The sequence below is a fragment of the Segetibacter koreensis DSM 18137 genome (genome assembly GCF_000374045.1).
In the GTDB taxonomy this organism is placed as follows: Bacteria; Bacteroidota; Bacteroidia; order Chitinophagales; family Chitinophagaceae; genus Segetibacter; species Segetibacter koreensis.
On the sequence record NZ_KB893326.1, the window covers coordinates 173,015 to 230,685 of the forward strand.

Consider the following 57,671-nt stretch of genomic DNA (forward strand, 5'->3'; position numbering starts at 1 on the left):
CAGGGAAGTAGCCTTAATGCAGGTCGGACCCAATTTACAACGAACTTATTGAGAGAACTGAACGCTGGTCCAAGTAATGGAATGACTAACAGCGGTACATCTTCAGAATGGGCAATCCGTTCATTTTACGGAAATCTTAATTACGATTTCCAGGATAAATACCTTTTTGGTACGAGTGTCCGTTATGATGGTACTTCGCGTTTACCTAAAGATACAAGATGGGGTTTGTTTTATTCGTTTTCCGGGGCATGGAGAATTTCAAAAGAAGCTTTTTTGCAGGATGTGCGCTGGCTGAATGATTTAAAAATAAGGGGATCATGGGGACAACTTGGTAATCAGAATATTGGTACTTATCCCTACCAGTCTACTTTGAATAACAGGGACTATGCATTTGGTGGTTCAGTGTCTCCAGGCTATTCTGCAAGCACATTAGTTGATCCTAGTTTAACATGGGAAACAACAAGAGTTTTAGATATAGGAATGGATCTTTCAGCTTTTAGCAACAAATTATCAATCACTGCCGATTGGTTCAACAAATACACTTTTGATATTCTTCGGGGTTCGCAAGTACCGCTGTGGTTGGGTTTAAACGCGCCGACAATTAATAATGGCGCTGTAAGAAACAAGGGATTAGAGATTAATGCGCAATACAGGGACAGAATTAGTAAGAATTTTTCTTATAGCATCGGGGTTAATTTTCAGAAGTATAAAAATATACTCGAATCATATGGTAAAACCGAGATTGGTAATACAACCATACGGGAGGAAAGACACCCGCTTGATGAATATTACATGTACGTATGGGACGGTATTTTTCAAAGCCAGGAGGAAATTGACAAATCACCCAAACAACCGGTAACTCCAACACCGGGTGATTTGAAAATAAGAGACGTAAACGGCGATGGGAATATTGATGACAAAGACCGCAGTTATGTGGGTGGTAAATATCCTTCTTACCAGTATGCGGTCAACCTCTCTGCAGGCTGGAAAAACTTTGATTTCAGCGCACAATTATACGGTTCGCAAGGTCAAAAAATTTACGTCAATGGTTGGGGCATAGAACCATTCCGTCAAGGTTCTGTTCCCACAACTGATTGGAGAAATCGCTGGACTCCAACCAATCATACCAATACAATGCCTAAGATTTATGTTGCTGATAGTTATGCTCCGGTTCAAAATTATGCGTCCACTTACTTTTTAAAAGATGCATCTTTTATGCGTCTGAAAAATGTTCAACTAGGTTATACACTGCGTTCCCACTACATTAATAAGGCAGGGATAAAGTCTGTGAGGGTTTATTTTGCTACAGATAACGTAATAACCTTTAGCAAATTTCCTGGCCTCGATCCTGAGAGAACCAGCGACGGCAACTATGTGACTTACCCTCAAATCAGGACTTTTACTTTTGGTGCAAACGTTCAATTTTAACTATCAAAAATTGTAGAATATGAAATTCTCATTAAAATATATAATACTTTATTCTTTAACATCCTCTATTCTTTTTGTTTCCTGTAAAAAGGACTTGTTAGATGTAAGCCCACCTGACCAGTTATCCACTTCTGTTTTCTGGAAAACAGAGGCAGACGCAGATCTGGCGCTAACTGGCCTTTACAATTATTTATATGCAAGTGGTGGAGGCTATGCTACTTCCCAGTATACAGTTATGGCATGGGACAATTTCAGCGATGACTCTTATGGCCAATATGATTATGGTGGAGGTACATCAGCTCTTACCTCAGGTCTCACACCGTTGTCCGGTGGTTTTGTAAATAGTTATTATACTAATAATTACCGTGCTATAGCCGCCATCAATTCGTTTCTCGCAAATGTTGATAAAGTGCTCACAGGCGATAAGCTGTCGGTTTACAAAGGTGAAGCCTATTTCTTAAGAGCCTTCAACTACTTTTGGCTTGCACAGCTTTATGGCAATGTTCCCGTCGTTAAAGCTGATCCGTTTACGCTCGATTATAAAAAAGGATTAGCAAAGTCTGAGAGAGCCGAGGTGCTTCAATTTATTGAGAGTGATTTGGATTCTGCTATTGCTGCATTGCCTAATATAACTTACAGCTCAGGTCATGCGGTAAAAGGTACTGCACAAGGTTATAAAGTAAGAGTATTGCTTTTTGAAAAAAAATATTCAGAAGCTGCCGCACTCGCAAAGCAAGTTATTGACGATAATAACTATTCTTTGAACCCTAATTACGCTTCAAATTTTTATAAACCTGATCAAAACTCCAGTAAGGAAATTATGTTTTCGGTAAAATACCAGCTTCCCAACATACAACACCAGGATGTCGCGTTAGCTGTACACCTTCAACGCTGGAAGGGGGAGTTGGGCACGCAGGATTTAATAAATGAATATGAAGCAGGAGACCCAAGAAAGACTATGACATTTTTCTTCGCGGGTGATACTAAAGCCCAGGGTTGGCCGTTTACCGGGGACCTCTCGGTGGCTATGATAGGAAAAGACAGTTGGTTAAATGGTTATTATACGGTTAAGAAATGGCTGACACCTTCTTTGACAAATCCTGATTATGGCGCTTTAGACGACAATGATTTTGTATTGTTACGTTTGGCGGATGTGAAATTGATGTACGCCGAAGCGCAAAACGAAGCGGGAGGCGCAGACGCAACTGTATACCAGCAAGTAAATGAAGTGCGGGCACGTCCGGGAGTAAATATGCCGTCTCTGCCTTCAGGGCTATCAAAAGAACAAATGAGAGATCGCATACGACATGAGCGCAGGGTGGAATTTGCAATGGAAGGATTGCGTTATTTTGATCTTAGACGTTGGGGGATAGCTACTCAAAAGTTAAATGGCTTTGTTCCAAATCCTTTGGTTCCGACTATTAAAACCAAATACGAGGACAAGTATGAGTTTTGGCCTATTCCTCAAACAGAAATTGATCGCAATGCCCCTGTTCTTGTTCAAAATCCTGGCTATTAAATTCTGCCAGGCGTACAACGCTGAAGAGTAGTAGAAAGTTATTTTAAAAAAACATTAATATTAGTAGCTCAATACGACAATAAGTAGACTTTGCCACGAAAATGAAGAAGCATTTTCTTTATTTCCGTGGCATTTTTACAAAAATTGAACTCTCTATCTCATTTTTCAATCCACTTTATCAATTACGATATGAGGCCAATAATCATCCTTTTAGCTTTAACTATAGCGAGCTGGTCAGCTTTTTGTCAATCTTCTTTTCATGACCTTCAATTTGACAAACTGGCGAGCCAATGGGATGAAGCTGTTCCTATGGGTAATGGAATGGTTGGCGCTCTTATCTGGCAAAAGGAAAATAACTTGCGTTTTTCATTAGACAGGGCTGACTTGTGGGATATGCGGCCAATGAAGGGCTTGCATAGAAAGGAGTTTTCTTATAAATGGATACAAAAGAAAGTACAAGAAAAAGATTACAAACCTGTTCAGAAATATTTTGATGAGCCGTATGATAAAGAACCTGCACCTTCTAAAATTCCCGGTGGCGCATTGGAGTTTGAAACAAAAAATTGGGGCGATGTTCAGTCCGTTCATCTGTACCTGCAGAATGCTTTATGCGAAGTGAAATGGGCAAATGATATTCTTCTAAAAACATTTGTACATGCAACCAAGCCGGTAGGTTGGTTTCGATTTGAAAACGTTTCTACAAATTTTACACCTCAACTGATTGCGCCAAAATACCAGGGAGAAGTAAAGGTATCTGGTGACCCGGTAGGTGGTGATGACCTTTCGAGGTTAGGTTATAAACAGGGTAGCATTGTTAAAAAGGACTATAGTATTACTTATAACCAGGAGGGCTGGGGTGGGTTTACTTATCAAATAAATGTTCGATGGAAAAAAACGGGTTCTGTCATTGAGGGGGCATGGAGCATCTCTTCACATTACCCCAAACAAAAAGCAACTCTTCCTGCATCGACAACTACTTTGCAAACATTACATAAAGGCTACAGCATTGACTTTTCTTCTCATACAAACTGGTGGAATAATTTCTGGAGCAAATCATCTATAACTGTTCCTGATACCAGCATAGAAAAGCAATGGTACCTGGAGCAGTATAAATTCGGCGCATCGGCAAGAAGGGGTGCGCCTCCTATTTCACTGCAGGCAGTCTGGACCGCAGATAACGGACGGCTTCCACCATGGAAAGGTGACTATCATCACGACCTCAACACACAACTAAGTTACTGGCCAGCTTATAGCGGGAATCACCTTAACGAGGCTCTGTCATACTTAGACCACCTCGATGAAAATAAGGCTAATTATAAACGTTATACAAAATTGTTTTTTGGTACTGATGGCCTTGCCGTTCCTGGTGTGACCACTCTTGATGGTACTGAAATGGGTGGCTGGATTCAGTACTCCTTATCTCCAACGGTTTCATCATGGCTGGCGCAGCATTATTACCTGCAATGGCGATATAGTATGGATAGAAATTTTCTGCAGAAGAGGGCATATCCGTGGGTAAAGGATGTTGCAGTATTTCTTGAAAAAATAACTACTGTTGACAATAACGGACACCGCAAATTGCCCATCAGTTCAAGTCCGGAAATAAATAATAATAGCCTGGAAGCATGGTTTGATAAGAATACCAATTACGACCTTTCTTTAATGAAATTTACTTTCCAGGCGGCAGCGGAACTTGCTTCTGAATTGGGATTAAATAATGAAGCAAAGCACTGGAAAGAAATATATGAACAATTTGAAGATTTTGCTTTAACAAAAAACAACGAGTTGATGTTTGCGCCGAGCTTGCCATACAATCAATCGCATCGCCATTTTTCACATGCAATGGCAATACATCCGCTGGGATTAATAAAATGGGAAGACGGCAAAAATGAACAAAATATCATAACAAACACTATTCACTTATTAGATAGCATAGGTCCGGCTAATTGGTGTGGTTATTCCTATTCCTGGCTTGCAAATATGAAGGCACGAGCGAAAGACGGAGAGGGTGCTGCGAAAGATTTGCAGGTATTTATAAAAGCGTTTTGTTCGATTAATAGTTTTCATCTTAATGGTGATCAAACGAAATCAGGATATTCAAACTTTACGTATCGCCCTTTTACACTTGAAGGGAATTTTGCTTTTGCTTCCGGTTTGCAGGAAATGCTGCTACAGAGCTATGCCGGTTTTATTGAAATTATGCCTGCTATTCCTGCTGAATGGAATAATGTTAATTTTGAAAATCTACGTGCAGAGGGAGCATTTTTAGTGTCAGTTAAAAAAGCATCGGGAGTAATCAACGAAGTGAAAGTTGTTGCAGAAAAAGGAGGAAGCACTAAACTCAAGATTCCTTTTACAACCTGGACTGTTACTACAAACAAAGGCATAGAGATAAAGAAGGCAGGAGACTTTTTAGAATTAACATGTAAGCCAAATGGTGTAATTATTTTAAAAGGGGGGTAAGTAAATTTAGTAATTACATCAAAGCTTGAATGGCAAGCAATTTTAACAAGCAGGAATAAAAGCCATAAGAATAGGTGTAGCACGTATCTTAAAATAAACTAGTTTTTAATCTTGTAAACTATTATTGCAGCACTTTACCGTCTTCAGCTCTTCGAAAAAAACTTATTCGAGTACCTTAAACACCGGTAATAATTGTTTTTGTTCTGCTTTTTAAAAATGCAATTTTGTCCTTCTCGGAAGTAAATTTATCTGAAAGAGAAACAAATTTTTTACTTAGAAACTTATAGTTTTTCGTCATCAGCAAAAACCATATTTGAAAATAGTCTAAGCCTGAAAAAATAACGACCTCGTTGTTTTTGTATTCTTCTATATTCTGTAAAAAGTTGCTGGGCATCTCTGTCCAGTGTAGTGCAGGTCTGAGGTGATGTCCTATATGGTAGCCATCATTGAAGCATTTTTTATTATAAATCGTATTAATGCAGGTAATGCTGTTTTTATAAATATTATCGGGGTTTTGAGGGTCGATAAATGCATGTTGCGCCCAATTTCCCGCCATCATAGCAAACCGGGTAAAGATTAAGGGAAGAATGTATACGACCAATGTGGCTTTGAAATTGTAAAAGGCTAATAGTATGACTAATGCAATGTAGGCACATTCACCTGCAAGTACCTTCCAGGCAAATTTGTTTCTATCCTTCTTACTAAAGTAAAAAGAGAGATGAATGACCCCGAAGAAATAGAACGAAAGTAAGTATTGTAAAAAACCCCGTACACTATCCCTTCGGTATTTCATTGTAGAACTGAGGTCTTCTAAAAGATTATTTTCAGCATGGTGCATAGCAATATGATGATAAAAATAAGTTTCTGGAGTCTGACCAAAAAAACAACCTAAAAACCAATGGATATATTTAGTTAAATATGAATACTCCTTTTTAAAAAGCTTCCTGTGACAGGTGTTATGAAGCATCAATATAAAAGGCCCAAGGAAAGAAATAAAGATCAGAGCAAGGTAAACCAAGTAGAAAGCCCAATGTACATTTTTATTAAGGAATAGGTACAAAGCGAAAGGTACAATTACAAATGTTATTTTAAGTGACAGGTATATAAAAGGGAGGTCGCGTTTATTATTAAGTAATTTTAAGAAAAATGCGTCAAAAAAATTAATCTTCTCTTTCTCCGAATAGGTAGGGTCAGTTAATGTTAAGTTCATAGGAAAGAGTCAATTTTTTTAAAACTGTAGAAAAATAATTACAAGCTTTTGTCAAAGCTTATTGTTAATGTCGCAATATAGAGTCGCTTATTTGTTTTGCCAAAAATAAGTGAAGTGGTATTTATAATAGAAGATGTATCTGGTTGTATAAAAAATTCACGTTAAAAGTTCAGGTTCAAGATTATTTTTCCCACGAATTTTAAGAGCTATATAACAATAAAACGCTAACGCAACTTTTTTGTAAAAGGAGATTTTCTAGAAGTCCATTAAAGCTAAGCCATGCAGATGTAGAAACAACTGATCAGTGGATTTAAATTGAAAGGTAGTTCAGTTCCTGCAGTCATTTTTCTTTACTGATTTTGTTTCTATTTTTTATTTAAACCTGATAAGTATAATATCATAACCGGTGGGTAACATTAGTGTGGGCGAGTTGAAAGGGCATTAATTTTCTATCGCCCCATGCTAAAGAATTGAACGCTTTTCCCACCTACATGACCGTTTAAGTTGGCAGCCGAAACAAAATTTTTCCGGGCTCGACCCAGCTTTAATCTCCAAAATCAATATTACTGGCCAAACGTTTACCGCCTAACCAATCACATTGTGGGTCAGCCTAAACATAAGTGTAATGAAACGCAAACGATTATTACATACAGGACAAATACAAAGACGTGTTTATCAAATAAAGATAACGACAGCAGCCTCCCAGTTATCCTACCGATATTTGGTTTCCATATTCCTCAAGCCACCTTGAAAACGATCTTATCTCGGGGTTTAATGCTTTAGAAAATGCTATGTCCCTTTTTCCATTAAAATCATCAGCAAAATCATGATTAAACTGGAACATGTTGCCGAGGTCATCTGCCCCGGGAAAGCCAAAGCTTCGAAAGATCGCAGGAGATATTTTGTTATATCCGATTTCTTGTCCAATTGCGGCGGTTAATGCTTTTGCCACCTCATTGCCACTTAAGTGATCACCTGCAATGCCTACTGTTTTCCCTATCAATTCTTCACCTCTTTTAAATATTCCGTAAGCGCATTTTCCAATATCCTCGGCTGCTATCATGGCTAGTTTCCTATCGCCCATAGGTAAGGTTATTGTTAGTTTACCGTCTTCACCTTTTTTTGGTCCCATTCCAAAATAAATGAAGTTATCGTAGTAAAAAGAAGTTAACAGGAAGGTTGTTGGAACACCTGCTTCAGTAAAAAATTTATTTGATTCTCCTTTGGCATCAAAGTGTGGCACCTTATACTTTTCCATCAACGTAGGCATGCGGTCATCGTTAAGCGGTATATATTCGCGGGTATCTTCGAGCGTTGACCAGATAACATGTTTCAGGCCCGCTTCTTTAGCAGCCTGCGCCATAGCTTTTGCTTCAGCCATTTCTTTTTCAGGAGACATGTGGGCCCAGAAAAAAGTTACAAAATAAGCGCCGTATGCACCATCCAACGCTTTCTTCAAAGCATTGGGGTCATCTATATCAGCGGTAATAACATCAGCTCCTTTTTGGGCAAGCTGTTTGGCCTTGTCAGAATTTGCATCTCTTGTAATTGCCCTAACGGTAAATTCACTATTCTGGTCATTAAGAATAGCATGTGCTAACCCGCCGCCCTGGGCTCCGGTTGCTCCGAATACGGCAATAGTTTTCTTGTTTGGCATGAACGTTAGTTTTTGGTTTTGGAAATTTGCGTGATCTTCTATTCAAGCATTAAGATAAATATAATCTTCAATGAAACAAAAGGCACTTCCAAATGTTTGAAATGATACGTTATTACTTTGCCTGTTATTTGAAAAACTATTTGCTTGTTCTTTGTGCCCGCTTATTTAGATTTACACAATGTTGCCTGAAAATAAAGACCAAACCTGTTGCTGTTCCAATGTTCTGTATAATTTACACCTTTATTTTTCAAAGTAGTTTTTGCATAAAATACTCCTCCGCCCAATCCCCATTTTTTGGAGACCATCCACTCTTTACCTGCTTTAATATTAAATGAAAAACCCGCATCGGAGGTTGTTCCGTCTGAATGAGAGTTAGATGTTGATTCTGTTTGAATAAAATGCCCTACACCTACGTTTCCTGTAAGAAAAAAGTTATCAGATGTATATTTGGTAAGCCCTACACCATAAAAGTTTTCCTGAAAAGTATGATTGTTATCCAATTTTACTCCATTTATTTTAGGTCCAACTAATGTTTTATTTTGGGCTGAAGCATGTAATATAAGATTTGGTTTTATGGCTCCTCCGATTTGCAAATCAAAACCGAAGGCTTCTCCGTTAACTTTATATGTTGTTCCATTGTTATCATCTCCATGTATGTTTCCGAAAACAGGACCTGTTGCCATTGATAAATAAAATCCCTCGTGACTTACATTCGAAGATTTCCCCTGAGAAAAAACAGTGATAGAAGAAGTCATAACCATAATTGCTATAAATGTCTTTTTCATAAAAATTGAGTTTACAGTTTATAATTAATTGTAATACAAACCTAAACTCTAAAAACAATTAGGGTAATGATATTAACGACTTTCAAATATGTTTATTGTCATATATTAATATACTGCATCAAAATTTTCTCATCCTGCAACAGATATAGATAGCAGTAGAAACGGCGAAGAGTATTGAACTGAAGGTAGTTGGGTATTTAAAAATGAGGGCATAGAACCTCGCGTCTATGCCCTCATAAACCGTATTGAATTTTCTTTTATTGATTGCTTAACTTTATATGTAATACATTATCCTGAGGGTTTAGGTCTGTCCATAGGTCTAAAAGTGCTCTTTTTCCAAAAGGAGATATTTGGCCTACCGCGTCCACGTTTGCCTGATCTTCAGCGGTTATCTTTTCATCCCCAGCTAAATGGGCCAGGTATGCCTTTCCAAATATGGGCGCAGCAGCAGCAGCTTCTTCTTTTGAAAGTGAAAATCCCTCAACCAAACGGCTGGTAAAAACAGAGTCTCCATATTTCATGAAGAAATAATTTGAATAAGTCGGGAAATCTGAACCTGAAGGCAAAAAATTAGCAGGAAGATAGGTCACCCGGTTTGTATGGATGTCCATATCGTTATTTTTAAGCGTTACAATTCTATAAGCACTAGGTGGCGTAACAAGTGAACCGGTTTCTATATCAAATAATTTCTTGCCATTTTTTGCGTCTCGTTCAGTAATGTCAGTGGCATGGTAGTGGCCTGTAAACATTACCTCAAGCCCTTCATCCATCAGTTTGTCAGCAGTTGTTTCCCAATCGTCAGTTACATAACCCGGATCTAATATGTTTTGGTCTGTAAAATGTTCCATAATACCGTGATGCATAAATGCTAATACAGTGATTTTTTTCTCTTTTGCCTCTGCCATCCGGTCCTGTATCCATTTCATTGTTTCAGGTTTAATCTTTCCTGAAGACACCATATTATTTTTTGTATTCTCGTAGTATTTGCAATCATCTATTCCAAGTATCCATATTGCCGGGGAAGGTTGACACACATAACTTAAAGAATTGGGATCTTTAGATATGGCATTGTTGTAACCGAAATTTGCATAAATGGAGGCAAATTCTGCGGATGATATAGAGGGAGTTGGGTAAGCGTTATCTCCATCAAAAAACATAGCATTCGGATTATTGATATCATGGTTTCCAGGTATAACATATACCCTGATATGTTCTCTCGCAAGTTCCTCAAACAAGGCAGATAGCGACTGATGGCTTATTTTTTCTCCATCCTTCGTAAGATCACCAGGCACCAGTATTATGTCTGGATGCTCAGCTTTCAGTTCTGAAACAACCTCTCTAAAAATAGGATCACTTAACTGCTCCATTTTAGCCTCAGTATAAAGATAATGCTGGAAGGCCTTTTTTGTTTCTGCACCATTTTTGAGCAACCCCGGATCCATATAATGAATATCAGAAACAACAGCGATCTTAACATGGTCCTTAGTTATTTCACATTCGTTCCACGTATGTTCTTTTCGACAAGACGTGATAATAAAGAAAATCAAGGCGATTGGTAATAGTAACCTGTTTCTCATTGTAACATTTTTTTTGTTATAGAATTTTGTTAGATAATAAAAAGTCCTGTTTATTATACTTCAGTTTACTTCTCTTGCTTCTATAATTTATGCTCCGATCATTAGTTTTTTAACCAGCCTAACCATATCAAATGATATCGACACTTGGCACACCTGTGCTGGATCTTTTCATTTAAATTTTAAAAAAGTACTGTAATGAAATCAGAGGTTAGCGTAAAATTTTGCAAGCAGGAAAAGTGTTAAGTATAGTTTTAGTGCCTGTTTTAAGGGCAAATGTCTTTCCCTACACTAACACTTTAGTGTACAGCAACTAGCATTATGGGTTTAACCAGGGATTCTGCTACAACAAATAAAGTATTACAACCTTTTAAAATGATATAAGTAAAAGGTTCGTTTAACCAGCAACGGTAAAATAAAACTGGTTTTATGAATTATTAAATTTAATAATTTAAAACCAATAAACAAATAGTATCAAATAGAATAAGCCAATTTTTTTTAAATAGCTCAAGTACTTGTACTACGCCGCCACTCGCAGTACAATACTCATTTAACCGATTGATCGGGTATAATAATATATATCATTAGGAAGCTAAGCGAGTATTTTTATTTTTGTCGTGCTGCCGGTGCTTTAACATTTATTACCTTAAAAACTATTATGCATGGAAGAAGTCAAGCTACATCTTAACGAGAAAAATCACGGAGGCTTCTATATAACAGACGGTGTTGAACAATTGGGTGAAATGGTGCTAAGCATCTCTGCCTCAAATCTTACCGTTTATCATACTGAGGTATCCCCCAAAGCCGAAGGAAAAGGCTACGCAAAAAAAATGCTGAATGCAATGGTGGATCACGCAAGAAAGAATAAACTGAAAGTAATTCCGCTTTGTCCTTATGTACATGCTCAATTTAAAAGGCATCCTGAAGAGTATGCAGATGTATGGAATAACGCGCAGGAGAAAAAGGAAGACTAATAATAGTTGTTATAAAACCACAGATGATTATGCATAGAAAAACATAGTAACGGCAGCAGCTCGCATGTTCTCTGAAGCCCGCTTTCCCTGGCCAGTTGTCTCCAGTTGCTGGCGCAGAAACTGTTTTGGGAGAGAGTGTTAAGTCTAACAAATTACTTGAAAGTGGCGAAAGCCACTTTCAAGTAATTTGCGGTTTTAAAGCTTTTTATGTTCTACTTAGAAGCTTTCTCCATAAAAAGATGACGCTGTTGATGATTGTCGGTTTGTACAGTGGTATTGACATCAATATTTATAAACTGAGGCTCGTTGCCATTATTAAGTTGTGGCCATTTTGGTAAACCAGGTTTATTAGGATTAGAAGTTTTTATAAAGTTTGCAAAGTATTCCTGCATGATTTTCGAAACTTTGTAGTCATCGGGTGTCCAGTCATATACTTTGTTTGACGCGAGGTTTCCCATAGCATATTCAATTTCAGCTGAGTGCACAGCGCCTTTGGGAGTTGGCATTCGCGGTGCTTGTTTTGCTGTTGTATCCTTAACTAAGCCTCCTGCTAAACCTGCGGTAACATTTTGCATAGCGGCTGACATTGCCGGCCTCGGGCGAGAAAACAAATAACGATATACGTTTTTACCACTGGTTTTAGCTTGTAAATCGGCCCATTTCCAGGTACTAAAACTGATGAATTTATCGCTGGCCAGCTCTGTTGCAGCCTGCTCTACGTCTGCATCAATTGGTGCATTATATAACTTCAAAACTTCTTGTGCTTCCTCTCCATATAACTTTTGTACCGCCTTTATATAGTTTTCTTTAGTTGGTGTTTCATTTCCCATTATCATTCTATAATTCATTTCTTCAGAGTTCCAGCCAACTAACAGCGGTACGTGTGCCTGTTCGCCATGTATATAAACTTGCATTGGATCTTTTGGAAAGAAATAACCATCAATGGTCATGGCAAAACGGAATGGTCCAAACTTAGATGCCGCATCTAACAGCTTATCAGCGGGCATAGCTCTTAGTTCCGCAAGTGAACTTGCACCTACGCTCTTAGCAAATTCAACTCCCGTTTGTTCGCCTTTTGATAATGGTGCAGCTGGTAAAGTGCCTAACAATGAGCCACTCTCACCTATTGCGCCTGCAATTAAATTCTTTGATAATGGAGAAGCCATTTGTGCGCTCACTGAGACAGAACCTGCTGATTCTCCTGCAATAGTAACGCGTTTAGGATCGCCGCCAAAAGCTGCAATATTTTGTTGCACCCATTTCAATGCGGCTGCCTGGTCTAATACACCATAATTTCCTGATGCATGATGAGGAGATTCTTTAGTGAGTTCGGGATGAGCCATAAATCCAAAAACGCCTAATCTATAGTTAAGTGTAACTGCTACTATCCCTTTTGTTGCCATGCTTTCTCCATCATATCTTGCCTCAGACCCATCACCAGCAACAAAACCGCCCCCATAAAAGTAAACCAGCACCGGGAGGCCTTTTTTAGTAGCAGAAGGAGTCCAAACATTAAGATAAAGACAATCTTCACTCATACCTTTTGTACGAAAACCCATGTCGCCAAAGACCTTTGTTTGCATCCCGTTTGATCCAAATTGTTTGGCGTCCAGTTTACCTTCCCAATTTTTTACAGGTTGCGGTTCCTTCCACCTTAGATTGCCTACCGGGGGTGCAGCAAAAGGAATTCCTTTAAATGAACTTATTCCGCTTTGTTCAAACGTTCCTTCTACCAGTCCATTTACTGTTTTCACAACAGGCGAAGAAGAGCCCGGCGTTGATTGTGCTACTGCAATTTGCAGCAGTTGAAACGCAAACACGGGAAGTAATAGAAGCTTTTTCATACTATACATTCAAAGATTATTTATTATTGTCTCAATTATGATACAATAATAATATTAATTATCAGGTTGACAAATTATTTTTAGTTATTTGCTTAATGTTGCGAAAAATGAATGATACCATGTCTGATAAAAAAAATATGCTACAGACAGATGATTTTGAAAAAATGTTTTTGCCAGGGTTGGCTATTGATGCGGTTATACTTGGATTTCACGAAAACAGCTTAAAAATATTATTGCTCGAGTATGAGAATACGAATTTGTTTGCCCTGCCCGGCGGTTTCATTAAAAAGGATGAAAATTTAAATGACGCCGCAATGAGGACATTGCAGGACAGAACAAGTCTTAAAAACATTTACCTCGAACAATTTTATGTTTTTGGAGACATTGAAAGGTATGATCCTAGGCCATTACAAACAATTATGGCGGGAAAAGGATTAACGTATGTAAAAGATCATTTTCTGTTGAAACGATTTTTAACTGTTGGTTACTATGCTCTTGTCGATTACACAAAGGCAACACCTATCCCCGATATGTTGTCAGACAAATGCGATTGGCATGATTTAGATAATTTACCTCCGCTGATGCTTGATCATAAGCAAATCATCGCGAAAGCTTTAGAAACGTTGAGAACCGATCTTGACCAAAAGTTAATAGGGTTTAACCTGATGCCTGAAAACTTTACAATGGCTGATCTGCAGAGCTTATATGAAACTGTATTGGGAGAAAAACTACTTCGAACAAGCTTTCAGCGTAAGATGTTGAATTTGAAAATTTTAAAAAGGGTTGATAAAAAGTACACAGGTGCAGCACATAAAGCGCCCTATTTATACACATTTATAAAAAAGTAAAAGAAGTTAAACAAACTCCATCAGGCACAAGCCCCCAATAGAAGATAAAGAGAGGTTTTTACTTTTTTATTAATATTTGCAAAAGCTATTTACGCAAGAGCAACAGAGATGAACGACACAGATAATCGCTATTTTATTATTTACAAGCCGAGAGATATGGTTTCCCAGTTTGTTAGTTCTCACAAGGTAAATTTGTTAGGCGACCTGCTGTATACTTTTCCTGAAGGCACCCACGCTATAGGCAGATTGGATAATAATTCTGAAGGGTTGCTGTTATTGACAACAAATAAAAAGGTTACCCGGCTGTTGTTTGAAAGTGATGTTCCCCATAAAAGGAGTTACCTGGTGCAGGTACGGCATGTAGTGACCGAAGAAACAATACAGCAATTAAAAACAGGTGTCAGCATTCGTGTAAAGGGTGGAGGAGATTATATAACTGCTCCGTGTGAAGCATCAATTGTAAAAGACCCGACGATCTTCGTATCTATTAATAATGAAATAAAAGAATATTACCCTTCCAGTTGGATAATGATTACGTTAACTGAAGGGAAATTCAGACAGGTACGTAAAATGGTTGCAGCGGTAAGGCATCAATGTATAAGATTAATTCGTGTATCTATAGAAGATATGAAGTTGCAGGATTTACAACCCGGAGAAGTAAAGGAGATAAATGAAAAGCTTTTTTTTGAAAATTTGAAAATCTAGATAGTTAATAATAAAAGATTAATAATAAAAAAGCATATCTGCTATTTTTCCGATCGCGATTGTTGTAGAGATATTTAAAATAAGGGGAAAAAAAGTAACAGCTTGCGCCGTCGTATGCATCAAATGATTTTAAAAGTGTTTTATATCCCTTTAAAGAAAAATGGTATAATTCTTCGTTTGATTAATGAAATGAAGGTTATGACAATAGAAGAGTTCAACAATCTGGATGAAGAAACCAAACGTGTAATAATATTTGAGGCTAATAAAATTTGTGAAAAGCAGAATGATTATACAAAATATGAATTATTCTACATTCCTGATGTCTTTATTGAAACAAAAACAAGCATGAGGTATAATTTTAAAAGAACCATTTCAACCTATACACTTTATACTTTACCCCTTGTGTATGTCGGTAATGTTCGCATGGCCGTTTGATCATATAAATAGTACCCGGTTAAAATCTACCACCAGTTTCATTACAAAAATTGAAGGGTACATGGTGATGTTACATCATTCAGGAGTTTTACTCTTTTGCCAGTAATTAACAATATTAGTAAACGTATTTTTTATCTCTGTCATACTTTGTCCCTTAATAAAGAAACCATTACTTCCAAGGTCATACGACTTTTCAATTTGCTTATTTGTCGCAGTATTTGAGAAGAAAACAAAGGGAATGCTTTTATAACGGATTGAAGTATCATTCAATATTTTTTCCTTCAATTCAAATCCGTTCATTTTAGGAAGATTTACATCGCTAATAATCAGAAACGGGGATTCTTTTTCCTGTTTCAGGTAATTTAAAACCTCTTCAGCAGTTTTGAAAAATATCAATTTATTAGTAAAATCTAATTCTTTCCATGCTTCTTGTAAAAATTCCTGGTCGTCTAAGTCGTCATCCACAATCAGTATAGGTGCAGTATTCATTTATAAATATTCATAATTTAGTTAAAGCCTTTAGGTCGTCTGTCTATTCTTAATAAGATATTTACTTTTGCAGAAACCTTATCAATGACAATTTCTGGACCAATCATATTTGTAGAGGATGATTTAGATGATCAGGAGGTATTTACAGAGGCTTTGCGAGAGCTGGGAATTACCGATAATTATAAATTTTTTGGAGATGGCAAAGAAGCTTTGGAATACCTGCAAACCACAACAGAACAACCTTTTGTAATATTTTGCGACGTAAATATGCCACGTTTAAATGGTATCGAATTACGAAATGAAATTAATAACAGTAACTACCTGAAGCAGAAAAGTATTCCATTCGTTTTTTTTACTACTGCTCTAAATAAGAAACTAGTTGATGAAGCTTTTTCTTTAAGTGTCCAGGGATTTTTCAAAAAACCAGAAGAATTTTCTCAGATTATGCACATTATAAAACAGGTTTTAGATTACTGGTATAACAGCAAGCATCCTAATTCAATAAGGTTTTCCTAACATTCTCATATAAATATAATTATCTCCAACTAAGCGAGGAGTTATTGTTCTCCTATTGATATTTTTGGGAACAATACAACTTAAAACCGTTTTCTTTTTTGCCCCTAAGCGTTGTAGTTAAGAAAGAACAAGGTTTAGCAGCTTTGTCCGAATATAAAGGTGATGGTTAATAGCGCTAAAGGAGCATTCCTCAAATCGGGGCATAAAAAAAGGCTTTTTCAAATTAAGAAAAAGCCTTTATTAGAATCCCCCTAAAATTCTTCTAAAATCTATGCAACATTAGGTAACAATTGTGAGACAAGCAATCGCATAAATATGTGATTGTATGCAAAACGTTAAAGAACGCGATATAAAATGGCTTTCGTAACGGTAACCCTGTTTTAGTGGAAGGAGTGGAGGAAGATTGTTTGCTGTGGAGTACAATTTTCGCATTGTTTCGGTCTGAGAAGAGGTTGCGTTTCAACAAACCTTATAAAAGAAACCATAAAACTTTTTGAAATTATATTTAAATCGGCTTTAATATGTTGCTTTCCATCTTGACTCGCCATTAGTTGTTCCGGTTCAGTAATATTTTTTACTATATTTACATTGGAATTACAGAAAATTCTATTGAAAATATCTTGAAAGTTAATTTTAATGCATGTAAGTATGATATTTTAAATATTTATATTATTTTAGAATTTGTATGAAAAATCAATAAAAGAGAAACTTTATTCGGCGCAATAAAATCTTTTGTTTTCAGATGCATTTAGAATTTTAATAGGTGTTCAAAAAATTTATTTTGTATAATCAAGATGGGAGAGTCGGAACAACAAAATATATAAGAGGAAAGTTTTTTACCCGGAAAGGTGAATTAAGAACTCTTTTTCTTACCCTAAACTTAATGAATGAATCAAGCATTTGATATTCCTGTTTTTCACAAGGGGAAAAAATTGTGTTTCAAAGCTAACCTTTTGATTTTGCAATATATTTACCAGGTACAGGTAGAGATCAATGGTCAGCAAATATATTTTGAACCTGATGAACAGAAAAATTTTCGGGCAGTAATGAATCCCAAAATGTTGGAAGCAGGTAAGAAAATCGATGTGGATTTATTGATAGCTATTGCTGAGAGATTGGAAATTATTGTAAAATAGAAAAATCAAAATTGTTATTTAGACCTGCAATAATCAAAACACTTTGTCCCAATCTTTCCATACAGGTTGGTATCCATTTGCAGCAATAACCGCAGCTACCTCTTCAGCCGACCGGTCATCACTGATTTCAAATTGTTCCAGGCTATTTTCATCGACACTATAACCACCAGGGTTGGTCTTTGAACCTGCACTCATAGTAGTAGTTCCTAATTTGATTAAGTGATTTCTAAATGTTTCCGGCTCTCTTGTTGAGATGGATATTTCAACCTCTTCATTAAACAAACGATAAGCGCAAATCAGTTGTACTAACTCTTTATCAGTAATATTAAATCCAGATATATCAACACCTTCGGCAGGACGAATACGTGGAAATGATATCGAGTATTTTGTTTGCCAATATTTTTTTTGTAAATAATCCAAATGCAAAGCACAAAAAAATGTATCGGTACGCCAATCTTCCAATCCTAATAAAACACCTAAACCAATTTTATGCATACCAGCCTTTCCAATGCGGTCAGGTGTTTCGAGCCGGTAATGAAAATTGGACTTTTTGCCTTTAGGATGATAATGCTTGTATTTATCCTTGTGATACGTTTCCTGGTACACTAAAACGGAATGCAAACCTGTGCGTTGCAGTTGCTCATATTCTTCCTGCTCTAACGGTTGAACCTCTATTGAGATATTTGAAAAATGTGGCTTGATAAGATGAATGGCATTAATAAAATAGTCAACATGTACCGTATGATTAGCTTCTCCTGTAACCAATAAGATATGATTAAAACCGTGTTGTTTAATAACATTAATTTCCTGCAATATTTCTGCGGCCGACAATGTTTTTCGTTTTATTTTATGTTCAAGACTAAATCCACAATAGGTGCAAATGTTATTGCATTCATTGCTCAAATACAGCGGCGCAAAAAGCTGTATCGTTTTGCCGAAACGCTTTTGAGTAAGTTGATGACTTAGCTGTGCCATTTGCTCAATGTAGGGAGCCGCAACTGGAGATATCAGTGCTTTAAAATCTTCCAGAGTTCTCCGCGATGCAGACAGCGCGGCTTCCACGTCTCTTGCAGTTTTACGGTGAATAGACTGCTGTACATCATTCCAACTATATTGTTCGAAAATATCTTTAAAACTATGCATATAGAAATTCAGTTAAAGGACTTGAAGCAATTGCGTTACTTACTTTATTTGCCAGTTTACTTTCAAAAGCCATTCTTCCTGCCTGAACAGCAAGTTTAAAAGCTTTACCCATTTGTATAGGATTACCGGCAACAGCAATGGCTGTATTTACCAACACGGCATCTGCACCCATTTCCATAGCTAATGCTGCATCGGAAGGTGAGCCAATACCCGCATCAACAATAACTGCCACGTTACTCTGTTCGATTATGATTTGTAAAAAGTCGAACGTTTTCAGTCCTTTATTGCTACCTATTGGCGAACCTAATGGCATTACTGCTGCTGTACCCGCATCTTCCAGTCGCTTACATAAAACAGGGTCTGCGTGAATATACGGCAACACAACAAAATTCAGCTTTGCCAGTTCTTCTGTTGCTTTTAAAGTTTCAATTGGGTCTGGCATGAGGTATTTAGGATCAGGGTGAATTTCTAATTTGACCCAATTTGTTTCTAATGCTTCTCTTGCCAATTGTGCCGCCAGTATAGCTTCTTTAGCATTACGTGCTCCTGACGTGTTTGGCAATAAATTAATATGAGGATGTTGAAGATGCGATAACTGCAAATCTATGTCGGTTTCTAAGTCTACCCGCTTTAATGCGACTGTGACCAACTCTGTCTCAGAAGTCAATATCGCTTCTTCCATTTCTGCTGATGAACCAAACTTTCCTGTTCCTACAAATAATCTTGACTGAAATATTTTGCCAGCGATGCTAAATTGTTTCATATAACAAAGTATTAAGTTGTTGTATTAGTGTTTTTTTCATAGAATGATGAGTGATAATGCCTGAAGCAGCGACACCATATACACCTGTTTGTCTGATGTCAGCCACATCTTCCAATACAATGCCTCCGATAGCATAGATTGGAATTTTAATTTGAAGAATTGAAAGTTCATTCATGATACTTTTATATCCTTCTAAACCTAATATAGGACTTAGCTTTTCTTTTGTAGTTGTAAAGCGGAATGGACCTAAGCCAATGTAGCTGCAGCCTTCTTTTGAGCGTTGCAAAACATCAGTCAATGTGTTAGCTGTGCCTCCGATTATCATATTCCCAACAACTTTTTTCGCTTCTGTAATACTCATATCCTGTAAACCGAGATGAATGCCATCTGCATCTATCTCTTTTGCAATCAGAACATGGTCGTTGATGATAAAGGTTGTTGCGTAATCCTCACATAATTTTTTCACTTGTTCGCTCAACGTAATGATGTCTTTGTAGGACGCATTTTTAAAACGCAACTGTACCCATTGGCAACCAGCATCTAAAGATTGTTGAATATTTTTGTACTGTTCCTTTGACGTTGTTCCTTGTGAGATGTATTGTAGCTTGCTAAACATAATGATAACCCAACTGGCTTTTATTACTTGATAAAAATTGTTCTATGTATTGTTTTGCCTTTTGGCATGAAGCAATCAATTCAGTACCTGATGCAAGATTGGCTGTGATTGCCGCAGACAAAACGCAGCCCGAACCGTGTTTTGTATACATCTTGTTTGAACTGCCCTTCAGTTTATTGAAACTTTTTTTTGTGTAGAGATAGTCAACTCCTTTTTCTTCTTCATTATGCCCGCCTTTCAATAATACATTGCAATAAGGTGATAGCTCTTTCGCAGCCTCTTTTGCATCAAATGCAAATGGCACTAGTTGTACAGCTTCAAGATAATTCGGCGTTATTAGGTGGAGCATTGATAAGGTTTGACAGAGTTGGTCATAGTCTGCTTCTTTATTCCAGAAGCAAAACCCACTGGTTGACCTTATAACTGTATCCCAAACAATTTTGATAGACTTGTTTTTTTGATGAAGCAGTGAAACGATCTTTTGTAATACCCCAATGTTTTCTACAATGCCAATCTTTACTGCCTTTACATCATAAAACGACAGCATTGTGTCTATTGATTGTAATATATCTTTTTCCTGCTCCCATCTTATCGCGAAAAACTCATTTTCATTTTGCAGGGTTTGTGCAGAGCTAACTCCTAAACCGTATACTTTATGTTGTTCAAAAGTTTTTATATCTGCCAATAGCCCTGCTCCGCTGCTGGGGTCTAAACCCGCAATGCTTAATACTATTTGCCTGTTTGCTTCCATGCCTTTTTAACCGCTTTAAATTGCTGAATGCTTTCGTTTGTCTTTAGCCATATTGTTCCTAATACCGCTACGCCATCAAATCTCATCTTTATTGCTTCCCCGATATTTCCAGCATTAATACCGCCTAATGCAATCACTTTCAAATGATTTTTTTCAACCGGGAATACAAATTCGTTGGGTAATGTTGAAATATATCCCTCTTTCGAAATGCTACTGAAAACTGGCCCGAAAAAGGTATAGGAAAAACAAGATGATAGCTTTTTGTACTCTTGTATTTTGTGAATAGAAGTTGATAATATAAAGTCTGATTTCTTTAATTGTAACAACTCTTCTTCACTCATATGTTCTCTCTTCGCTTCTGTAAAATGACGTCTCTTCAATGAGTAATCTTCCGCTAGAGAATGATGTTGATGCAACGCAATTTGAGGATGGTAGCACTGTTTAATTTTATCTAATAACACCCTTAGTTCGTTTATAGAGGCACCAGGTTTTCTTAGATGAAATACTTCCATCCCCTCACCAAATAAAGCATTAATCAGCCTTGCTTCATTGGCTATTGGTGTAGGATTGGAAATTACTGCTAACATCTTTTTATCATTCGCTTTTTGGTGAATAGAATTACAAATAGTACAAGAGTGCGACGCAACGGAAGTATCACACTTAATACCTCTGTTGGGTCATAAAAAAATTACTGGTAAATTTCTTTGCCTTTTTCAATGAATTCGTCTGCCTTTTCCTGCATTCCTTTTTCTGCAAAATCTCTTATCTCCTGCGAAATTTGCATAGAACAGAATTTTGGTCCGCACATAGAGCAGAAGTGTGCAACCTTGGCTCCATCTGCAGGTAGGGTCTGATCGTGAAATTCGCGGGCGGTGTCAGGATCAAGCGAGAGGTTAAACTGGTCTTCCCAGCGAAACTCGAACCTTGCTTTGCTTAACGCATTATCCCTGTACTGCGCACCCGGGTGACCTTTTGCAAGGTCGGCGGCATGAGCAGCAATCTTATAAGTGATAACCCCATCTTTTACATCTTTTTTGTTAGGTAGCCCAAGGTGTTCTTTTGGTGTAACATAACACAGCATAGCAGTGCCATACCATGCAATCATAGCAGCCCCGATTGCTGAAGTGATATGGTCGTAGCCGGGAGCAATATCAGTGGTTAAGGGACCTAATGTATAAAACGGAGCTTCCTTGCAATATTCCAATTGCTTCTCCATATTTTCCTTTATAAGATGCATTGGTATATGTCCGGGGCCTTCATTCATCACCTGCACGTCGTGCTTCCATGCAATCCGGTTTAGTTCTCCCTGTGTTTTCAATTCTGCAAATTGTGCTTCATCATTAGCATCTGCAATTGAGCCAGGCCGCAATCCATCACCCAGTGAAAATGCTACATCATATTGCTTCACGATTTCGCATATCTCTTCGAAGTGCGTGTATAAAAAGTTTTCCTGGTGGTGCGCCAAACACCATTTAGCCATGATAGAACCACCTCGCGAAACGATACCGGTTAACCGTTTGGCAGTAAGCGGAATATAACGCAGTAAAACACCGGCATGAATGGTAAAATAATCAACGCCCTGCTCTGCCTGTTCAAGTAAAGTATCGCGGTAAATTTGCCATGTTAGGTCTTCAGGTTTGCCATTCACTTTCTCCAATGCCTGGTAAATAGGAACAGTGCCGATAGGTACTGGCGAGTTGCGAACAATCCATTCTCTTGTCTCATGAATATTTTTTCCTGTAGACAAATCCATAATATTATCAGCACCCCAGCGACACGCCCAAACAGCCTTTTCAACCTCCTCATCAATGCTGCTGCTTACGGCGCTATTGCCAATATTGGCATTAATTTTTACAAGGAAATTTCTTCCGATAATCATTGGTTCTAACTCAGGATGATTGATGTTGCACGGTATAATTGCACGCCCTGCAGCTACTTCATCTCTAACAAACTCCGGGGTAATAAGACCTTTGGGCGTATTTGCTCCAAAGCTTTCTCCCGCATGTTGCTGAGTCAACAATTCGTAATGGCCGTTTAATTTATATCTTAAGTCGTCTACTCTTTGGTTTTCCCTTATGGCAATATATTCCATCTCGGGAGTAATGACACCTTTTTTAGCGTAATGTAATTGAGTAACATTTCCACCTTTTTTTGCTCTAAGCGGCTTTTTGATGTGCTCGAAACGCAGGGAATCCAGCGACTTATCTTTTTTACGGAGCGAGCCATATTTAGAAGAAACATCTTCCAACTGGTCCACATCATTCCTGTCCAAAATCCACTGCTCCCGCAAACGAGGTAATCCCTTCCTGATATCAATCGTCATATTTTCATCGGTATAAGCTCCGCTTGTGTCGTATACAATAACGGGTGAATTATCTTCCGTCTTACCATCCGTTAGTTTGGTGGGTGACAGCGAGATTTCACGCATAGCGACCTTAATATTTTTATGTAAAGTTCCTTGTACATACACTTTCTTCGAACCCGGAAATGGTGTGCAGGAGATGGCTTGTTTTTCAGCGATTTTGTCTGGTCTTTTCATAGCGGCTATTTTATTATTTTATGGTGATATTATAAGGTGAGCAGTATATCTTCTATAGGCATTCTTGTGTCACTCACTTGTACCTTTATGCTAATTTCAGCAATACCCTTAGCCACCTTGTGCCGCTTTTATAACCAATATGTTGTCATGCTGCTGAAGTATAAAAGTTTCCCATTGTGCTTTAGGAATAATGTTTTGATTAACCGCTACGGCAATGCCTTGCAGCTTGTCGCCGAGTAGTTTTTGTAACAGATGCACGACAGAAGTGCTGTCTTCAATTTGCTGCGATGTGTTGTTGAAAGTGATTTCCATTCCTATAAAAAGTTTTGGAAACTGCAGGAATGGCAATACATGAAAGTATGTGCTACTTTTCCCTTCGGCAGCATTATCTGCATCAGGTTCATAGGGTATAATCTCAGCCTACTGGCACCCCTAAAGTTTCAAAACAAATGTATGGATAAAATATTCACACAGCCATAAAATTTTTTACAGTGCATTTGAATACCGTAATTGTTGATGGTATGTATAGAGAAGAATCGTGTGAATTTCCTTTTAACGGGCTGTTAAGTTGTTTTTATAAGTTTTTATCTTAAAATGTGACTTTTTTAAATCAAATTTCATTGTTCGTTTTGCTTATGAAGTAAAGGTAAATTTGTAAAGATTGTGCCCTGATTTCTGCTATTGGTGATTTATTTATTATTATAAAAAAAGCCACCATAATAATGGTAGCTAGTAAATTAAGCAATTAAAAAGGCTGAATAAAAGAAATTCAGTACTCACTCGGCTGTTTAACAGAATGAAGATGATCTGTTATCAATCTTCCCATTTCATTCGTTAGAAAAGTTTGAAGCTGAGTTTCAACTTCAACCCATTTTTCTGAACCGTCACTATTCTTTTTCAATTGAATCTGCTGAGGTTTATATGTTGCCTGTACAATGTAAGTATCATTATCCAACTTGGTAACGGCTACGGGGTGGCCATTGTACAAGACTGTAAACTGAGGATTATTCATGATAATTATTTTAAGGTATTTGGTAATAAAAGTCTTTAGTTACAATAAAAAGAAGCAAACATAGTTTTTGTCCTGCCTACAATTCTTCAACAATCATGCAGTCTTTTCCCTGTTTCAACACTGATAATGTCCTTCCATTAATATGTTAATTTTAATTAATAAGTATATTGTTGATATTAATCCGATAAGTTTCTTTATTCATTATATTAAATAACAAAAAAATATTTTACCCCTTTACAATAAATAGAAAATATAAGAGGCGGGTGTTTAAGATAAGTTTTTTATATCTAAAGCCTATAAAGGACTGAGGACTACTTTTATTTAAAATCCGTCTCTATCCGTTATTTTACCGCGACATAAAGAAATTTTTGTTTTTAGTTTTTCATTTAAAATAGCAAACAAGTTTTCTTCAAAACATGCTATTTTTATTGGTTTTTACTATGATAAATATATACCTGAAATTATTTTGTTGCAAGTCATATTTAATTCTTCTTTTCACTTTTATTTTCATCTCTTTTCAGGCGTCTACCCAAACGGCAGGAAGGGGAACTGTAAAAGGTAAAACGTCAGATTCTTTGTCGTCTGCACCTTTGAGTTTTGCAGGAATAAGGATATTTAAAAGTGAGGATAAAAAATTAGAGAATGAAAGTGTAGCTAACGAAGCCGGAGAATTTTCAGTTGAACTGAAGTATGGACGTTATTATGCCCAAATAGATTTTATGGGGTATAAATCATTCAAAACGGGTCATTTTACAGTTTCAAAGGAACATGCAACTCATCAGCTTGGAGTAATAAAATTGGTTCCTTCAACAAATACTTTAAAAGAAGTGGTTGTACAGGCAGAGAAGAGCTCAATGCAACTTTCGCTTGATAAAAAAATATTTAATGTTGGAAAGGATCTTGCCAATGCGGGCGGTTCGGCTTCAGATATTTTAACCAACATTCCATCAGTATCTGTTGATCCCGAAGGAAATGTAAAATTGCGGGGAAGTGACAATGTAAGGATTTTGGTTGACGGAAAACCGTCCGGTTTGGTAAGTTTTAAAGGTGGGAGCGGACTTCAACAACTGCAGGCCAGTATGATAGATAAGGTAGAAATAATAACAAATCCTTCGGCCCGGTATGAAGCAGAGGGAATGGCCGGAATAATCAATATTATTTTAAAAAAGGATAAAAGGCAAGGCTTTAATGGTTCTTTCGAATTGACATCAGGCTATCCAACCAATTTTGGCGGCGCTGCAAACCTCAATTATCGTCATAAAAAGATCAACTTTTTTATTAATTATGGAATTGCTTACAGAAGGCAGCCAGGTGTAGGTTCATTGTACCAGGAAGTATATGGTAAGGACACAACTTTTATTTTGAGGCAGAACAATAACGGTAAGCTTACCGGCTTTAATAATAATATCCGTGGAGGACTCGATTATTTTTTTAACGAGAACAGTATTCTTACAGCTTCCTATTTGTTTCGTCGCAGCGATGCTAAACGGATTACCGATATAAGATACCAGGACTATGTGAATAGTATCTCAAACTTAAGCAGCATTTCTACCAGGCGACAGGTTGAAGATGAAATAGAACCAAACTCAGAGTATGCAGTAAACTATAAAAGATCATTCGAGCAAAAAGGCCACGAATTGGTTGCTGAGGTAAAATATTTAGACAATTGGGAAAGCTCACGGCAGTTATTTACTCAGAATTTCTTTGCGCCAGACGGGTCAGAAAATTTTTCAAAAGCTATAGTGCAGAAATCGCCTAATGATGAATATGAAAAACAGTGGCTTTTCCAGGTGGACTACACAAAGCCAATTGGTAAAGAAGGAAAATTTGAAACGGGCCTGAGAAGTAGTTTTCGCAATATGGTAAATGATTATTTAGTTACAGAAAAAAATACTTCAGGGGATTTTGTTCCTCTTGCCGGTCTAGATAATATATTTCTGTATGACGAAAAAATAAATGCAGCTTATGGAATTCTTGGAAATAAAAGTAAAAAAGTATCTTACCAGGCAGGTTTACGTGCCGAATGGACAGACGTCAAAACTACACTTGAGGAAACACACCAGGTAAATCCCAGGAAGTATGTGAATCTCTTTCCAAGTGCACATTTCACTGTTGATCTTCCAAAGCAAAATGCGGTGCAGCTAAGTTATAGCCGACGGGTGAGAAGACCTGTTTATGACGATCTGAGCCCCTATATGACCTTTTCTGACAGTCGAAATTTTTTCAGCGGCAACCCTGATCTTAATCCTGAATTTAGCAACGTGTTTGAGATAGGGCATATCAAGTATTTTGATAAAGGTTCGTTTTCATCTTCTGTTTATTACCGGAGTACGAAGGGTAAGATCGATCGTATAAGAACGGTAAACGCAGAAGGTAATTCTGCTACCAGACCTGAAAATCTCTTATCAGAAAAAGCATTTGGTACTGAGTTTACCAGTGGCTATTCACCTTATAAATGGTGGAAACTCGATTTTAATTTTAATCTCTTTCATGCTGATATAGATGGAAGTAATATTATTAAAAGTTACAAGGCATCTACCTATAGTTGGTTTGCGAGGCAGACTTCCCGTTTCATGTTTCCCAGGAATTTTGACATGCAAATGAGAGGAAATTATGAAGCGCGTCAAAAAACTGCCCAGGGAACAAGAAAGGGGCTCTATTATATTGATCTTTCAATAAGTAAAGATGTTTTCAACGGCAATGGAACAGTAACTTTTAATGTGCTGGATGTATTTAACTCCCGCCGGATGCGGTACATTACAACAGGCCCTAATTTTTACACCGAAGGCGACTTCCAGTACAGGAGGCGACAAGTAAATCTTACTTTTAATTACCGCATAAGGCAATCAAAACAAGCTAAAAAGGCAGTTAGCGAAGAATAATTGTGAGGAGAAAAAACATTAAGTTTTTTAATTAATAAATTCTTAGAAAGTAAAGAATTAAGAAAATTTGAAGACTCATTAAATTCCTATTACCGCATCAACATTTTCAGACATTGAATTTGTTATACTCGGAAAGAGTTTTTTCATATAAAATTTAAAACACTAATAAAATAATTATCAGCTATTTTGTCTGATTAAAGCAACAGTTAACGCTTTGCTTTTTTCTTTCGGGCGAACAATCAGGTAGTAATAGCCAATTATGACAATTCCTATTGTAAATGGTATTATTGTGTAATATCTAAGACTATCGTTGTGTGAATAGAATTCTGTAAGCATCCAATAGGCGTTGGCAACAATCCAGAAATCAACAGCAAGGTTATGAAGCAATTCACTTTTGATATGCCTTGTCTGGTAAGTTATAAGTAAAGCCGCCGATATCGTTGGAATAATCATAATTAGTCCTAATGGTTTCCACAGCATTGCCCAGCTAAGATCTTTTAACAACCAAAATACAATATGAAGATTTTCTGTTTTTCTGTGTTTTGCCGGTATTGAATACATTTCTTCTTCAGAGCTCATTTTACATATTAATTGAATTTCAAAAATAGGGATAGAAGGTTTAATTCAATTTCCTTGATAGTATTTTTTCAAAGCGCTTTACATCTGCATCTGCATATATTGGTTTCCCTTCGGTTAAATGGGAAGTAAGTTGTTTAGCAAAAAACGGAGCGAGCGAGCATCCCTTGGTTCCCATGCCATTTAATATTCCTACAGTCGAAAATCTTGGATGTAAGCCAACAAAAGGTCTTCGTTCCATATTTGCAGGTCTTACAGATGCTATATGGTCCACAATTTCAAAAGGCACTTTTAACCAGTACTTAAGTTGACTTGCCACCCTCTCTCTATAGGCAGATGTAGGTTGTACATTAGCAAAGTTCCATTCGTATGATGAGCCTATCCAGAAAAGGTCATCTCTCCATGGCACTATACTTATTCCTTGTTTATAGATGTAATTTTGGGGAAGTCCAGGTATTTTTGCAATAATTGCTTCTCCCTTATTAGGGGCATAAGGCAGGTTTTTGAAAAAGGGATTATCAGTCCCTGCAACACCATCACAGAAAATGATCTTTTTTGCCGTAATATTTTTGTAAGTGATAAAGTCATTATTCACCAAACAATTATCCCAACTAAATTCTTCATTAATTAACACTTTTTCTGATGTTAATTTCTCTCTCCAACAGTCGAGCATAACATTTATATCTGCAAGCAGGCAGGGATTAATTTCGCCTATATCGAAGTGATAATTGAAATAACTTTTCCATTCAAAAGTTGCAGGTATATGCAGGTATTCACGCTCTTCACTCAAACGTTTGTCGAAGGCTTCTTTCATTTGCAGACTTGGGTGAAAGTCAAGTACGCTGCTTTTTTTTACCAGGTTTTTACCAAATTCATTTCCCAGTTCTGTATATGCTTTTAATGCAAAAGGCAGTAATTCTTCAATTCTCCATGTTCTCACAATTCGTCTTCCGGTAACAGGATTGATAACCCCACTTGCCACTTTACTTGCTGTAAAAGGGGTTGACTTATCTATTACAAATACTTTTTTTCCTGCTTGCAGTAAATAGTAGCTTAAAAAAGTGCCACTTAAGCCCTGGCCGATAATCAGGTAATCGATAGACATCAGGAATATTTGGAGATTAATATTACAATTTACTTTACACCTGCATTAGTTTTACAGGCTGTCATTTTTATTTTTAAGAATGTATTTTTTAATTGATGTGGAAGTGCACTTTAACTACTTTGTTATAATTAAAAAGACCTGCTTATTTGGAAAGCCAGGTCTTTTTAATATTTTTTATACGTTTATTTTATTTTTTTAACGCTTCAGCCATTGTTCTTCCAATATCTGCAGGGCTGTCAACTACATGAATTCCGCACTCTTTCATGATCTTCATTTTAGCAGCAGCTGTATCATCAGCACCACCAACTATTGCTCCTGCATGACCCATACGCCTGCCGGGAGGAGCCGTTTGACCTGCTATGAATCCCACTACCGGTTTGGTTCCGTTTTCTTTTACCCAACGTGCAGCTTCGGCTTCCATTCCGCCACCAATTTCACCAATCATTATTATGCCTTCTGTTTCAGCGTCATTCATCAGTAATTCTACTGCTTCTTTAGTGGTAGTGCCAATAATAGGGTCACCACCAATGCCAATGGCTGTAGATATACCTAACCCTGCTTTTACTGCCTGGTCAGCTGCTTCATATGTAAGTGTTCCTGATTTTGAAACAATCCCGATTCTTCCAGCCTTGAAAATAAAACCTGGCATAATGCCTACTTTAGCTTCGTCTGCGGTTATAACACCAGGGCAGTTGGGACCAATTAAGCGTGTTGATTTACAAAGCAGGTAATTTTTTACTTTAACCATATCCTGCACAGGAATACCTTCTGTAATACAAACAACTAAGGCAATTCCTGCATCTGCCGCTTCCATGATAGCGTCTGCTGCAAAAGCAGGCGGAACGAAAATGATACTTACATCAGCGCCGGTGTTTTGAACGGCTTCTGCAACGGTGTTAAATACAGGCCTGTCTAAATGGGTAGAGCCGCCTTTTCCCGGAGTAACTCCACCAACTACATTAGTTCCATACTCTATCATTTGTGAAGCATGAAAAGTTCCTTCTGTTCCGGTAAAACCCTGTACAATTATTTTAGAATTTTTATTAACTAATACACTCATAGCAAACAGTTGATGTAGTTTTTAATGTTGCGCAAAAATAGGATATAACAGTTATAAACAACATATTTAAATTTATAGCAAAGGAATAAATAATCTGCTTGTATAAATGAAACTTGTATTTAGTTTTACACTAAAGCAAGTACTTCGCTATGGGCTTTTGATGGCGGTAGCAATTGTTTATATGGATGGAAGAATCGTGAACGATGATTTTGCAATAAATGCTCAAGATCAAAATATATTTATTAGATACTTTGTGGTTGGATAAAAAATAGGAAATAGTAATAACTATGAAAAAAGTTTATGCGAAAGTTTGGGCAGTTTTACTAATCAACTTCTATAATTTAAACATTAAACTCCTGCTTTTTCTTTTTCCGCTTCCATCATACGCATCTGTTTTGCATCTTGTAAAAATTCGGAAGCAAATATAAACTGGTTTAATTTTTCGTCCTTGCTGTGTATGATGTCTTTGTTCGATCCTTCCCACTGTTTGTGCCCCTGGTAAATGTAGAAAATGTGATCCCCGATTTCCATTACGCTATTCATATCATGCGTAACTACCACTGTAGTTATATTATACTCAAGTGTCAGGTCCTTTATAAGTTTATCTATAACGAGTGAAGTTTGCGGATCAAGGCCTGAATTAGGTTCATCACAAAAAAGATATTTCGGATTAAGTACTATCGAACGGGCAATACCTACTCTTTTTTTCATTCCACCACTTATTTCAGATGGAAATTTTTTATTTGCACCTTCCATATTTACCCTTGCCAAAACTTCATTTACTTTTTTTATCTTGTCTTTATGCTTCAGGTCTGTAAACATATCAAGCGGAAACTTTATGTTTTGTTCTACAGTCATGCTGTCAAACAAAGCTGATCCCTGGAAGAGCATTCCTATTTGCTGACGCAATTCTTTTCTATCCTGTACTGAAAGCTCAGTCATGCTCTGACCGTCGTAAATAACGTGTCCCTCATCAGGGGTAAACAAACCAACTATACATTTCAATAAAACTGTTTTTCCGCTGCCGCTGGATCCTATAATAAGATTGCATTTACCCGTTTCCATAACCAGGCTTACATCGTTTAAAATAGTCTTTTCTCCGAAGCTTTTTTTTATGTGTTGTATCTCAATCATGCTTGTAAAATTTAAAGTAACAGGGCAGCAAGAGCATAGTCAGCGATAAGAACTAATATACAGCTAACTACAACAGAGGTAGTGCTGCTGCGTCCTATTTCCAGCGAACCTCCTGTTACATAATAACCATAATAGGCCGGAACACTGCTGACAATAAAAGCAAATGTATACGCTTTGCTTAAGGCAAAACCAACATTAAAAGGAGAAAAGTGAGTTCGTAAACCGATGTCAAAAATGTCTGCTGCAACAATATTTGAAAGATCTGCAGCAGTCCTTCCGCCCCAGATGCCCAGGAAAGCAGACAGAGTAATAAGACAGGGAATCATTAACAATGCAGCAGCGATCTTTGGTAAAACGAGATATGCTTTGGTATTGATGCCCATAATTTCCAGCGCATCAATTTGCTCACTTATGCGCATATTGCCCAACTCACTCGCTATTTTGCTTCCTACCACTCCTGCAAGTACGATGCTGACAACAGTAGGTGCAAGTTCCAGTATCATACTATCTCTCACCACTTGTCCAATAGTGCTCAGCGGAACCAGTGGACTTACTAACTGGTATGCGGTCTGAACAGTTGTAACAGCACCAAGAAACAGAGAAATTATAACAACGATCGGCAAAGAGCCTATGCCAATTTCAACACATTGGTGCATAAACTCTTTCCAGTAGATCTTTGGATTCTCCGGTCTTGTAAACATGCCCTTCAGCAACAGAAGATACTGTCCGAATTTTGTAAAAAATCTCATTGAGAATGGGTAACCTTGGTTTTAATTTTTTCTAAGATTTGTTGCGTTTCCACCAGCTGCTTTTGTTAATCTCTTTTTCTGTATCGTTTTTAGACTTCATTTGTGCATCTATTACAGCAATAACTGTCATATTTGTAATACTTCTTACACTGCTTCCAAGTTGCAACACATGAACCGGCTTTTTCAATCCTAACAAAATCGGGCCAATTATTTCTGCGCCACCAACTTCTTTCAGCAGGTTGTACGCAATATTGCCTGCAGCAAGATTTGGAAAAATCAGCGTATTAACCTCGTGATCAACAAGATCACTAAAAGGATAATTTTCTTTTAAAACTTCTTTATTAAAAGCCATACTAACCTGCATTTCTCCGTCCACTATAAGATCTGGCCTTCTTTGCTTTACAATTGCTGTTGCTGTAGCCATCAGCTCTGCCTCGGGAGAATTGCTGCTTCCAAAGTTTGAGTAACTGAGCATTGCAATACGAGGAGTGATGTTAAATTGTTTTACTTCTCCTGCCACCATTATAGCTATGTCTGCCACCTCTTCTGCTGTTGGATTAAAGTTTATGGTTGTATCTGCAAGAAACAGAGGGCCTTTTTTGGTTATGACAATGTACATTCCCGCTATTTTCTGTACCTGCTCATCTTTGCCGATTATTTGTAATGCCGGTCTTATGGTTTCGGGATAATTTTTTGAAAGTCCTGATATCATTGCGTCGGCATCGCCGGTTTCAACCATCATGCTTCCATAATAGTTGCGGTCCTTCATTATTTTTTTACTTTCATAATAGTTGTAGCCTTTTCTTTTTCTTTTCTCAAAAAATAATTTACTGTATTCGTTGCGTTTTGCTTCAGACTCTGGAGCCGACGGATCGATTATAGGAAAACCCGCTACATCTATATTGTTAGCTGCTGCTATAGCAGTAATATTTTTAACATCGCCTAATAAAATGGGATAAGCTACTCCTTCGTCAAAAACAATTTGTGCGGCTTTTAGAATTTTAATATTATCAGCATCTGCAAAAACCACCCTTTTAGGTTCTCTTCTTGCTTTTGCTCCTATCACCCTCAACAGCTGGTTATCCAGCCCTAATCGTCTATTAAGTTCTACGGCATAAGCACCCCAGTCATCAACAGGCTTTTGCGCCACTCCGCTTTCCATAGCTGCTTTTGCAACTGCCGGCGCCACCGTGATTAATAATCTTGGATCGAGCGGCTTGGGAATAATATAGTCAGGACCGAAAACGATTGTTTTTTCGTTGTAAGCCATATTTACAATATCGGGAACCGCTGACTTAGCCAATTCTGCCAGTGCCTTAACGGCTGCCAGTTTCATGGCTTCATTTATTTGAGTAGCTCTTACATCCAATGCTCCACGAAAAATGTAAGGAAAGCCAAGAACATTGTTTACCTGGTTGGGATAATCAGAACGACCTGTGGCCATAATAATATCTTTTCGTGCTTCTACAGCTATATTATATGGTATCTCAGGGTCGGGATTAGCCATGGCAAAAACAATGGGATTTTTTGCCATGCTTTTTATCATATCTGCCGTAAGTACGTTGCCTACGCTTAACCCAAGAAAAACATCTGCGTCTTTCATCGCTTTTTCCAGCGTCCAGTCGGTGCGGCTTACTGCAAATTTTTGTTTTTCCTCATCCAGGTCAGTGCGTCCTTTGTGCAGTACGCCGTCTTTATCAAACATGATGAAATTTTCATAACGGGCACCAAGCGATACGTATAATCTAACGCAAGCCATAGCAGCTGCTCCTGCTCCGTTTACTACAAATTCTACTTTTTCAATTTTTTTACGCTGTAACTCAAGCGCATTGAGCAGAGCAGCACTGCTTATGATAGCAGTACCATGCTGATCATCGTGCATTACCGGTATCTTGAGTCTTTCACGAAGCGATGTTTCAATTTCAAAACATTCCGGTGCTTTAATGTCCTCCAGGTTTATTCCACCGAAAGTAGGCTCAAGGGAAGCTACGATATCCACAAACTTTTTTGGGTCTTTTTCATTTATTTCTATATCAAAAACGTCTATGTCGGCAAATATTTTAAATAATACCCCTTTTCCCTCCATTACCGGTTTGCTCGCTTCGGGGCCAATGTCGCCAAGACCCAGCACGGCAGTGCCGTTTGTTATTACGGCTACAAGATTGCCTTTAGCTGTATATTTATATGCATCTTCTTTATTTGCAGCAATTTCTTTGCAAGGCTCTGCCACACCAGGGCTGTAAGCCAGAGAAAGGTCTCTTTGTGTTTTGGCTTCTTTAGTAGGCACTACTTCTATTTTTCCCGGCTTTCCTTCTGAGTGATATGCCAAAGCTTGATCACGCCTTACATTTTTTTGCATATTTTCCATAACTAAAGCAAATTACGACAATTGGCAGGAAGCCAGGTTTACTATTCTTTTATTAACCATACTTGTAAAATATTTTTTTAAGGCTTTATTACAATCGGAACGTTCGTTATTAAAAAAGATCAATATCTTTTTTGAGGTGAAATATCTTTTTACGACTGTTCGCATTTTCCAGGATTTTCTTCTAAGGAAAAAGCAATGATTTAAATGCTTGAAAAAGGTTCTAATTCTTTTTGGCTTGCATTCGAATTTAAACATAAAAAAATTCTCAATATTCATCTTAGACTTACTAGTTTTATAAATTTAAAAGTTATTATTTACTTGTTCGTTTAAAACCATACTCATCGGAAAGAAGAACGGTTAGTTCGCATCATATGACCAAAGATGTGTAGCCAGCCAGTGACACAGAATATGAAGTAAAATAAATAAAGGTTGCGGTAGCAAAATATGTAATCAATTAAAATCACATAGAAATAATACAACAATGAAAAAGCTTTTGGTAACGACTGCCCTTGTTTGTCTGATTTGTTCTTTTTCTTCAAAAGAAATTACATGGGTTGCCATTGGCGATTCCATTACTTATTTAAATGATCACAAAGACGAAACAGGGGATAGGGTTACAAAGGGATATATGACAAGGGTGGTAGAAAAACTAGGCAACATACATTACATCAACCAGGGGCATAACGGATGGACATCAGGCGGTATAGCTAATGATATTGAAAAACTAGGGTTGGTAAAAGCTGATGTATATTCTGTTTTTCTTGGTACGAATGATTGGTGGGGAGGGCGGCCAATAGGAAAATTCACAGATTATAAAAACAATACGGGTAATAGCACCTTGTACGGCTCTTACCGTATTATTATCAATAAACTTCGCAGCCTCAATAATGATGCTAAAATAATTCTTATTACGCCTATGCAGCGAGCAGATTTTGTTTATATAGCTGATATGAAAAACAATGCGTATGGTTCCTATAAAAAGAAAAATCAACAATCGCTTGCGCAGTTTGTAGATGCAATAAATACGATTGGAAAATATGAACATTTTGAAGTAGTGGACCTTTACAACAATAGCGGTATGACGCTCGATAAACTGGTAAAGTACAAACGATTAAAAGATCCTAAAACAGGTGCTTATAAAAATTACCGGTATCCGGCTTTTCTTGATGTTCCTTTTAACCCTGAAACGGATGATTATCCTTATCCTACCGATGCAATTGGAATGACTTATGATGGCCTTCATCCATCAGACAAAGGGAACGAAATCATTGCCAATATGCTCGTAAAAATTATGAAAAGATATTAATGAATATTAGTGGATATTTTAATCCGGTTATCATTATACAGCCAACCTGATTTATTGAAATGCCGGTAGAGGAAATTGCAGGCAGCAACAGTTTCAGAAAAGACGGTAGTTAGAATTGTTCAGGTACTATTGTCTTTTTAAATATAGTTCCTGCACTACTACCATAATTATAACCATCAATGGAGTTGCTAAAACAAGGCCCCATCCACCGGTAAGAGGTGATATTAAAAGTTGAGCAATTATAATAAGTGCCGGGGGAATATTAATGAGCCTTTTCTGAACCATAGGAGTAATGAAATTACTTTCTGCTACCTGTACTGCAATGTATAAACCTGCCACCAATGCAGCTGTTGAAGGGCCCTGCATCAGACCTACCAGTACTGCCGGAATCATTGCAATCAGGGGGCCGAAGTTGGGTATAAAATTTAATATTCCTGCTATTAATGCAAGTACAAGCCACATTGGTACTCCTAAGATAACAAGGCCAATGGCAGTCAAAATAAAAACAACAAACATGGCAAATATTTTTCCTTTCAGCCATTTCTTTAAATTATCGCCGATTTTATTTAAAACATTTTCTGCCTTTGGTTGCCCTTTTTTAGGTATAAGTTTTACAAATCCATTTTTATAAAGTTGCGGGGCAACTGTAAAAAAAATCCCTATAAATATTACTACATATACATCTCCAAATACCCCAAATGTGGTTTTGAAAAATGTTTGAATAACACCCTGTGCTTTTTTTTGGGCCTTTGGTGAGGATATTTTTTGTACAATTTTTTGACCTAAAGGATTTTGATTAAGTTGCTCTTTTGCATTTTGAACTGTGGAAGGAAGGGTATCACTTAACTCAGCGATTTGAGATTGAACTTTTGCGCCTATTAGCCAAAAAAGCAAAACGATAAGCAGTACGCTACCAAGAGTGGAAATGCTTAAACAAATGCCTTGCTTCCATTTTGTTTTGCGTTCTATCAAATCGCTTAACCCTCGGAAAAACAACGCGATCAAGGATCCGGCAAGTATTAGAAGTAATACGTTGAAGGTGGCTTTCAGAAATAAAAGAAGTACAGCAATTAACCCAAATATTCCGCCGGTTATCCATACCTTTTGAGGAAAAGTGTACTTGTGTTCAGATTTGGCCTGTAATGTTTCGTTTTGCTCCATAAATAAAGTTTTTGACACCTTTAGTACGCTTGATTCCTCTACCCCTTTTTACGTTGTATTGCTTTCTAGCCTAAAATATATTATTACCACGTTGGTTGAATTGCTACAATTTATTACTGTTTTTCTTGGCTACTTATATTGTCAGATGTTCTGCTGCTCTTATTAAAAACGTGACTGGTTATACTATCAACGCTGTCTTTAATTTCAATATTAACAGACATGATTGAATCATTTTGGAGAAGTAGCTTCCTGTTTTCATTTTTATAAGTCCTGTTTTGTACAAGCAGAAATGCAATAGTAAAAAGTAAAATGCAAACAGTTGAAATAACTAAAACCAAAAAAGACCTGCTTTTCATTCTGCCGATTTAAAAGGCAAGATGCATTATATAGATTAATAATTTGTGATAAATGGATTAGAATGTGGTTAGAATTTTATCTTTTGCGCAGTTTGCGGCAGGTAGATGAATGGTAAACAAACTTCCCTGCTCCGGCTGGGATACAACTCGTATTTCTCCGTTATGAAGTTTAATAATTCTCGAAGCCAATGATAAACCTAAACCAAATCCTTCCCTTATTCTATCATCATTTACCCGGTAAAAAGGCTGAAATATATGGGCAAGTTCAGCTTCGGGTATTCCAACGCCATTATCTTGTACCGAGATGACTATTTTTTCGTTTTGGATGCTCAACCTAACAATTGCTTCGCGGTTCGGAGAATATTTACAACTATTGATAACTATATTTTTGATTGCGGTAAACAATAATTCTTCGTTGCCAAATACCAGCAGTTTTTCCTGCTCCTCGGGCATATCATCAAATTCAAACAGAACAGAATAACCTCTATTTGTTTTTGCCATTTCATATGGAAGTCGAAACAGTACTTCATCTATTCTCACCAACGCTATTTCCAGGCCTCCAGCAGAACCAGAAGCTTTTGCAAATTCCAACAAGGTTTGCGTTAGTTTGCTCATATGCAACACGTCTTGCCAAACCGATTTCAATACCTTTCGATATTCATCTTCCGTTCTTTCACGCTGTAGGCAAACTTCTATCTGGCTTGAGACAGATGTCAACGGAGTAGAAAGTTCGTGTGACGCATTTGCAATAAAACGCTTCTGCAAATCGAAGCTTTCCTGTAAACGGTTTAACAACGAATTTAAAGTATCGGATAAATAAGCCCATTCGTCTTTCACTTTGCCGCTTTTTATGCGCCTCGACAAATTTTGAGCAGATATATCATTTACATCATCCGCAATTTTTTTAATAGGGTTTAGCAAACCTTTTGAAAAAAAGTAACCGCCGGTAAAAGCAACTAAAAGTCCCCCGCAAAAACTTACAAGTAAAATTTTTGATAAACGATACAGGTTTTGCCTGCCTTCCACATCCTCGCCTGCAGCAATCACAACCATGCGTGATTTATTATCTGCATAATGATAAGCAATAACCTCTTTTTTGCCTATTGTAAAGTATATTTCTCCTTTTATCCTTGCATTATTCAGCAACTCCTTATCTATCTGAAGAGAGTCTCCCCGACGACTGCTATATTCATATATTCTGTTGTTTTTATAATCGTAAGCTTCAATAATTTTATTTTGGTAAGCCATTGATGTTGCTGAATCAATACTTTTTATTAATTGATTAGAAAAAACATCAGATAAGCTAAGCAGCCTGCCAAAAGTAATAGCACGATTGGTAAGTCTTATCTTGACAGTATTAATTCTTGAAATATTAAAAAAATAATAAGCGGATAAACAAACTAAGCCTAAAATCACAAATACAAGCGAAGTAAAAAGCAGCGTAATTCTTATTCTTGCGGGCATTGTTTTCATTTTTCTTTTAAAATATATCCCATGCCTACCTGTGTTTGAATAAGTTTCTTCTCGAAAGGTTTATCTACCTTGTTTCGCACGTAGTTGATATACACATCAATTACATTGGTATTAGTGTCAAAATCTATATCCCATACATTTATGGCAATATCAGCACGCGAAACCAACCTGTTTTTATTGCGCAGCAGATATTCAAGCAGTTGAAATTCTTTTGACGTTAAATTAATTATGGTATCACCGCGTTTTACTTCTTTGGTGTCAAGGTTCATTTCTAAATCAGACGCTTTTAAAATAGTTCCAACCGGCACATTTTGATTCATAGTACGCTTTAGCAGAACTCTTATTTTCATCAACAGCTCTTTAAACTCAAACGGTTTTACGATGTAATCGTCTGCACCCGCGTCGTAGCCTTCTATTTTATTATCTAAAGTATTAAGGGCAGTTAGCATTATAACAGGTATGTAAGTGTTTTGCGATCTGACTATTTTACAAAACTCATAACCATTGATACCAGGCAGGTTTATGTCGAGAATAATGAGATTGTAGCTGTGCGATTGAAAAAGTTTGTACCCAATATTTCCGTCATAGGCAGCTTCTGCATAAAAACCATTTTCTGATAAACCTAATTGTAAAGTATCAGCAATCTTTTTTTCGTCTTCTACAATCAATATTTTTCTCTCTTCCATACCTGGGCTTTATCTGTTCACAAATATAACTTTTACGCTTAAATACTTATTTCTAATCACATTCTAATCTGTTACTTACCACTTGCTGATAATAGTAGGGTAATTTTGCTTATTGCAAAAAATTATTTTGACGCTGTTAGGAAAAAATAATTCACATCTTTTTGTGTTTTTTCATTGTTTTTGATTTTTTCATAAGGAAAAAGCCCTTGCTTCTGCAGGGGCTTTTTAAAACAAAATGAAAAAAGCAATTTTTCGTAAACAAATGTAGAAAGCTTATTAATAGCAAGGGATTAGAATGTAATTAGAATTAAAGAGTTTGAAGATAACCGCCTTCTTTCTTATAATTTTCTTAATTAAAAGAAATAAACAGCATGCATTATCAAGACGAAACCATAGATGATATTTTAGAAACATTACTTTTCTCCAATTCCGAAATCAGAAGGTTTTTAATGGAGAAAAATATTGAAGAAATAAAAATTATATTAAGTGAATATGAGTCAAAAGATTTACATACCCTTTGTGAAGCAGCGATTAAATATGAAGAGTACGAGATATGTTGTGCGGTAAGAGATATTATACAAGAAAGAAACAATAGAAGTGTTAGGTGATCCCATTTGTAAAAAATGATTAAAAAATAACTGAAGGCCCTACAAGCTGTAAAACTGTATGGGAAAACCAAATAAAAGCCGGTCTTTTATCAATTTTAATAATAGGCTATTATAAATCAAAAGTTTATAAATTTATATAAGAATTTCTTAAAAAGAGGTTTAAGGAGATAATAAAGAGATTATTGGATACTCTTTTGCATTGAAATAGGCATCGATAATAAGTTTAATTCTTACAATATGAAATATTTTATAAACGCTTTTATAATTGTTTCTTTCTCTATGGCAGGCTGTTACTCACCCGGCCAGGTTTCTCAGAGTGACAATTATAACTATTCCGACAACTATAGCAATTCTGACGTCAGTTACCAAACTTTTTATAACCAGCTACAGCCTTATGGCAACTGGATCAATTATCCTGATTATGGTTATGTTTGGCAACCCAATGCGCGTGAAGGATTCAGGCCTTACGAAACAGGCGGACACTGGGTGTCAACTGTTGATGGATGGGCATGGGCTTCCGATTATAACTGGGGTTGGGCACCTTTTCATTACGGACGTTGGTTTTTTGATCAATCAATAGGATGGGCATGGGTGCCAGGATACGAATGGGCTCCGGCATGGGTGACATGGGGGCAATATAATGATTATTATGCGTGGGCTCCTTTAGCTCCTGGAATTAATATAAGTGTTGGTAATACGTGGCGGGCTCCGGGCAACTATTGGTCTTTTGTGCCTCGTAACTGTATCAATTATTCCAATTTAAACAGGTACGCTTCGTATGGTAATTATAGCACTAATGTCAACAACATAACTATCATAAACAACTATAACAGTTATAATCAAAAAGATTATTATCATAGAGGGCCTGATTACCAGGACGTGGAACAATTCACTCATCAACAAATTACTCCTGTCGCCATTGCATCCACTAATAAACCCGGGTTATCGCGGGTAGTAAACAGGCAGTTGCAGATATACAGACCAATTAAAGTAGCAAATGTAGTAAACAATAATACATCAACCAGGGATATTAAATTGCCAAACAATACAAGAACTTACCAGGACGCTGTTAACGGTAATGATCATCCTGAAACAAGTATAAATGGCAATACGAACAGGAACGTAAGAAACCCGAACTTAAGTAATCTTCCCACAAGAAGCAGGGTAGATGGGCGTACAAATGACGTAAATAGTGGAAATTCAAATGTTACCCCTCAAGATATTGATAATACCAACAGGCAGTTGCAACAACAGCAAATGGAAAATGTCAGAAGAATGAGAACACAGACGATGTCAAATAATCGTAGTGAGTCGCCACAACTTTCAGCTCCATCTCAACAATCGCCGCAAAATAATCAGCAGCAAAGTCAGCAAAAGATAATAAGGCGACCAGATATGCCAAATTATCCTCCTGCCGGTAATGTACCACCATCACGACCCCAACCCCGGTTGCAGGATGAACGCATAATGCAAAGACCGCCTTTACCTCAACAAAGTGAAAGAATTATGAGACCACCCCAGGCGCCAAATATGCCTCAAAGAATGGAAAACAGGGAGCCTAACCCGGTAAGAAATACGCAAAGTGAAAGACGGCCAAATATGATGCAAAGGCCACAGCGGTTTTAATTGCTAAGAGCAGCAAGAGGAATTGAAAGCGTTAGCTCCTGTATCTGTTCCCTAACAAATTTTTTTAAAGCCTTTACTTCAGTTGTAAATATTTTGAAGTAAAGGCTTTTTTTTCCTATAATAAAAGAACATACAAATCTTTATTTAACAGCAAATAAAAAATACCACGCTTATTTTAAACTTTTACGGCTATTTGTTTGTCTGCTCAGAAGTTATGCTTACGAAATATTTTGTATTAGTTCAAGCAGGCAACAAAAAAAGAGTAACTTCATTTATTGCTTAAATGCTTAACAAAAGCAGTTAAAACTAATAGAAATAAAAATGAACGAACAATCACCGGAGGCGGATGATACATCATTAGGCTTTCAAAAAAAGGTGTGGATCGTTTGTAGTATCACTGCGTTGTTCGTCGCTTTAATATGGTTTTTTAAGGTTACGTTTAGTGTGTTTTTACTTATTCTCGCCGGAGCCTTAATCGCCTTGTTCTTTCACGGATTTGCCGAATGGATTCAAAGAAAGCTACTAATATCACAAAAAGCATCTTTAATAACATCCGTTATTTTAACATTTGTAATAATTATATTGCTGTTTTGGTTTATGGGCGCCACGATTCAACAACAAATCACCGAATTAGCTAAAACGTTGCCCTCAACTGTTAACACTGCAAAACGACAATTGGAGAATACGACTTTAGGTAAAAAATTTCTGGAAAGAACATCTTCAGATGAAGTTTCTAATGAAGTTTATGCATTTTTCAGCAGGTTTTTCAACAGTACTTTTGGTGTATTTACAGATATTTATGTGGTTTTGTTTTTGGGTCTTTTCTTTACAGCTGCCCCGAAAACTTATTTAAATGGCTTCATGTTATTGATACCTTTTAAGGCCAAATCAAAGACAAAGTACACTCTCGAAAAAATAGGTTTTACTTTAACGAAATGGTTAAAAGGACAAATTTTAGCGATGGTGGCAATTGCCTTGCTAAAAGGAATTGCGCTTGAAATTTTAGGAGTGCCTATGGCAATTGCTCTGGCATTGATAGCGGGAGTTTTAAACTTTATCCCCAATTTCGGACCTTTAATTTCAATGGTTCCTGCAATACTGATCGCCTTAACCCAAAGCATCAATAAGGCAATTGTGGTAGCTGTAGTCTATCTGCTTCTCCAGATTTTTGAAGGAAATGTTATAACGCCTTCTATACAACAAAAGCTCATTAAAATGCCTGCAGCTCTTATTATCATTGCTCAACTGTTTATGGGCCTTATATCAGGTGGATGGGGGTTAATATTAGCAACGCCTTTAGTTGCTATAGTAATGGTGATAGTGGAAGAAACTTATGTGAAAAAGATCAATAGTCGTATGACAAAAATGCACAAGTAGTTTTTTTAATGATTTGGTTTTGTCTAAATATTTATCAATTAAGCATCATTTTACTTAGTATCAATTTTTATTGGAATAAAAAGCGGATTTGTTTTGTTGGTCCAAAAATCGACAACTTTGCGCATAAAATTTTCAATACTAACTTTTATGGCTGTATCTACAAAAGCCGCAATTGGTTTCATTTTCATTACCCTTCTAATTGATGTAACTGGCTTTGGTTTAATCATTCCTGTTTTTCCAAAACTGATAGAGCAACTTATACACGGAGGCATAAGTGACGCCAGCAGATGGGGTGGCTGGCTAACATTTGCCTACGCCTTTATGCAATTTTTGTTTGCACCTGTTTTAGGTAATCTTAGTGATAAATATGGACGCCGGCCTGTTTTGCTTTTTTCTCTTGCTGGTTTTGGTATCGACTATATTCTTTTATCAATCGCTCCAACTATTGGGTGGCTTTTTTTAGGGCGAGTAATTGCTGGTATTACTGGCGCAAGTTTTACGACTGCAACAGCTTATATCGCAGATATCAGTACCGACGAAAACAGGGCACAAAATTTTGGAATGATAGGTGCAGCGTTTGGTCTCGGTTTTATTATAGGCCCTGTGGTTGGCGGAGTGTTGGGGCAATATGGAGCGAGACTACCTTTTGTAGTAGCTGCAGTATTAGCATTACTAAATGCTTTATATGGATATTTTATTTTGCCTGAGTCATTAAGTAAAGAGAACCGGAGACCCTTTAGCTGGAAACGGGCAAACCCGCTTGGTTCATTATTGCAGTTAAAGAAATATCCCTCCTTGGGCGGATTGATTGGCTCTTTGGTATTGGTTTATATTGCGGCCCATGCAGTACAAAGCACCTGGACATTCATAAACATAGAAAAGTTTCAATGGTCTGAGTCCATGATCGGTTATTCACTTGGTATGGTTGGGTTATTGGTAGCTATAGTGCAGGGAGGATTGATGCGTTTTATCAACCCAAAGTTGGGAAATGAAAAAAGTGTCTATGTAGGATTAACCTTGTATGCACTGGGCTTGTTACTTTTTGCCTTTGCCTCCCAAACTTGGATGATGTTTGTCTTTCTGATACCATATTGTCTTGGCGGCATAGCTGGCCCTGCGTTGCAAAGTATTATATCGGGGCAGGTCCCTTCCAACGAACAGGGTGAATTGCAGGGCGCATTAACCAGTTTAATGAGTGTGACATCAATTGTTGGTCCTTTGGTTATGACCAATCTCTTCGCCTATTTTACTAAAACCAACGCACCTGTTCATTTTGCAGGAGCGCCTTTTTTATTAGGTGCGGTACTAATGGCGGGTAGTGCAATTATATCTTATTATACTTTGCATGCAAGAAAAGTGGTAAAGGCGCAAAGTGTATTAGTTAAAAAATGACTTCGTTTTGCGCCGTAGTTTCGTTCTTTACACTTCACCTAATAACGCAATATTAAGATTGAAGCATATAAAACAAATATAAAGAGGTTGTCCCTTGGACAACCTCTTTAAGTACATATCTTATCCAAATTCTTTTAAGGGGGAACACTTATTGTTTCACTATTTTTTGAGTTGCTATCAAAACATTGTCGGCGTTATATACAACCGCTATATATGTGCCTTTAGTAAATTGCTGAGTTGGCAAGACAACCTGGTTATTCCCTTTTGAAAAGCCATAAGTCTTTTCAAAAACCTGCTTTCCATTTATGTCTACTAAAACGATTTTTGCTATGTGCTCTTTTGCAGCATCTATTTGCAGTGTAACATTATCGGTTGTTGGATTGGGATATACCTCACTTCCTGTAATATAACTTTTTGCTATTTTATCTGCCAGAGCTTTTTGCACTGCAGAATTGTTTCCTGAAGTTATTGTAGGAGTACCTGTAGTAATGGTATAACTTGTAACTACAAGTTGTCCGTCAGGATTTGTAATTATGAGTAGGTATTGTCCCCCAGGCTTATTTTTAATATTAAGCCTGAAAGAGATCTTTGTAGGGCTTATAAACTTTATGTTGCTTACAATTATACTTCCTGTTGATTTTATAGAAAGCCGGTTGTAACCAGGACCGCCTTCATCTTTTCCGGGATCAAAAAATCCGGAATTATCCACGGATGTACCTTCAAGCGTTATAGTAGTATCGGCTTTATTGGATACCATTCCAACGGGTGCAGGAGTTGCAGGTGGGGGCGCTTTAAATTGCACTGCACGAACACCATAGCTATCATCTACATTAGCATATTCCTGGAAAGTCCAGATGGTTTGATCATCTAAGGGGTCTACTACAGTTTGACTAAAATCGCCCCATCTTCCAACATAATTTCTGTTGCCTAACCGATCGAGAATATATGGAGCGTAGATAGCGGTAGTATTTGTAACTTTTACCGGAGCTCTCGTTTTTCCTGATTCATCTCCTAAATATCGCCCTGCTGCAAATACGTTTATGTATTGATTATAAGCATCTGTGGTACCACCTACAATAGAATGACCCTGTCCACTTGCTGCGACACTAGGATTAAAATATTGTACCGCTCTTCGACCGCTAGCTTGAGAGTCATCGTAAATAGTGCCCGATTGCAGTAAACCCGGTTTTGTATAAATATTGCCTATTTTATACCATCTCGAGCCCGTTCTGGCTTCCCTTACAAAGTCACTGTCATTACCATTAATAAATTTCCCTGATTTATTTACCCCAATAGCATGTGCGGTCCATAAGCTGCTGTTTCCCGTAAGTTTATTTTTATAAATAGCGGCAGCAAACAAACGACCATCTAATGGGTCAATCGCTGTCAGGCCGCCGGGAGAACTATTATCTCGGGGAGCGTTAAATGCTTGGGTCCTTACAGTGGTTTCTGATGCAAGCTTTGGTTTGTTTTTTTTGTCATATTCTATATTGGCTATTACCAGTCCATCGTAATCTGCATTTAAACCTATGAAAAAGCTTTTTTTAGAACCAGGGTCATTATTATGTACTGCTTGCGGTACAATTGCTCCCGTTACAGATCCTGTTGACCTGTCTATGTTCCCTAATTCAAATGGATATACCGTTAGTTTACCTTTAATTAATTTTTCTTTGTCGATTACATAACCTGCGAACATGATAGAATCATACCCAAACTGGTTTCCACCAATTAAAACAGAATGTTTGTCAACGCCCAGCATCGGAAAGTCAAGAAAGGGTGCATAAGGAGCATCTTTATTATATGGAAATAGTGACGAGTTAAATGAGTAATAAGTAAAACTGGATGCACCGGTAACTTTATCTCCATCACTTATTGCCAAAAATATCAGGTTGTTTTCAAATGAAGAGTTATATTCAATTGCAGCAACAAACCAGCGTTTACTTAGTCGATCGTATCTTATATGGGGATCAGAAATCGAACTTCCTAGAGGTAATACCGGTGAAAAGAATTGATCTAATGTAAGGAAAAGCGTTGAAGCGGCTATCTTCCTGGAATAGCCATTAGGAGTAACAATCGGAACGTCGGTAACAGCAGGTTTGTCAAACACTTTAATACCTAAATTAGTAGCTACAATTACCTGGGAAGCACCAACATCTCCATTGGGATCAGGTGGCCATCCCACAGGATGTTCGTAGAAATCAGTGCTTAGAAAATTAGACCATATTTGCTGAGTCGTAACAGAGCTAACTGCGGAAGAATGATCTTTTAAAGCCCTTTTAGCATCTTCGTCTTCTCCTTCCCTTTGCGGTTCTGTGCTTCCTATAATATGACCATCTTTATTTGGTTTTGAGAAGTTTGGAAACTTGTTCAAACGAAATTTTAAGGGACTGATACTAGTTGAATCGAGTGCTTTTTTTGCCTTCGCTTTTACTGCCTGCAGCTCTGATACTTTCTTTTTAATTCCTGTTTGTCCAAAATAAGGTTTTGATTCTTTTCCCTCATATGATTGAGCCACAGAAAAAAGTGATACCAGTAAGAAGGCTGACACCAATAAATATAGTTTTTGCTTCATAAGTAAAAGATTAAATTAATTAAATTTTAACTTAATATTAAACATTATAATCCATAATTGCAATACCGGTAGCTGTGATAAAAGAAGTTTCCGAAGCCGATAATTGAATGTTTAGCTCTAACTGTAATTCCTAAATAAAAAGAACACCAACTTTTTAAGCTGGTGTTCTTTTTAAAAAAATTATTAACTGATTGACTTTTAATAATTGGCTTAATATTTCCACGAGGGTAAATTAGCTTACTCCCATTTCTTCGTACGCTTCAATGGGTTCACACGTACAGATCAAATTCCTGTCCCCATAAGTATTATTGACGCGGCTAATTGCAGGCCAAAATTTATTGTCACGGAGATAGGTAAGGGGGTAAGCAGCCTGAGAACGTGTATAAGCATGCTTCCATTCATCAGAAGTGATCACTTGCAAACTGTGGGGGGCATTTTTCAATACATTATCGGTTTTGTCTGCTGTTGCATTTTCAATGGCCATTATTTCTTCATGTATTTGTATCAAGGCTTCACAAAAACGGTCAAGTTCAGCTTTAGGCTCACTTTCTGTAGGTTCAATCATGATTGTTCCGGCAACAGGAAAGCTAAGAGTAGGAGCATGAAAACCGTAATCCATTAAGCGCTTTGCAACATCTTCGGCTTCAATGCCTAAACTTTTAAAAGGCCTCAGGTCTACAATAAATTCGTGAGCACAAGTATTGTTTTTCCCACTGTATAAAATCTTATAATGTCCTTGGAGCCTGGCCTTCATATAGTTGGCATTGAGAATAGCATATTGGGTTGCTTTTTTCAAACCTTCTGCACCTAATAACTTAATATAGGCATAACTAATAAGCAAGATACTGGCACTGCCATATGGAGCAGCACTAACTGCATTCGTTTTATTGCCCTTGTTAATATTTACATGACCAGGTAAAAACGGGGCAAGTTTTTCATTTACACAAATTGGTCCCATACCTGGTCCGCCGCCACCGTGAGGAATGGCAAACGTTTTATGAAGATTGAGGTGACAAACATCTGCACCAATATAACCCGGAGCAGTTAAGCCTACTTGAGCGTTCATATTTGCGCCATCCATGTAAACCATTCCGCCATTTGTATGAATAATATCACAAATCTCTTTGATACCCTCTTCAAACACCCCGTGTGTGCTGGGGTAAGTAACCATTAAACCAGCAAGATTGTCTTTATATTTTTCAGCATTTTTTTGTAAATCTTCAATATCTATATTACCTGCTTCATCACACCGGGTAACGACAACTTTAAAGCCGGCCATTACCGCACTCGCCGGGTTTGTACCATGGGCAGAAATGGGAATTAAAATAACGTTTCTATGTGCTTCATTTCTATCTCCGTGATATCCTTTAATTGCAAGTAAACCCGCATATTCACCCTGGGCACCGCTATTAGGTTGTAGTGACGTTGCTGTAAATCCCGTAATGCTGCTAAGCCAGTTTTCGAGCTCAACAATAATCTGGTGATAACCTTGCCATTGATCGGAAGGGGCAAAAGGATGAATTTTAGAAAACTCAGGCCAACTGACCGGAATTAGTTCTGTTGCAGCATTTAATTTCATGGTACAACTACCAAGCGGAATCATGGAATGCGCCAGACTCAGATCTTTATTTTCTAAAGATTTAAGGTAACGCATCATTTCTGTTTCACTATGATGGGTATTAAATACAGGATGCTGTAAATAAGAAGAGGTGCGGGTTAGCGCAGTAGGAATATTATCCAGATTGGTGTCATAGTCAAACATTACACCTGCATGACCAAGACCAATGCTTTCTGCAAATACATGAAGAATATCAAGGGCATCGCATTGCGCAGTTGTTTCATCTACCGCAATGCCTACATAACCTTCTTTTAAATAATGTAGATTTATTTTTTGAGACTCTGCAATTTTCCGGATTACATCCACATCATTCACTTTCACTTTTATCGTATCAAAAAAGAATTCGTTTACTTGTTCAAATCCCATTTCCCTCAATTCTTTGCTGATAGCATGTGCGAGTAAACTTACCCTTTTAGCAATAGCTTTTAACGCCGCGGGACCATGATAGACCGCGTACATAGCAGCCATATTAGCAAGCAATGCCTGTGCTGTGCAAATATTACTGGTGGCTTTTTCACGACGAATGTGTTGCTCACGTGTTTGCAATGCCATACGCAAAGCCCTGTTGCCATGCATATCTATACTTACACCTATTATGCGCCCAGGGATAACTCGTTTAAATTCATCCTGGGTTGCAAAAAATGCAGCATGAGGACCTCCGAATCCCATAGGCACACCAAATCTTTGTGAAGATCCAATTGCTACATCAGCACCTAACTCTCCCGGAGGTGTCAATAGTGTGAGCGCCAATAGATCAGTAGCCATTACCACTTTTGCATTTACTGCATGAGCTTTTTTAAAAAAGCTGCGGTAGTCTTCTACAGCACCATCATTATTAGGGTATTGAACAATTACTCCAAAATAAGTTTCATCTAATTCCGCTGTTGTAAAATCCCCTGTTACTATTTCAACCTTAATCGGTATAGCCCTGGTAATTAGTATGTCTTTTGTTTGAGGAAAAATGTTTTTATCAACAAAAAATTTAGGCGAAGTAACTTTTTCGCCCTTGTTCTTATGGTTATAAAGCATCGACATTGCTTCAGCCGCCGCAGTGCCCTCATCTAATAAAGAAGCGTTGGCAATTGGCAAAGCAGTAAGGTCACTAACCATGGTTTGAAAATTGAGAAGACTTTCAAGCCTTCCTTGTGCGATCTCTGCCTGGTAAGGCGTGTACTGGGTGTACCAGCCGGGATTTTCAAAAAGGTTACGAAGAATTACGCTGGGAGTAATCGTATCGTAATATCCCCGGCCTATATAGCTTTTAAAAACTGTGTTTTTTGCTGCGGTTTTTCTAAGTTCATTAAGATATTCATATTCACTTACAGGTCCTGCCACATCTAACGTCTTTTTTATTCGAATATCCTTCGGTACTGTTCTATCGATGAGCTCATCTAGAGATGATACCCCGATTGTTTTCAGCATTTCCTCCGTTTCCTGCTCGTTTGGCCCAATATGTCTTTCACCGAATTCCCTTGCCTGTTGTTCAAATAAGTTCATTTTTATTATGCGTTGTATATTTTTAATTCTAGTTTTTGTTATCCAAAAATGTTCTTTTCTTCAAAATACACATGGTCTGCTGTAAAAGGTTTTGAATGTTTAATTCAGTTATCACTTTTTTTATATATTCTGAAATAAGTTTTAAATTTATTGAAAAAAGGTTTTGTACCACACCTCTTTTCGTGGATATTTATTTTGTTAGAAAGTTTAATCGATATAGCAGCAAAAAAGAGGTGCAAAGTTACGGGGATGAAAGGAGAATACTTAAATGCGGGAAAGTTCAGGAATAGCAATTTTCCTTTTTAACATCATCTTCTACTGTTAATACCAGGTGTTTTTAATCACTTCAATTGTTTAAAACTCAATTATAAAATCTCTTAGGTTTTAAACTCTTACTTTTGCAAGTAATAATAGCCCGAATAGCACAAAATGTGCATATCGGCTTATTTATACTATGAAAGTTGGTTTTGTAAATATTTTTGGTAAACCCAACGCGGGTAAAAGCACTTTATTAAATGCTTTGATAGGAGAGAAGATGGCAATTGTAAGCCATAAAGTTCAAACAACAAGGCATCGTATTAAAGCTTTTTTAAATAAAGAATGGGAATATCAAATTATTTTCTCCGATACTCCCGGTATTATTGAGCCTAAGTACAAGCTGCACGAGAAAATGATGAAGGCGGTAAAAAGCAGCTTGGAAGATGCAGATGTTGCTTTGTTGCTGGTAGATATAAATGACAGTTGGGAAGAAGCAGATGCCATTTTTAGTTCGTTGAAACTAAAAGTGCCTTCAATTGTAATTACTACAAAAACAGACCTCGCAAAGGGCGATAAAGAAGAACAGGCAAAAAACTTCTTTTCAGGCAAATCTTATTGTAAAGAGTGGATAGGAATATCGGTAACTGCAGGTAAAAATGTAGATAAACTGCTTGAACTTATACTTACATATTTGAAAGAAGGACAGCCTTTCTATGATGAAGAAGATCTGACTGACTTGCCTACAAAGTTTTTTGTGGGTGAAATGGTAAGGGAAAAAATTTTTGAATTGTTCGGAGATGAAATTCCTTATCATACAACCGTTGTGGTAAATGAGTTTAAAGAAAAAACCAGCCTTATAAAAATTCAGGCAGATATTATTGTGCAGAGAGAAAGCCAGAAAGCGATTATACTTGGTGAAGGCGGAAAAATGATAAAGCAGGTAGGAAGTCTGGCGCGAAAAGACATTGAAGAATTTCTTGGTCAAAAAGTATTTTTGGAGCTGTTTGTAAAAGTAAAGAATAGATGGAGAGATGATGAAATGAAACTGAGGGAGTATGGTTACACTAGCTGAGGATGAAGGCAAGCGCCGACAATTTTGCAAGTTGACAGTGGCGCGTAAGTACAAGTGAGTGACACAACGATGTTGGGAGAAGAGCGAAAGCGCGTTCAAAAAATTAATAACAATTTCTTTCCCGTTAGGGCAAGAGTCAAAAAAATTACCTTTTAGGGGTTAGGGACTTATGGTATTTACAGTAGCAATAGTAGGACGGCCAAATGTAGGCAAAAGCACTTTTTTTAATCGCCTTCTTGAGCAGCGAAAAGCGATAGTGGATGATGTTAGCGGCGTTACCCGTGACCGGCAATACGGTGTAACCGAATGGACAGGTAAATCTTTTAACGTGATAGATACAGGCGGATTTGTGCCTGATACATCAGATATTTTTGAAACAGAAATCCGTAAACAGGTTAAAATTGCCATAGAAGAAGCAAATGCAATTATTTTTATGGTAGACGTAACAACTGGTATCACAGATCTTGATGATTCTGTAGCAGACTTGTTACGACGCAGCACTAAGCCTGTTTTTTTATGTGTAAATAAAGTTGATAACAGCGAACGGTTGCTCGAAGCAGCCGAATTTTATAGCCTCGGATTTGACAAGATATTTTTTGTCAGCAGCATTAGTGGTAGCGGAACAGGTGAAATTTTGGATGCTGTAGCTGAACTTATAACACCTGAAGCTTCTGAGGATGCACTTGAAAAAAGTGAGCTTCCAAAGTTTGCGATTATAGGGCAGCCAAATGTGGGGAAATCATCATTGTTAAACGCGCTGGTAGGGCAGGAGCGTACAATAGTAAGTTCGATAGCAGGTACCACACGCGATACTATCCATACGCATTACAACATGTTTCAAAAAGAGTTTGTGCTGATAGATACAGCAGGTATCCGGCGCAAAACAAAAGTGAGCGAAGACCTGGAGTTTTATTCTGTAATACGAGCTATACGCGCAATGGATGAGGCTGACGTTTGTTTGCTATTGCTTGATGCAACCAAGGGTATAACTGCACAGGATTTAAATATTTTCAGCCTCGCTGTAAAAAAGGGAAAGGGGATAGTGGTTCTGGTAAACAAATGGGACCTTGTAGAAAAAGAAACCAATACCTCCCGCGATTATGAAAAGGAATTGAAAGAGAAGTTAGCTCCTTTTACTGATGTGCCAATTATTTTTGTTTCAGCAAAAGAGAAGACGCGTATTATGAAAGCTATGGAAGTGGCACTGGAAGTTTTTGACAATAAGACCAGGAAAATAGCTACTTCTATTCTGAACGATGTAATGTTAAAGGCGGTGGAAGCATATCATGCACCCGTTGTCCGTGGTAATGCTGTAAAGATTAAATATATTACACAACTACCGACACATGTACCTTCGTTTGCTTTTTTTACCAATTACCCCGATGATATAAAAACTCCTTACAAAAATTATCTCGAAAATCAGTTAAGGCAACATTTTCAGTTTACAGGTGTGCCGATACGGATATTTTTCAGAAAAAAATAGGTGGCAAAAAAATTGAATAGGGTTGTAAGTACTATTAAGCATTAAAATTGAATTAATGCCTTTTTAATATTTATATCATTAACCCAAATTATTCCAATGAAAAGATTACTGGCAATTGTAGCAATAGCAGCATTTACTGCATGTGGAAGCGGAAACAATGATTCCACAAATAACGGGAGCGATGCCACAAACGCAGGCACTGCAACACCTGCAGACAGTGTAAAAAGGGCATCTGATAGTGTAATGCAAACAGGCGATACCTCTGCTCTTAATAGTGTCAGTGGAGACTCTACTTCATCCAGTGGTTCTCATGGCCAGGGCTCGGGATCAAGAGTTGGAGGTGGAAAAACCGGTGCGCCGCAGGGAAAACAATCTAAACCTTAAAATTTTAAAATTTGTGGGATTATTGCTGCGAGACGGTAGAGCTAAATTATTTATAGTGTAATATTTTAATTGCCGGTAATCCCACAAATCCTCTAAATTTTGCTTCAATTGTTCGACATGTAATTAAATTTCAGCTCTTCTTAAAAGGCTGGATTCTTTTGCCCCAATCTACCTTATATGCTACCTCCCGGTTAGCATAAGTTTGCATATAAAATTTAAAGATTTTAGATATAATTGTTCTCAATATTGATTGACTTTTATTGATGGTCTTGCTAACCAAATAATATTTTAAAATGGCTTCTTATACAAAACCTGTTGAAATCAGATGGAGCGACCTGGATCCTAATTTTCATCTGCGACATTCTGTGTATTACGATATGGGCGCTTACATTCGTATGTGCTTTCTGACAGAAAATGGCTTAGGTACATCTGTATTGATGCAATATCATTTGGGGCCGATATTATTCAGAGAAGAATGTGTCTTTAAAAGAGAAATTCACTTTAATGATGTCGTTTCTATCAATCTTGTTTTAAAGCAATGCTCCCCCACGTATAGCAGGTGGACGATGCAACATGAGATAATTAAAAATGGAGATATTGTATCGGCTATTATTACTGTAGATGGAGCTTGGATTGATACTGCAAAGCGTAAATTAACTGTACCTTCAGAAATTGTTTCTCCAACATTTGAGCGGCTGCCAAAATCTGAAGATTTTAAGTGGATAGAAAGAAAAGGATAAAGTTGAAAGAAAGCCCTTTAAACTAAAAACGTTTTTTGATGGGTTATTAAGCTGGCAAAAATGATGGTAATAAAAATGCTTGCCGTAACAACAATTATCTTTATCCTCAGCTAGTTTGTATGAACTGTATTGATCGTTTAGCAGCTATTGTTATACATCTTCCATTAAAGCGACTGGTTATGGGCTTATAAAAAATAAAGTTATGAAGAACGTTTGTGAAGACATTAATAATATAAGAGAGTTTAAACAAGAGACAAATCATGTTTGTGAGGAATGCGTAAAAACAAACAGTGAGTGGGTTCATCTGCGCATATGCCAGGCTTGTGGTGTTACCTTATGCTGCGATAGTTCACCACATAAACATATGACGAAGCACTACCACAGGTCAAACCATCCGGTAGTTATATCTGCAGAACCAGGAGAGCGATGGATTTGGTGTTACAAACATGAAGTGTACGCTGAGTATTAAAATATAATTTAAAGCATTATCGTTCAAATTCTGAAAAATCAAATTCTAATTTTTCTCTGTCCCAATTGCCTGTCTTAGCTGCTGCTTCGTATGTAGATTGCAGAAATTGTAATAAGGTCTCTTCAGGATTTTCGGCCTGCCGAACCACGTCATACGGAAGAAAAAATTCACCCATTTCCTTACTGTAAAATGCTTCTTTTGGTCGTACCTCTTGTTCTCCAAACGCAGCAGGTGTAGGATAGCAGTAAGCATAAAATGCAGGCATCGGAAATTGTTCGCTTCCTGGCCAGAAGCCGCAACTGCTTACCTCGTGAGAATATGATTCCTGCATTACTTTCAATGGAATATTTGGCATACCGCCGGGATGTTTTGGCGCTTTTCTTCCAGAAAATTTTGTGACAGCTAAATCAAAGGCTCCCCAAAAAACATGAACAGGGCTGCACTTGCCGATGAAGCGCGCTCTAAACCTGGTAAAAACATTGTGAGCACTTATCAATGCCTTCCAGTATAAATTCATTTTCTCCTTGTCGTATGATTTATGTGTCTCATCTTCTTTAAAAGGAATGGCAGGTTCAATCTCATTAGGAACTGCATAAATAACAGCTCGTATACCCATGTTCTCTAATTTGTCAAAAAGCTCCTTGTAAAAGCTTGCCACAGTACGGGGGTATAAATCCATTTTCTCAATTCTGCCTTCGCTCGATGTTATTAAAACCTGGTGGTGTTGAAAATCGAAATCAATTTGAAAAACTCCATTTTCGTAGGGAATGCTTCCTGTTGTTAATCCCACAGGTGACACATAGAATGTCACGTGCCATGAGTGATTCGTCCACGGCATTTTTCTAAGCCTTATTTTTCCTACAATTTGCAACCACAACTGCACTGTGTAAAACGTATCTTTCCAATCATTAAAAGGGATTTCAGGCCAGTTTTGTTTAACACTCACACTTGTATTCATAATAGTAATTTTTGTTTGCTGACTAAAGTGATGTGGGAAAATTTAAAGAATATAAATATAACTTACATTGTTTTAATTTCTTAGGCTGTATAGTATAAATTGAAATTAGTGGAATAGAAATCACCAGCAAGCAATCTTATTGGAGCATCAAACCTTACCGAAAAGCTTGTAGCCTAGTAAGCCAAATACTTCCTTTAAAAACATATTCCAGTCACTAATGGTGTACAATTTGGGAATGAAGTAATCATCAAAATCAAACTTTTTATCTAAAACCCTAAAATCTGACGGGAAGGCTACAACCGGCAATCCTGCTTTGGCAAAAACCTTTTCTGCCCTCGGTTCGTGCATGGCTGAAGTTACTAAAACGAAAGGAGGAGGAAGTTTTAATGAATCAATTATCTCTTTCGTATATATCGCATTTTCAAAAGTTGTTCTTGATCGATTTTCTATTATCAAATCCTGCCCCGGAATCCCTAACAATAATAATGTTTTATATAGGTAATTTGCTTCTTTTGGCCTGTCGTTGTAAACACTTCCGCCGCTAATGACTATTTTTTTTATTTTCTTTGTTTTGTATAAAACTAATATTTCCACAAGCCGGTCGCTTGCCGCGTTTAAAAAACCTTTTCCGTATTTATCAAAACTGCTCAAACCGCCTAATAAAATACCTGCTTCATAATTACCCAGTTTATTTATTTGAACCGGCTTTGGTTGCCATGCAGTGACCAGCCTAGTATAAATAACTTCATTTCCAAAAAACAGCACAAATACAATTATTACAATAGAAAGTCCCTTTTTTATTACAAGTGATTTTGTAAAAAACCTCCATATTAATAAAGCTATTATCCAGTTTAAAGGGGCTATAAAAAAGTAAGCAAGTTTTGAAACAATAAAAAACATTAAAGCACTTTTATATTCAGAAACGTTTAAAGAAAAATTTTATGCAAATATTCATCTGCAATTTATTCTTACAAATAATAATCTACTTGTTATTCACCTCATTCTCAAGGAAAGAAAGCAAATGTTGCTTGTAAACCTGTAAGTCTTGTATGTGAGGAATGTGTCCGACACCTGGTAATTCAACCAGTTTTGAGTCCTTTATTCTTGCCGCTGTTTTTCGGCCAAGTAGAGGGTAATTTCCATAGACTTTTTTCTGTTCTTCTGTAAGGCTGCTTTTTCCAACTACTGTTTTGTCTGCCTGGCCTATTATCAATAAAGTTGGAACGTGTAAACTATCAAAGCTATACACAACAGGTTGTTCATAAATCATTTCATAAGTAATTGCATTTACCATAGCTGTTTGTGCATAGTTCGTATCTTTCAATTGTATGGCCTGCGCCTGCACATAAGGTTCGTATTCCTCTTTCCATGCAGGATAATAGGATTGCTGGTATTTTTTAATCGACTCATACGTTTGGTTAGCTTCGTTTTTATATACATCTTCAAGAGATTTATAGGGAACAAAGGCACTGTAATCTTCTAAGCCTATAGGATTTTCAAGAACAAGCTTTTGCACTCTTTGTGAAAACATAAGTGAAAATCTTGTGGCAAGCATTCCACCCATGGAATGGCCAACTGCTGTTACTTTATCTATACCAAGCGAATCTAGCAGTTTAGCATTGTTATTTGCAAGGAGAAAAAAGCTATAATGAATATTAGGTTTTGATGATTTGCCCCAACCTACCTGGTCAGGCACAATCACTCTGTAACCTGCCTTCGTTAAAAAAGGAATTACATCTTTCCAATAAAAACCATTAAAATTTTTTCCATGAAATAATATGACGGTTTTACCATTAGCAGCAGCAGGCTTTACATCCATAAACGCCATTTTCGCATTTTGTCCTTCAATTAACAGGTTAAAGTAATTGACAGGGTAGGGGTAATTAATGATTTCGCTAAAAGAAATGATAGAAATAAATAAAAAAACAGGCAAAAAAATCTTTTTCATAAATATGGCTTTACAAAATAGAATAACTCAGCGGCTAAAAAAGAATGACTGGAAGGAAGTGCAAAAGTTATTCAGGAAGTATAATATTTAAAATTGCCGGTAAAATGTCAGCATTCACTTCATTCACTTTTCCAATATATTCGCCATCGACCTGGAAGTCTACTTTACGATGCGTGTGAATCTGTACACTCTCTGCCTGTATCACTTCAATTTTTTTAGGATCTAGATTTCGGGGTCTGAACCAAACTTTTAAAAGTGTGGAAAAGCCCAATTGTCTTATAATTACCACTTCGAACAGGCCGTCAAATAAATCTCCTTTTGGGTTAATAACTGCTCCTGTACCATATTTGCTTGCATTGGCAAGCACTACCATAAAAGCATCTCTTTTTATTTCCTTTTCTTTTGC

At 37.2% G+C, this 57,671-nt stretch carries 49 protein-coding genes and 1 riboswitch (2 of these 50 running past the window's edge); of the genes, 20 read left to right on the forward strand and 29 right to left on the reverse strand.

What is annotated here, in order from left to right; all coding sequences use genetic code 11:
* The 3 genes from B154_RS0112105 to B154_RS0112115 form a co-directional block, all read left to right on the forward strand.
* Positions 1 to 1,428 carry the 3' end of a SusC/RagA family TonB-linked outer membrane protein gene (locus tag B154_RS0112105; RefSeq protein WP_018614515.1) on the forward strand. 1,635 nt of this gene lie to the left of the window's left edge, so only the last 1,428 of its 3,063 coding nucleotides appear in the window; its start codon lies beyond the left edge, outside the window; it ends in the stop codon at positions 1,426 to 1,428.
* A 19-nt stretch (positions 1,429 to 1,447) separates the two neighbouring features.
* On the forward strand, positions 1,448 to 2,947 hold the full coding sequence (locus B154_RS0112110; RefSeq protein ID WP_018614516.1) for a RagB/SusD family nutrient uptake outer membrane protein: 1,500 nt from the start codon (positions 1,448 to 1,450) through the stop codon (positions 2,945 to 2,947).
* Positions 2,948 to 3,136: 189 nt separating this feature from the next.
* The gene (locus B154_RS0112115) at positions 3,137 to 5,410 is read left to right on the forward strand and encodes a glycosyl hydrolase family 95 catalytic domain-containing protein (RefSeq protein WP_018614517.1); all 2,274 of its coding nucleotides are present in this window, start codon (positions 3,137 to 3,139) and stop codon (positions 5,408 to 5,410) included.
* A 175-nt stretch (positions 5,411 to 5,585) separates the two neighbouring features.
* Here B154_RS0112115 and B154_RS0112120 read toward each other — a convergent pair whose 3' ends face one another.
* From B154_RS0112120 to B154_RS0112135, 4 genes are all read right to left on the reverse strand, one after another.
* Positions 5,586 to 6,620, reverse strand: a complete 1,035-nt coding sequence (locus B154_RS0112120) for a fatty acid desaturase family protein (RefSeq protein WP_018614518.1) — start codon at positions 6,618 to 6,620, stop codon at positions 5,586 to 5,588.
* Positions 6,621 to 7,326: 706 nt separating this feature from the next.
* Entirely contained in the window at positions 7,327 to 8,277 is a 951-nt protein-coding gene (locus tag B154_RS0112125) for an NmrA/HSCARG family protein (RefSeq protein WP_018614519.1), read from the reverse strand.
* 161 nt (positions 8,278 to 8,438) lie between these two features.
* Positions 8,439 to 9,062 carry an outer membrane beta-barrel protein gene (locus tag B154_RS0112130; protein WP_018614520.1) on the reverse strand — a complete coding sequence of 208 codons (624 nt, stop codon included), beginning with the start codon at positions 9,060 to 9,062 and terminating at the stop codon, positions 8,439 to 8,441.
* A gap of 257 nt (positions 9,063 to 9,319) precedes the next feature.
* Complete coding sequence (locus B154_RS0112135; RefSeq protein WP_083934953.1) at positions 9,320 to 10,639, reverse strand: metallophosphoesterase family protein; 1,320 nt, start codon at positions 10,637 to 10,639, stop codon at positions 9,320 to 9,322.
* Between the two features lie 659 nt (positions 10,640 to 11,298).
* Between B154_RS0112135 and B154_RS0112140 the strand changes: the two genes are divergently transcribed.
* Positions 11,299 to 11,610, forward strand: coding sequence for a GNAT family N-acetyltransferase (locus B154_RS0112140; RefSeq protein WP_018614522.1), 312 nt, complete (start codon positions 11,299 to 11,301; stop codon positions 11,608 to 11,610).
* A gap of 212 nt (positions 11,611 to 11,822) precedes the next feature.
* On the opposite strand, the gene B154_RS0112145 is transcribed toward B154_RS0112140, so the two are convergent.
* Entirely contained in the window at positions 11,823 to 13,454 is a 1,632-nt protein-coding gene (locus B154_RS0112145; RefSeq protein WP_018614523.1) for a carboxylesterase/lipase family protein, read from the reverse strand.
* A 119-nt stretch (positions 13,455 to 13,573) separates the two neighbouring features.
* Between B154_RS0112145 and B154_RS0112150 the strand changes: the two genes are divergently transcribed.
* The 3 genes from B154_RS0112150 to B154_RS0112165 all read left to right on the forward strand — a co-directional run bounded on the left by B154_RS0112150 (position 13,574) and on the right by B154_RS0112165 (position 15,442).
* On the forward strand, positions 13,574 to 14,302 hold the full coding sequence (locus B154_RS0112150; RefSeq protein WP_018614524.1) for an NUDIX hydrolase: 729 nt from the start codon (positions 13,574 to 13,576) through the stop codon (positions 14,300 to 14,302).
* 108 nt (positions 14,303 to 14,410) lie between these two features.
* Positions 14,411 to 15,007 (forward strand): pseudouridine synthase, encoded by a 597-nt coding sequence (locus B154_RS0112155; RefSeq protein ID WP_018614525.1) that lies wholly within the window; start codon positions 14,411 to 14,413, stop codon positions 15,005 to 15,007.
* A gap of 114 nt (positions 15,008 to 15,121) precedes the next feature.
* Positions 15,122 to 15,442, forward strand: coding sequence for a hypothetical protein (locus B154_RS0112165; protein WP_018614527.1), 321 nt, complete (start codon positions 15,122 to 15,124; stop codon positions 15,440 to 15,442).
* A 75-nt stretch (positions 15,443 to 15,517) separates the two neighbouring features.
* On the opposite strand, the gene B154_RS0112170 is transcribed toward B154_RS0112165, so the two are convergent.
* Complete coding sequence (locus tag B154_RS0112170) at positions 15,518 to 15,931, reverse strand: response regulator (protein WP_018614528.1); 414 nt, start codon at positions 15,929 to 15,931, stop codon at positions 15,518 to 15,520.
* An 84-nt stretch (positions 15,932 to 16,015) separates the two neighbouring features.
* On the opposite strand from B154_RS0112170, the gene B154_RS0112175 reads away from it, so the two are divergent.
* Positions 16,016 to 16,447, forward strand: a complete 432-nt coding sequence (locus B154_RS0112175; protein ID WP_018614529.1) for a response regulator — start codon at positions 16,016 to 16,018, stop codon at positions 16,445 to 16,447.
* A gap of 887 nt (positions 16,448 to 17,334) precedes the next feature.
* The gene (locus B154_RS0112180; RefSeq protein ID WP_018614530.1) at positions 17,335 to 17,583 is read left to right on the forward strand and encodes a hypothetical protein; all 249 of its coding nucleotides are present in this window, start codon (positions 17,335 to 17,337) and stop codon (positions 17,581 to 17,583) included.
* A 33-nt stretch (positions 17,584 to 17,616) separates the two neighbouring features.
* Here B154_RS0112180 and thiH read toward each other — a convergent pair whose 3' ends face one another.
* The 8 genes from thiH to B154_RS0112220 form a co-directional block, all read right to left on the reverse strand.
* The gene (thiH, locus tag B154_RS0112185) at positions 17,617 to 18,726 is read right to left on the reverse strand and encodes a 2-iminoacetate synthase ThiH (protein ID WP_018614531.1); all 1,110 of its coding nucleotides are present in this window, start codon (positions 18,724 to 18,726) and stop codon (positions 17,617 to 17,619) included.
* A complete protein-coding gene (locus tag B154_RS0112190) occupies positions 18,719 to 19,489 on the reverse strand; it encodes a thiazole synthase (RefSeq protein ID WP_018614532.1) in 771 nt (256 codons plus the stop codon). Before B154_RS0112190 ends, thiH begins: the two co-directional genes overlap by 8 nt.
* Positions 19,476 to 20,105, reverse strand: coding sequence for a thiamine phosphate synthase (locus B154_RS0112195; RefSeq protein ID WP_018614533.1), 630 nt, complete (start codon positions 20,103 to 20,105; stop codon positions 19,476 to 19,478). Before B154_RS0112195 ends, B154_RS0112190 begins: the two co-directional genes overlap by 14 nt.
* A complete protein-coding gene (locus tag B154_RS0112200) occupies positions 20,098 to 20,856 on the reverse strand; it encodes a hydroxymethylpyrimidine/phosphomethylpyrimidine kinase (RefSeq protein WP_018614534.1) in 759 nt (252 codons plus the stop codon). Before B154_RS0112200 ends, B154_RS0112195 begins: the two co-directional genes overlap by 8 nt.
* Entirely contained in the window at positions 20,835 to 21,443 is a 609-nt protein-coding gene (locus B154_RS0112205; protein WP_018614535.1) for a thiamine phosphate synthase, read from the reverse strand. The genes B154_RS0112200 and B154_RS0112205 overlap by 22 nt, the downstream gene beginning before the upstream one ends.
* Positions 21,444 to 21,544: 101 nt before the next feature.
* Positions 21,545 to 23,395, reverse strand: a complete 1,851-nt coding sequence (thiC, locus tag B154_RS0112210) for a phosphomethylpyrimidine synthase ThiC (RefSeq protein ID WP_018614536.1) — start codon at positions 23,393 to 23,395, stop codon at positions 21,545 to 21,547.
* Between the two features lie 108 nt (positions 23,396 to 23,503).
* The gene (gene thiS, locus B154_RS0112215; RefSeq protein ID WP_018614537.1) at positions 23,504 to 23,707 is read right to left on the reverse strand and encodes a sulfur carrier protein ThiS; all 204 of its coding nucleotides are present in this window, start codon (positions 23,705 to 23,707) and stop codon (positions 23,504 to 23,506) included.
* Positions 23,708 to 23,749: 42 nt separating this feature from the next.
* A riboswitch (TPP riboswitch) is annotated at positions 23,750 to 23,839 on the reverse strand.
* Positions 23,840 to 24,164: 325 nt separating this feature from the next.
* Positions 24,165 to 24,407, reverse strand: coding sequence for a hypothetical protein (locus tag B154_RS0112220; RefSeq protein ID WP_018614538.1), 243 nt, complete (start codon positions 24,405 to 24,407; stop codon positions 24,165 to 24,167).
* A 416-nt stretch (positions 24,408 to 24,823) separates the two neighbouring features.
* Here B154_RS0112220 and B154_RS0112225 point away from each other — a divergent pair, with 416 nt between their 5' ends.
* On the forward strand, positions 24,824 to 27,289 hold the full coding sequence (locus tag B154_RS0112225; RefSeq protein WP_211217488.1) for an outer membrane beta-barrel family protein: 2,466 nt from the start codon (positions 24,824 to 24,826) through the stop codon (positions 27,287 to 27,289).
* Between the two features lie 177 nt (positions 27,290 to 27,466).
* On the opposite strand, the gene B154_RS0112230 is transcribed toward B154_RS0112225, so the two are convergent.
* The 6 genes from B154_RS0112230 to B154_RS33620 form a co-directional block, all read right to left on the reverse strand.
* Positions 27,467 to 27,868, reverse strand: a complete 402-nt coding sequence (locus tag B154_RS0112230; RefSeq protein ID WP_018614540.1) for a hypothetical protein — start codon at positions 27,866 to 27,868, stop codon at positions 27,467 to 27,469.
* A 40-nt stretch (positions 27,869 to 27,908) separates the two neighbouring features.
* Complete coding sequence (locus B154_RS0112235; protein WP_018614541.1) at positions 27,909 to 28,970, reverse strand: NAD(P)/FAD-dependent oxidoreductase; 1,062 nt, start codon at positions 28,968 to 28,970, stop codon at positions 27,909 to 27,911.
* A 187-nt stretch (positions 28,971 to 29,157) separates the two neighbouring features.
* Positions 29,158 to 30,030: a succinate--CoA ligase subunit alpha gene (gene sucD / locus B154_RS0112245; protein WP_018614542.1), complete on the reverse strand. Its 873-nt coding sequence runs from the start codon at positions 30,028 to 30,030 to the stop codon at positions 29,158 to 29,160.
* Positions 30,031 to 30,378: 348 nt separating this feature from the next.
* Complete coding sequence (locus B154_RS0112255; protein WP_018614544.1) at positions 30,379 to 31,164, reverse strand: ABC transporter ATP-binding protein; 786 nt, start codon at positions 31,162 to 31,164, stop codon at positions 30,379 to 30,381.
* Between the two features lie 11 nt (positions 31,165 to 31,175).
* On the reverse strand, positions 31,176 to 31,913 hold the full coding sequence (locus B154_RS0112260) for an MlaE family ABC transporter permease (protein WP_018614545.1): 738 nt from the start codon (positions 31,911 to 31,913) through the stop codon (positions 31,176 to 31,178).
* A gap of 31 nt (positions 31,914 to 31,944) precedes the next feature.
* Positions 31,945 to 34,281: an NADP-dependent malic enzyme gene (locus tag B154_RS33620; protein WP_018614546.1), complete on the reverse strand. Its 2,337-nt coding sequence runs from the start codon at positions 34,279 to 34,281 to the stop codon at positions 31,945 to 31,947.
* Positions 34,282 to 34,762: 481 nt separating this feature from the next.
* On the opposite strand from B154_RS33620, the gene B154_RS0112270 reads away from it, so the two are divergent.
* Positions 34,763 to 35,587, forward strand: a complete 825-nt coding sequence (locus tag B154_RS0112270) for an SGNH/GDSL hydrolase family protein (RefSeq protein ID WP_018614548.1) — start codon at positions 34,763 to 34,765, stop codon at positions 35,585 to 35,587.
* A gap of 126 nt (positions 35,588 to 35,713) precedes the next feature.
* Here the strand turns inward: B154_RS0112270 and B154_RS0112275 are convergent, their stop codons facing one another.
* From B154_RS0112275 to B154_RS0112290, 3 genes are all read right to left on the reverse strand, one after another.
* Entirely contained in the window at positions 35,714 to 36,748 is a 1,035-nt protein-coding gene (locus tag B154_RS0112275) for an AI-2E family transporter (RefSeq protein WP_018614549.1), read from the reverse strand.
* Between the two features lie 413 nt (positions 36,749 to 37,161).
* A complete protein-coding gene (locus B154_RS0112285) occupies positions 37,162 to 38,568 on the reverse strand; it encodes a sensor histidine kinase (RefSeq protein WP_157580682.1) in 1,407 nt (468 codons plus the stop codon).
* Between the two features lie 5 nt (positions 38,569 to 38,573).
* Positions 38,574 to 39,263 (reverse strand): response regulator, encoded by a 690-nt coding sequence (locus B154_RS0112290; protein ID WP_018614552.1) that lies wholly within the window; start codon positions 39,261 to 39,263, stop codon positions 38,574 to 38,576.
* A gap of 371 nt (positions 39,264 to 39,634) precedes the next feature.
* Between B154_RS0112290 and B154_RS0112300 the strand changes: the two genes are divergently transcribed.
* From B154_RS0112300 to B154_RS0112315, 4 genes are all read left to right on the forward strand, one after another.
* Positions 39,635 to 39,871 carry a hypothetical protein gene (locus tag B154_RS0112300; RefSeq protein WP_018614554.1) on the forward strand — a complete coding sequence of 79 codons (237 nt, stop codon included), beginning with the start codon at positions 39,635 to 39,637 and terminating at the stop codon, positions 39,869 to 39,871.
* 237 nt (positions 39,872 to 40,108) lie between these two features.
* Entirely contained in the window at positions 40,109 to 41,497 is a 1,389-nt protein-coding gene (locus tag B154_RS30690) for a DUF6600 domain-containing protein (protein WP_018614555.1), read from the forward strand.
* A gap of 321 nt (positions 41,498 to 41,818) precedes the next feature.
* A complete protein-coding gene (locus tag B154_RS0112310; protein WP_018614556.1) occupies positions 41,819 to 42,874 on the forward strand; it encodes an AI-2E family transporter in 1,056 nt (351 codons plus the stop codon).
* A gap of 147 nt (positions 42,875 to 43,021) precedes the next feature.
* Positions 43,022 to 44,266 (forward strand): TCR/Tet family MFS transporter, encoded by a 1,245-nt coding sequence (locus B154_RS0112315; RefSeq protein WP_018614557.1) that lies wholly within the window; start codon positions 43,022 to 43,024, stop codon positions 44,264 to 44,266.
* 148 nt (positions 44,267 to 44,414) lie between these two features.
* On the opposite strand, the gene B154_RS0112320 is transcribed toward B154_RS0112315, so the two are convergent.
* Positions 44,415 to 46,838, reverse strand: a complete 2,424-nt coding sequence (locus tag B154_RS0112320) for a T9SS type A sorting domain-containing protein (RefSeq protein ID WP_018614558.1) — start codon at positions 46,836 to 46,838, stop codon at positions 44,415 to 44,417.
* Positions 46,839 to 47,070: 232 nt separating this feature from the next.
* Positions 47,071 to 49,953: an aminomethyl-transferring glycine dehydrogenase gene (gene gcvP, locus B154_RS0112325; RefSeq protein ID WP_018614559.1), complete on the reverse strand. Its 2,883-nt coding sequence runs from the start codon at positions 49,951 to 49,953 to the stop codon at positions 47,071 to 47,073.
* Positions 49,954 to 50,407: 454 nt separating this feature from the next.
* Here gcvP and era point away from each other — a divergent pair, with 454 nt between their 5' ends.
* From era to B154_RS31380, 5 genes are all read left to right on the forward strand, one after another.
* Positions 50,408 to 51,283: a GTPase Era gene (gene era / locus B154_RS0112335; RefSeq protein WP_018614561.1), complete on the forward strand. Its 876-nt coding sequence runs from the start codon at positions 50,408 to 50,410 to the stop codon at positions 51,281 to 51,283.
* Between the two features lie 169 nt (positions 51,284 to 51,452).
* Positions 51,453 to 52,766, forward strand: coding sequence for a ribosome biogenesis GTPase Der (gene der / locus B154_RS0112340; RefSeq protein ID WP_018614562.1), 1,314 nt, complete (start codon positions 51,453 to 51,455; stop codon positions 52,764 to 52,766).
* Between the two features lie 96 nt (positions 52,767 to 52,862).
* On the forward strand, positions 52,863 to 53,150 hold the full coding sequence (locus tag B154_RS0112345; protein ID WP_018614563.1) for a hypothetical protein: 288 nt from the start codon (positions 52,863 to 52,865) through the stop codon (positions 53,148 to 53,150).
* A 293-nt stretch (positions 53,151 to 53,443) separates the two neighbouring features.
* Complete coding sequence (locus B154_RS0112350) at positions 53,444 to 53,890, forward strand: acyl-CoA thioesterase (RefSeq protein ID WP_018614564.1); 447 nt, start codon at positions 53,444 to 53,446, stop codon at positions 53,888 to 53,890.
* 202 nt (positions 53,891 to 54,092) lie between these two features.
* The gene (locus tag B154_RS31380; protein WP_071595280.1) at positions 54,093 to 54,359 is read left to right on the forward strand and encodes a UBP-type zinc finger domain-containing protein; all 267 of its coding nucleotides are present in this window, start codon (positions 54,093 to 54,095) and stop codon (positions 54,357 to 54,359) included.
* 16 nt (positions 54,360 to 54,375) lie between these two features.
* Here the strand turns inward: B154_RS31380 and B154_RS0112355 are convergent, their stop codons facing one another.
* From B154_RS0112355 to B154_RS0112370, 4 genes are all read right to left on the reverse strand, one after another.
* Complete coding sequence (locus B154_RS0112355; RefSeq protein ID WP_018614565.1) at positions 54,376 to 55,317, reverse strand: DUF5996 family protein; 942 nt, start codon at positions 55,315 to 55,317, stop codon at positions 54,376 to 54,378.
* A gap of 147 nt (positions 55,318 to 55,464) precedes the next feature.
* Positions 55,465 to 56,217 carry a YdcF family protein gene (locus B154_RS0112360; RefSeq protein ID WP_018614566.1) on the reverse strand — a complete coding sequence of 251 codons (753 nt, stop codon included), beginning with the start codon at positions 56,215 to 56,217 and terminating at the stop codon, positions 55,465 to 55,467.
* Between the two features lie 82 nt (positions 56,218 to 56,299).
* Positions 56,300 to 57,265 (reverse strand): alpha/beta fold hydrolase, encoded by a 966-nt coding sequence (locus B154_RS0112365; RefSeq protein WP_018614567.1) that lies wholly within the window; start codon positions 57,263 to 57,265, stop codon positions 56,300 to 56,302.
* 67 nt (positions 57,266 to 57,332) lie between these two features.
* On the reverse strand, positions 57,333 to 57,671 hold the final stretch of the coding sequence (locus tag B154_RS0112370) for a diacylglycerol/lipid kinase family protein (protein ID WP_018614568.1). 531 nt of this gene lie beyond the right edge of the window; only the last 339 of its 870 coding nucleotides appear in the window; its start codon lies beyond the right edge, outside the window — the gene reads right to left on this strand; the stop codon is at positions 57,333 to 57,335.

What these genes read in the sequence shown, in the direction of transcription:
- B154_RS0112125 (WP_018614519.1), bottom strand. Translation starts at nt 8,277, where the DNA reads ATGCCAAACAAGAAAACTATTGCCGTATTCGGAGCAACCGGAGCCCAG.
- B154_RS0112190 (WP_018614532.1), bottom strand. Translation starts at nt 19,489, where the DNA reads ATGAAACAATTTAGCATCGCTGGCAAAATATTTCAGTCAAGATTATTT.
- B154_RS0112350 (WP_018614564.1), top strand. Translation starts at nt 53,444, where the DNA reads ATGGCTTCTTATACAAAACCTGTTGAAATCAGATGGAGCGACCTGGAT.
- B154_RS0112115 (WP_018614517.1), top strand. Translation starts at nt 3,137, where the DNA reads ATGAGGCCAATAATCATCCTTTTAGCTTTAACTATAGCGAGCTGGTCA.
- B154_RS0112140 (WP_018614522.1), top strand. Translation starts at nt 11,299, where the DNA reads ATGGAAGAAGTCAAGCTACATCTTAACGAGAAAAATCACGGAGGCTTC.
- gcvP (WP_018614559.1), bottom strand. Translation starts at nt 49,953, where the DNA reads ATGAACTTATTTGAACAACAGGCAAGGGAATTCGGTGAAAGACATATT.
- B154_RS0112135 (WP_083934953.1), bottom strand. Translation starts at nt 10,639, where the DNA reads ATGAGAAACAGGTTACTATTACCAATCGCCTTGATTTTCTTTATTATC.
- B154_RS33620 (WP_018614546.1), bottom strand. Translation starts at nt 34,281, where the DNA reads ATGGAAAATATGCAAAAAAATGTAAGGCGTGATCAAGCTTTGGCATAT.
- B154_RS0112260 (WP_018614545.1), bottom strand. Translation starts at nt 31,913, where the DNA reads ATGAGATTTTTTACAAAATTCGGACAGTATCTTCTGTTGCTGAAGGGC.
- B154_RS0112145 (WP_018614523.1), bottom strand. Translation starts at nt 13,454, where the DNA reads ATGAAAAAGCTTCTATTACTTCCCGTGTTTGCGTTTCAACTGCTGCAA.
- B154_RS0112290 (WP_018614552.1), bottom strand. Translation starts at nt 39,263, where the DNA reads ATGGAAGAGAGAAAAATATTGATTGTAGAAGACGAAAAAAAGATTGCT.
- B154_RS0112275 (WP_018614549.1), bottom strand. Translation starts at nt 36,748, where the DNA reads ATGGAGCAAAACGAAACATTACAGGCCAAATCTGAACACAAGTACACT.
- B154_RS0112110 (WP_018614516.1), top strand. Translation starts at nt 1,448, where the DNA reads ATGAAATTCTCATTAAAATATATAATACTTTATTCTTTAACATCCTCT.
- B154_RS0112355 (WP_018614565.1), bottom strand. Translation starts at nt 55,317, where the DNA reads ATGAATACAAGTGTGAGTGTTAAACAAAACTGGCCTGAAATCCCTTTT.
- thiC (WP_018614536.1), bottom strand. Translation starts at nt 23,395, where the DNA reads ATGAAAAGACCAGACAAAATCGCTGAAAAACAAGCCATCTCCTGCACA.
- B154_RS0112130 (WP_018614520.1), bottom strand. Translation starts at nt 9,062, where the DNA reads ATGAAAAAGACATTTATAGCAATTATGGTTATGACTTCTTCTATCACT.
- B154_RS0112225 (WP_211217488.1), top strand. Translation starts at nt 24,824, where the DNA reads ATGCTATTTTTATTGGTTTTTACTATGATAAATATATACCTGAAATTA.
- B154_RS0112220 (WP_018614538.1), bottom strand. Translation starts at nt 24,407, where the DNA reads ATGAATAATCCTCAGTTTACAGTCTTGTACAATGGCCACCCCGTAGCC.
- B154_RS0112120 (WP_018614518.1), bottom strand. Translation starts at nt 6,620, where the DNA reads ATGAACTTAACATTAACTGACCCTACCTATTCGGAGAAAGAGAAGATT.
- B154_RS0112360 (WP_018614566.1), bottom strand. Translation starts at nt 56,217, where the DNA reads ATGTTTTTTATTGTTTCAAAACTTGCTTACTTTTTTATAGCCCCTTTA.
- thiS (WP_018614537.1), bottom strand. Translation starts at nt 23,707, where the DNA reads ATGGAAATCACTTTCAACAACACATCGCAGCAAATTGAAGACAGCACT.
- B154_RS0112345 (WP_018614563.1), top strand. Translation starts at nt 52,863, where the DNA reads ATGAAAAGATTACTGGCAATTGTAGCAATAGCAGCATTTACTGCATGT.
- B154_RS0112170 (WP_018614528.1), bottom strand. Translation starts at nt 15,931, where the DNA reads ATGAATACTGCACCTATACTGATTGTGGATGACGACTTAGACGACCAG.
- B154_RS0112310 (WP_018614556.1), top strand. Translation starts at nt 41,819, where the DNA reads ATGAACGAACAATCACCGGAGGCGGATGATACATCATTAGGCTTTCAA.
- B154_RS0112270 (WP_018614548.1), top strand. Translation starts at nt 34,763, where the DNA reads ATGAAAAAGCTTTTGGTAACGACTGCCCTTGTTTGTCTGATTTGTTCT.
- der (WP_018614562.1), top strand. Translation starts at nt 51,453, where the DNA reads ATGGTATTTACAGTAGCAATAGTAGGACGGCCAAATGTAGGCAAAAGC.
- B154_RS0112150 (WP_018614524.1), top strand. Translation starts at nt 13,574, where the DNA reads ATGTCTGATAAAAAAAATATGCTACAGACAGATGATTTTGAAAAAATG.
- B154_RS0112320 (WP_018614558.1), bottom strand. Translation starts at nt 46,838, where the DNA reads ATGAAGCAAAAACTATATTTATTGGTGTCAGCCTTCTTACTGGTATCA.
- B154_RS0112195 (WP_018614533.1), bottom strand. Translation starts at nt 20,105, where the DNA reads ATGTTTAGCAAGCTACAATACATCTCACAAGGAACAACGTCAAAGGAA.
- B154_RS0112205 (WP_018614535.1), bottom strand. Translation starts at nt 21,443, where the DNA reads ATGTTAGCAGTAATTTCCAATCCTACACCAATAGCCAATGAAGCAAGG.
- B154_RS0112230 (WP_018614540.1), bottom strand. Translation starts at nt 27,868, where the DNA reads ATGAGCTCTGAAGAAGAAATGTATTCAATACCGGCAAAACACAGAAAA.
- B154_RS0112175 (WP_018614529.1), top strand. Translation starts at nt 16,016, where the DNA reads ATGACAATTTCTGGACCAATCATATTTGTAGAGGATGATTTAGATGAT.
- B154_RS0112235 (WP_018614541.1), bottom strand. Translation starts at nt 28,970, where the DNA reads ATGTCTATCGATTACCTGATTATCGGCCAGGGCTTAAGTGGCACTTTT.
- B154_RS31380 (WP_071595280.1), top strand. Translation starts at nt 54,093, where the DNA reads ATGAAGAACGTTTGTGAAGACATTAATAATATAAGAGAGTTTAAACAA.
- B154_RS0112315 (WP_018614557.1), top strand. Translation starts at nt 43,022, where the DNA reads ATGGCTGTATCTACAAAAGCCGCAATTGGTTTCATTTTCATTACCCTT.
- B154_RS0112180 (WP_018614530.1), top strand. Translation starts at nt 17,335, where the DNA reads ATGAATCAAGCATTTGATATTCCTGTTTTTCACAAGGGGAAAAAATTG.
- sucD (WP_018614542.1), bottom strand. Translation starts at nt 30,030, where the DNA reads ATGAGTGTATTAGTTAATAAAAATTCTAAAATAATTGTACAGGGTTTT.
- B154_RS0112285 (WP_157580682.1), bottom strand. Translation starts at nt 38,568, where the DNA reads ATGCCCGCAAGAATAAGAATTACGCTGCTTTTTACTTCGCTTGTATTT.
- B154_RS0112255 (WP_018614544.1), bottom strand. Translation starts at nt 31,164, where the DNA reads ATGATTGAGATACAACACATAAAAAAAAGCTTCGGAGAAAAGACTATT.
- B154_RS0112300 (WP_018614554.1), top strand. Translation starts at nt 39,635, where the DNA reads ATGCATTATCAAGACGAAACCATAGATGATATTTTAGAAACATTACTT.
- B154_RS0112365 (WP_018614567.1), bottom strand. Translation starts at nt 57,265, where the DNA reads ATGAAAAAGATTTTTTTGCCTGTTTTTTTATTTATTTCTATCATTTCT.
- B154_RS0112200 (WP_018614534.1), bottom strand. Translation starts at nt 20,856, where the DNA reads ATGGAAGCAAACAGGCAAATAGTATTAAGCATTGCGGGTTTAGACCCC.
- era (WP_018614561.1), top strand. Translation starts at nt 50,408, where the DNA reads ATGAAAGTTGGTTTTGTAAATATTTTTGGTAAACCCAACGCGGGTAAA.
- B154_RS0112155 (WP_018614525.1), top strand. Translation starts at nt 14,411, where the DNA reads ATGAACGACACAGATAATCGCTATTTTATTATTTACAAGCCGAGAGAT.
- B154_RS30690 (WP_018614555.1), top strand. Translation starts at nt 40,109, where the DNA reads ATGAAATATTTTATAAACGCTTTTATAATTGTTTCTTTCTCTATGGCA.
- B154_RS0112165 (WP_018614527.1), top strand. Translation starts at nt 15,122, where the DNA reads ATGCATCAAATGATTTTAAAAGTGTTTTATATCCCTTTAAAGAAAAAT.
- thiH (WP_018614531.1), bottom strand. Translation starts at nt 18,726, where the DNA reads ATGCATAGTTTTAAAGATATTTTCGAACAATATAGTTGGAATGATGTA.